Raw genomic sequence first — 51,853 nt, 5'->3', positions numbered from 1 at the left:
CGCAAGGACGCGGCCCTGGAGGGGTGGGTGCGCCGGATGGGCCGCCTGCCCACCGAGAAGGAGCGCGACCGCTGGGAACGGGAGTGGGAGCGCGGCGCGGAGCGGGAGCGCCAGCGGTGGGAGAAGCAGTGGGAGCGCGAGTCGAAGGACGCCCTGCGCCGCGCGGAGCGGCAGTCCAAGCGAGACGCGTACATCTCCCAGCAGCAGGCGCACCGGGACGCGAAGCGCGCGGAGAAGGCAGCGCGGGAGGAGGCCTCGCGCAACCCGCTGGTGGGCGTGGGGCAGCTCATTGTCGCGCTGGCGTGCGTGGTCACGGTGGTGCGGCTGCCGCACCAGTACTGGTGGCTCGTGTTCGTGGCGCTCGGGTTCTTCAAGGGCGCGGCGAAGCACCTGCGCCCGGCCAACAACCCGCTGCTGACGCGCGTGGAGGAGCCGTCCGCGCCGGTGCTGCCCCAGGCGAAGGTGCCGGAGGCGCCGGTGGATCCGCGCCTGACGCGCGTGGATGCCGTCTGCGAGAAGCTGCTGGCGGAGCTGCGCGCGGGGAAGGGCGTGTTGCAGGAGATGGTGCGCTCGCCGGAGCGCACCGTGCAGGACCTGCGCAAGAGCTGCCACGAGCTCGTCCGCCGGGAGCGCGAGCTGCGCACGGTGGCGCCGCCGGAGGACGTGCAGCGGCTGGCGGACGAGCGCAAGAAGCTGGAGACGCGCTGGGCCGCGGAAGAGGACGTGGTGGTGCGCGACCGGCTGCGCGCGGCGTTGCAGGTGCTGGATGAGCAGGTGCGCCAGCGCGCGGAGCTGACCAAGGCGGCGGACCGGCTGGAGGCCGAGTTCACGCGGCTGGCGTACACGCTGGAGAACCTCTACGCCCAGGTGCTGCGGGTGCGCTCGGCGGACGCCGCGGACGCGGACGTGGCCGGCGCGGGCCTGCGCCACAGCGTGGAGCAGCTGGGCGCGGAGGTGGACGCCGTGACGTCCGCGCTGGAAGAGGTGCACGGCGCGCCCATGGATGGCCGGGTGCGCACGCGCTGAAGGGCGGGGCTATTCGCCCGCGTGCTTCGACGGCGGCGGTGCGCCGGACGCGCCGGTGATGCGGACGGTCTTCGCGTTGACGAACTCGCGGATGCCCAGGTCGGCCAGCTCGCGGCCGTGACCGGAGTGCTTCACGCCGCCGAAGGGCAGGCGCGCGTCGGACGCGACGAGCGCGTTGACGAACACCATGCCGGCCTCGATGCCGTCGATGAGCCGGCGCTGCTCGTTCGCGTCCTGCGTCCACACGCTCGCGCCCAGGCCGAAGGGCGTCGCGTTGGCCAGCTCGATGGCGTGCTCCAGGTCACGGGCGCGCAGCAGCGTGGCCACGGGGCCGAAGAGCTCGTCATGGAAGGCGGGGGCCTTTGGCGGCGGATCCGCCAGGACGGTGGGCGGGTAGAAGTTGCCGGGGCCGCCCTGGGGCTTGCCGCCCAGGAGGAGCCGGGTGCCGGCCTTCACGCTCTCCTGCACCTGGGCGTGCAGACCTTCGAGGATGCCCGGCGTGGCGAGCGGTCCCACGTCCGTCTTGGGGTCCATGGGGTCGCCGACCACCATGGTCTTCATGCGCTCCACGAAGCGGCGTTCGAACTCCTGGGCAATGGGTTCGGCGACGATGAAGCGCTTGGCGGCGATGCAGGACTGGCCGTTGTTGATGAGGCGCGCGGACACGGCGGTGTGCACGGCCTTGTCCAGGTCCGCGCTGGGCATGACGATGAACGGGTCGCTGCCGCCCAGCTCCAGGACGACCTTCTTGATGGCCCGGCCCGCGGCGGCGCCGACAGCGCGGCCGGCGCCCTCGCTGCCGGTGAGGGTGACGGCCTTCACGCGCGGATCCTCGATGACGCGGTTCACCTCCGACGTTTCGATGAACAGGGATTGGAAGGCGCCTTCGGGGAAGCCGGCGGTGCGGAAGATCTCCTCCAGGGCGATGGCGCACTGAGGCACGTTGCTGGCGTGTTTGAGGAGGCCCACGTTGCCGGCCATGAGCGCGGGGGCGGCGAAGCGCACGACCTGCCAGAAGGGGAAGTTCCACGGCATGATGGCGAGGACAGGGCCCAGGGGCTGGTAGCGCACGAAGGCGGTGTCGCCATCCACGTCGATGGGCGAGTCGCGCAGGAGCTTCTCCGCGCGGGTGACGTAGTAGCGGCACGCGGTGGCGCTCTTGATGGACTCCGCCTTGGCGGCCTCCAGGGGTTTGCCCATCTCCTCCGTCATCATGCGGCCGAAGCGGCCGGCCTCGACCTCGAGGATCTCCGCGGCGCGGCGCATCCAGCGGGCGCGGTCGGCGAAGGATGTCTCGCGGTAGGAGCGGAACGTGTCCGCGGCCCGTTGCAGCTTGCGCTCCAGCTCTTCGGAGGAGAGCACCTCGAAGGTGCGCAGCGTCTTGCCCGTGGTGGGGCTGATGGTGGCGATGGCCATGTGCGGGTGCCTCCCGGGTGCGAACGTCCCCGGGTGATAACAGGCCACATCCCCCTGACAATGCCTCAAGGGTTGGAGCGTCCAGGGGCGTACGCCCGGCCTGCGTGACTGAACCATGACCGAACCACCGACTGCCCAAGGCCAACGCCTTCCCCGGCCCGTGGTCCCATGGTGTCCGACTCGCTGGGAGGCTGTGCATGGGAATGGCCGTGGGAGGCAGGGGCGGAGTGAAGGCGGACATCAACGTCACGCCGTTGGTCGACGTGGTGCTGGTGCTGCTGATCATCTTCATGGTCGTGACGCCGATGTCCCAACAGGGCAAGGACGTCACCCTGCCCACCGCCGCGCAGGGCGAACAGCGCGACAAGCCCGAACCGCTCGTCTTCTCCCTCACCGCCGACAAGGCGCTGTACGTCGGCAAGGACGCCTTCCCGGACGCCGCCCGCTTCCAGGCGCGCGTCCAGCAAGAGCTGCGTGACCAGCCCGAACGCAAGCTGCTCCTCAAGGCCGATGAGACGCTGACCTGTGGCGACGTGCTCGGCGTGCTGCAACAGTCGCGGGATGCCGGTGCGCTGAAGGTGTCCCTCGGTGTCTCCATGAAGAAGAACTGAGGAGGACCGCCATGCACCCAAGACGCCCCGTCGTGGTGAAGCCCCAGTCCGGTATTCAATCGGACATCAACGTCACGCCGCTCGTGGACGTGGTCCTCGTCCTGCTGATCATCTTCATGGTCGTGACCCCGCTCATGCGCGGCGAGTTCCAACTTCAGCTCCCCGCCGCCCAGGCCGCCCCGACCGAAGAGGCCCCAACGTCGAAAGAGCTGGCCCCAGGCCTCGTGCGCCTCACCGCGGACGGCGCGCTCCTCCTGGACGGCGAGCCCGTGAGCGAAGCGGACTACGTGCCGCGCCTGCGGGCCTTCCTCGAAGCCCGTCCCCCGGGACAGCGCGGTCTGTTCTTCCAGCCGGATGCCCGTGCCCCGTACACGCGGCTGGTCGCGGCCCTCGACGGAGCGAAGGCCGCCGGTGCCGAAGCGCTGGGCCTGTCCGTGGAACACCCCTGAGCACCTGGAGCCTGTCCGACACTCGCCGCGAATTGCCCGTGGCCAGCCCGCACCCGCTGACCTAAGTCACGGCCATGTTACGAGGGCTGCGGCGGTGGTTGTCGGGTTGGGACGTGATGGTGACGCGGCCCCTGGGGTTGCTGTTGCTCGTGGCCGCGTGCGTCCTGGGCTTCGTCTACCTGTCGGACGAGGTCCATGAAGGGGAAACGCAGGACATCGACGAGCGCATCGTCCGCTCCCTGCGCCGCCCGGAAGACCCCGCGCTCCCGCGAGGCCCCTGGTGGCTCGCGGAGACCGCTCGCGACGTGACGTCCCTGGGCGGCTTCCCCGTGCTGTCGTTCCTCACCGTGGCCGTGTGCGGCTTCCTGCTGGTGGCCCGCCGCTACCGCACCAGCCTCTTCGTCCTGTCCTCCATCGTCGGTGGGTGGATCCTCAACGCGTTGCTCAAGAACCTGTTCCACCGCCCGCGCCCCTCGGTGGTGCCCCACCTCACCGAGACCCTGTCCACCAGCTTCCCCAGCGGCCACGCCATGCTGTCCGCCATCACCTACCTCACGCTGGGCGCGCTCCTGGCCCAGTTCGCGGAACACCGCCGCGTGAAGGTCTATCTCCTCACCGTGGCGCTCATCCTCTCCGTCCTCGTGGGCTGCACCCGCGTGTACCTGGGCGTGCACTACCCGACGGACGTGCTCGGCGGTTGGGTGGCCGGGCTCGCGTGGGCCCTGTTCGTCACCGTCGCCGCGCGCTTCGTGCGCCGCCGCAGCCCCGCCCTCCGTGAGGAGGCCCAACGTCCCGTGGAATGAGCCTTGCGCCCACGGCCCCCTCGCAGGATGAAGGGGGCTCCACTCCTTCCTCCCCACCTCCCTTGCCCCTCACCTCCGTGAACGCCCGCCGTCCCCTGCCGCACGCGAGGCGCGGATGATCCAGGCGTGGCTGTGGAAGCTGGGGCTGGGACGCGGCCGGGTTCACGTCTTCTACGACGAGGCCTACCGCCTGCCCCTCTCCGGCATCGAGTCCTCCGTGGGCATCGAGCCGCGCGGCACCGACTTCACCACCTGGTACCTGCTGGAGTCCGGCGTGGTGCGCGCCGCGGACGTCCGCCACCCCGTGCCCGTGTCCTACGCCCAGCTCGCGCGCGTGCACGACGCCCGCTACCTGGAGTCCCTCTCCGACCCCGAGACCCTCGCGCGCATCTACGCCACCGACCCGTCCGAAGTCCCCGTGGACGCGCTCCTGGACAGCGTGCGGCTCGTGTGCGGAGGCACGCTCGGAGCGGCCCGGTTGGCGCTCGCGCGGCAGGGGCCCGTGGTCAACATGGCCGGCGGCTTCCACCACGCACGCCCGGACAAGGGTGGCGGCTTCTGCACCGTCAACGACATCGCCGTGGCCGTGGCGGACCTGCGCGCCTCCGGCTTCGACGGCTCCGTGGCCGTGCTGGACCTGGACGCGCACCCGCCAGACGGCACCGCCGCCTGCCTCGCCGGCCAGCCGAAGGTGTGGATCGGCTCCGTGTCCGGCAGCGACTGGGGCGTGCTGCCCCCCGGCGTGGATGAGACCCGCGTGCCCGACGGCTGCGACGACATCACCTACGTGCAGAAGGTGAAGGACCTGCTCGCGCGCATGCCCCATTCGGACATCACCTTCGTCATCGCTGGCGGGGACGTGCTGTCCGGGGATCGCTTCGGACGCGTGGGCATCACGCTCCAGGGCGCGCGCGCGCGCGACGTGGCCATCGCCGCCGCGCTGCGGGGCCAGGCCAGCGTGTGGCTGCCCGGCGGTGGCTACCACGCCGAATCCTGGAAGCTGTTCGCGGGCACCGTGCTGGGGCTCGCGGGGCTGGGCCACCAGCGCATCACCGCGCGCTATGATCCGTTGAGCGCGCGCTTCCAGCGCATCGCCCACATGTTGGATCCGGAGAAGTCGAACACCGCCGGGATGACGCCGGACTGGGAGCCCTTCTCGCTGGAGGACCTGGAGGGCCCGCTGCGGCTGGGGCCGGAGGTGCAGCCGCGCGTGCTGGGCCACTACACCGCGCAGGGCATCGAGTACGCCCTCTTCCGCTACGGCATGCTGTCGTACGTGGAGCGCCTGGGCTACAGCCGCCTGCGCGTGCAGGTGAACTCCACCGGCGGCACCGGCGACCGCATCATGGTGCTGGGCCACGCGGGCGGCCGCGAACACCTGCTGTCGGACTCCGTGCTGGAGAAGAAGGTCCTCCAGGGCGAGACCTTCCTCTTCGCCAACTGGCTGTCCCTGCGCCACCCCCGCGCGCGCTTCAGCGACAAGCGCCCGCAGCTGCCCGGCCAGCAGGTGCCCGGCCTGGGCCTTTCGCGCGAGACGACGGAGCTGCTGCTCACCATGGCCCAGCGCCTGGGGCTCGCGGGCGTGGCCTTCCGGCCCATGTGGTTCCACCTGGCCGTCGTCGCGCGCGGCCGCTTCCACTTCTCCACCCCGGAGCGCCAGGGCCGCTTCGAGGCGCTGATGCGCGACCTGTCCGCGCTGTCGCTCGTGGAGGCCACGCGCGCCGTGGCCGAAGGGCGCGTGCGCCTGGACGGCCAGCCGTACGCGTGGGAGCCGGACGACATGCTCTGCCGCCTGACGCCCGTGCCCCTGGACGCGGAGGCCGTGGCCCAGGAGCGCGAACGCTGCCGCTTCACCGTGGAGCCCGCCGAGGCGCCGTCCGTGAAGCCAGAGCCCCTGTGACCCGGAGTGCCGGAGCCCGGTGGACGCCGGGCCCGTGGTAGTCAGGACGCGTGGACCTGGAAGCGCAACGCCGTGAACAGCACAAGCTGCGGCTGTCGTGGATGCCGTGGCTCTACTTCAGCCTCAAGCCTCGCCACCGTGAGTGGGCGGAGGCCTGGCAGCGCGAGGTGCAGGACCGCCTGCGCGCGCTCGAAACCGTCGACATCGCGGAAGGATGTTTCATCGCTCCGGAGGCGCGCATCTTCGCCGAGCCCGGCCGCACCGTGCGCATCGGGCCGGGGTGCAGCATCGGCGCGGACGCCTTCGTGCACGGGCCGGTGGTGCTGGGGCCGCGCGTCAGCCTCAACGCGCGCGTCAGCCTGGACGGCGGCGCGAGCGGCATCCGCATCGGCGAGGGCAGCCGCATCGCCACCGGCGCCACGCTCTACGCCTTCGACCACGGCCTCGCGCCGGACCGCCCCGTGCGCGACCAGCCCGTCACGTCCAAGGGCATCGTGATCGGCCAGGATGTCTGGGTGAGCGCCAACGCGGGCATCACCGACGGTGTCACCGTGGGCGACCACGCGGTGATTGGAATGGGCGCGGTGGTCACCCGCGACGTGCCCCCGTGGGCCATTGTCGGAGGGGTGCCTGCCCGCCTGCTCGGAGACCGCCGTCAACGCCCACGTTCCGGAATCCCCGGGGGCTGGGAGCCTCCAGACTCCGAGGGAAACCCCTGAGTCCCGGGTGGGTCCATTGACTTTGAAACATTCGAGCGACTTATGCTTCAGGCCGCGGTGAGACGGAGAGAGGGCTCGGCCCCGGACGCACCGGGTGGGGGGTCCTCGCGTTCATGGCTCAGTCCGTTTCATTCGTGATGAAGGAGGCCGCGGTGTCGCAGGAGCAACGCGAGACGGGGAGCGCCGCTGCTTCAGGGCAGTCAGCCGTGGCGAGCGACCTCGTGGACACCCGTCGCTTCCAGCGGGCGGGCTCGCTCCTGCGCGAGGTGCTCTTCGAACTGGACGTCGCGGGCCGGCTCATCCTGGCGAGCCCCGCCTGGGAGCGCCTGGTCGGCGCGCCCGTGCACGCGTGGACGGGCCGGGCGTTGGTGGAGCTGTTCCACCCGGAGGACCGCGACCAGGCGCGCGCGCTCCTGCGCACGGCGCTCTCCCGCACGGACGTGCCCACGCGGCTGGAGCTGCGGCTGTCGGGTGGCACGCAGCCGCGCTGGGTGGAGCTGTCCGCGACGGGGGACCCGGAGCACCTGGGCGGCGTGCTGGGCACGCTGGTGGATGTCACCCCGCGCCGTCTGGCGGAGGAAGCCGCCGCCACGCGCGAGCGCTACCTGGGCGCGATGGTGGAGGTGCAGCGGCGGCTGCTCGCGCCAGAGACCTCCGGGGATTTGTACAACTCCATCCTGGAGCCGCTGGGCCGCGTCGCGGGCGCCAGCCGCGCCTACGTCTTCGAGTTCCACCGCGACGCCTCCGGACGGATGCTCCAGTCCCAGCGCGCGGAGTGGTGCGCGCCCGGTGTCTCGCGCGAATTGGACAACCCGGACACGCAGGCGTGGCCCGTGGATCAAGCCTTCGAACTGCACCAGCTGGAGCAGCTCCACCGGGGCGAGGCCGTGCAGGGCTCGCCGGAGGACTTTGGCTCGGACAACGCGCCGGTGCTGCTGGCGCAGGGCATCCGCTCGCTGCTGGTGCTGCCCCTGGTGGTGCACGGGGAGCCGTTCGGCTTCATCGGCTTCGACAACTGCGACGACGCGCGGCCCTGGTCGCACGTGGAGGTGAAGCTGCTCTCCGGCGCGGCCGGCGCGTTGTCACTGGCGCTGGAGCAGCACACCACGGACGCGCTGCGCGTGCGCACGGAGACGGCGCTGCGCCGCACGGAAGCGGGCTTCCACCTGCTCATCGAAGGCTTCCCGGACCCCGTGGTGGTGCACACGACGGACGGCATGCTCCTGTCGGTGAACCCGGCCATGGCCAACTACCTGGGCTATCAGGATCCGGCGGAGCTCTTGGGCCGGCACCTGCTGGGCCTGGTGCGCCGCGAGGACCAGGAGGTGGCGCGCCGCCACCTGGAGGAGGCGCAGGACGGGGCGCTGGCGGCCCGCTCGCATGAAGTGCCGCTGGTGCGCCGCGACGGGCAGGTGGTGAGCGCGGACCTGGTGACGCTGGGCGTGCTCTTCGACGGCGTGCCCGCGCGCGTGACGGTGGCGCGCGACTTCACCGAGCGCAAGCACATGCAGGCGCAGCTCATGTTGGGGGACCGGCTGGCCTCCATGGGCATGCTGGCCGCGGGCATCGCGCACGAACTGAACAACCCGCTGTCCTACGTGCTCTCCAACCTGGAGTTCCTGCACCGCGCGCTGGGCCCCATGCCCCGGCCCCTGGGCGCCGAGGAGCTGCTGGAGTACCAGCAGGTGCTGGACGACGCGCGCGAGGGTTCCGAGCGGATGCGGCAGATCGTCCGCCAGCTCAAGGTCTTCTCCCGCGTGGACGACGCGCACGAGGAGGCGGTGGACCTGCACCGCGTGCTGGACTCCGTCGCGCAGATGGCGGCGAGTGAGATCCGGCCGCGCGCCCGGCTGGTGAAGCAGTACGGCTCCGTGCCGACGGTGCGCGCCAACGAGGGCAAGTTGTTCCAGGTGTTCCTCAACCTGGTCATCAACGCCGCGCACGCGATTCCGGAAGGCTTCACGGACGAGCACGAGATCCGCCTCATCACCCGCGTGGACGACGACGGCCGCATCGTGGTGGACGTGCGCGACACGGGCCGGGGCATCGCGCCGGAGCTCCTGCGCCGCATCTTCGACCCCTTCTTCACCACCAAGGCGCCGGGCCAAGGCACCGGCCTGGGCCTGTCCATCTGCGACACCATCGTGCGCGCGCTGGGCGGCAGCATCGCGGCGGAGTCCACGCCCGGCCACGGCGCCACCTTCCGCGTCAGCCTGCACGCCGCCGTGCGGGCCGCACCCGTAGCCTGAGACACCCACATCCCGCGTCCGTGCGGGGGAGCGGGCCGCCCGTCCGCTGCCGCGAAATGGACTGAACCCGCCGCGCTCCCGTGTTCGAATGTGGAGCGCCGGACGGCCTGCCCTCGCGTGCGCTGCCTTCGCGGAAGCGATGGCGACACGATGGGGTTTCCGGCCGCCGGCCCTTCTGCTCCGGAGGACGTGGAGGACGCCATGCGCACGCTGACCGCTCGCCTTGCCCCGGTGCTCGGGCTGCTGTTGGGCAGCGTGCTGGCGCTGGGCCCGGGCGCCAGGTCCAGGCTGTCCACGGCGGACGCGGCGGAGGCTCCGGCCGAGGCTCTGGCAGGGGCTTCACCGCAGGCTCCGGCGAACGCGTGCGCGGGCTCCGCGAACTTCCTCATCGGCGCGGCGCGCTCGGACATCACCGGCCCCGCGGCGGAGGTGGGGATGATGGGCTACGGGCAGGTGGCGCAGAAGACGGAGGGCATCCACCTGCGGCTGTACTCGCGGGCGTTCGTCATCGCCTCGCCGTGCAACGGCCGCCGCGTGGCCTTCGTCAGCGCGGACCTGGGCATGGTGTTCCAGGCGGTGAAGCAGCAGGTGGTGGAGCGGCTGCGCACGAAGCTGGGCGACACGTTCTCCGACGACAACGTGCTGCTCAGCGCCACGCACACGCACTCCGGGCCGGGCGGCTTCAGCCACTACACGCTCTACAACCTGACCACCTTCGGCTTCGTGCCCCAGAACTTCGAGGCCATCGTCTCCGGCATCACGGACTCCATCGTGCGCGCCAACGCCCGCCTGGCCGAGGGCTCGCTGCGGCTGTCCTCGGGCGACCTGCATGGCGCCAGCGCCAACCGCTCGCCGGACGCCTACCTGCGCAACCCCGAGTCCGAGCGCGCCCGCTATCCCGACAACGTGGACACCCGCATGACGCTGCTGCGGATGACGGGAGCGGACGGGCGTGAGCTGGGGCTCGTCAACTGGTTCGCGGTGCACGCCACGTCCTTCGGCAACACCAACACGTACATCAGCGGGGACAACAAGGGGCTCGCATCGCACGCGTTCGAGACGAAGGAGGGCGGGCTGACGCCTGGAGGCCCGGACACCTTCGTCGCCGCGTTCGCGAACTCGAACGAGGGGGACGTCACGCCCAACATCCTGGGGGGCACGAACGGCGGCGGCGCGAACGACTTCGAGGACGCGGAGCTGGCCGCGAAGAAGCAGTACGACTTCGCCGCGCACCTGTGGGCCACCGCCGCCATGCCCGTGATGGGCGGCGTGGACTACCGGCACGCCTACGTGAAGATGGACGCGGTGGACGTCGCGCCCGCGTTCGCGGATGGCAGCGCGCACCGCACCTGCCCGGCGGCCATCGGCCTGTCGATGATCGCGGGCGCGGAGGACGGTCCCGGCTTCGGCGCGGAAGGCGCCACGTGCGAGTCCGTGCACGACGCGTGGAGCCAGTTCACCTGCGCCGCCGTCACCACGCCCTGCCAGGGAGAGAAGCCCATCGTCCTGGAGATGGGCTCCATGAAGCCCTACCCATGGTCCCCGGAGGTGCTGCCCCTGCAATTGGTGACGGTGGGGCCGCTGGCGCTGGTGGCGGTGCCCTTCGAGGTGACCACCATGGCGGGCCGGCGGCTGCGCGACACGGTGCGCGCGCAGCTCCAAGGCGCGGGCGTGACGGACGTGATCATCGCGGGGCCGGCCAATGACTACTCGGGCTACGTGGCCACGCGCGAGGAGTACGCGCGCCAGGACTATGAAGGCGCGTCCACGCACTTCGGCCCGTGGACGCTGGCGGCGCTGCAACAGTCCTTCGCGGGGCTCGCGAGCGCGCTGCGCGACGGGGCGTCCGTGCCGCCGGGGCCCACGCCGCGCGACCTGCGCAAGGCGGTGGTGGGGCTACAGCCCGGCGTGGTGTTCGACGACAAGCTGCTGTGGGTGGACTTCGGCGCCGTCGCGGAGGAGGCGAAGGCGTCGTACGCGCGGGGCGAAACGGCGAGCGTCACCTTCTGGGGCGGCCATCCGCGCAATGACCTGAAGCTGGGCGGCACCTACCTGCGGGTGCAGCGGCGGCAGTCGGACGGTGTGTGGCGGGACGTGCAGCACGACGGGGAGGGGGGCGCGCTGTACCACTGGCAGCGCGAGTACTGCGTGCCCACGCTCGCGTGCTCGCTGGTGAGAATCGACTGGCCCATCCCGCGCGACACGCCACCGGGCACCTACCGGCTGGTGCACGAAGGGAACTGGAAGTCCGGCTGGGACGGGCGCGTGCACCCGTACTCAGGGAACTCGCGCCCGTTCACCGTGCGGTAGGCGGCCGGTCACTTCGACGTGTCGACCACGTCCATCTGCATCGGGTTCATCCGGCCGCCGTGCACCGTGAGCTGGGAGAAGGCGGTCTCCAACTCGCGAAGCTCCGCGGGCGTCAGCTGGAGGTGGCGGGCCCCCAGGTTCTCCTCGAGGTGCACCGGGTTGCGCGTCCCCGGGATGGGAACGATCCACGGCTTCCGCGACAGCAGCCACGCGAGTGCGAGCTGCGCGGGCGTTGCGCCCTTCTTCGCGGCAACGCTCCGGAGCGCCTCGACGATGGGCGCGTTCGCGGCCAGGTTCTCGGGGGTGAAGCGCGTGAAGCCAGAGCGAAGGTCCGTCTTCGGGTCGAGCCTCGCGCTGGCGTCGAGCTTCCCGCTCAGGAACCCCATCCCCACCGGTCCCCACGGCACGAAGCCGATTCCCAGCGCTTCGCACACCGCGAGGACGCCGTTCTTCTCCGCGTCCCGCTCCATGAACGAGTACTCGGTCTGGACGGCCGTGACCGGTTGAACGGCATGCGCCCGGCGGATGGTCCGCGCACTCGCCTCGGAGAGGCCGAAGTGCAGGACCTTGCCCTGGGCGATCAGCTGCTTCACCGCGCCCGCCACGTCCTCGATGGGCACGTTGGGGTCGACGCGGTGCTGGTAGTAGAGGTCGATGCGGTCCGTCTTGAGGCGCTTCAGCGAACCCTCGACCACCTTCTGGATGTGCTCGGGCCGGCTGTTCAGGCCCGGAGGGCCCTCGAGGTTGAAGCCGAACTTGGTCGCGATGACGACCTGATCGCGGATGGGCGCGAGCGCTTCTCCGACGAGCTCCTCGTTCGTGTACGGACCGTAGACCTCGGCGGTGTCGAAGAACGTGACGCCCTGCTCATGGGCCGTCCGGATGACCTGGATGCCCTGGTTCCGGTCCGCGGGGGGACCGTAGTTGGCGCTGATGCTCATGCACCCGTGCCCCAGCTCCGAGACCACCAGGCTTCCCAGCTTCCGTGTCTTCATCATGCCGCTCCCTCCGCGGAGGTTCCTATGGGTGTCCCTGGGCTGCTCCGATGGCGTGGCGCACGCCCACGTTCCGGCCACCGCGCCTGCTCCGATGAGGGCCGTGCTGGCCAGGAGGTCGCGGCGGCTGAGACCCCGCCGGTCCTTCGTGCCCGCTTCGGGTGTCTGTTCGTTCTTCTTCATGAAGGGCTCCCGGCCGGGCCCTGGAAGTCGCCGTCCGTCGAAACCGACAGGTCCTTGTGCGCCCGCACCTCGGCGAGCCGCGCCTCGAGGTCGGCGGCGATGCCGCTGACCGCGTCGCTCCCCGCGAAGAACTGCTTCGGCGGCGTCTCCATCCCGGCCAGCCGCACGAGCGCCTTGCCGAGCTTCGCGGGGTCACCGGACTGGTTGTGGTGGTAGCCCTGCCACTGCGCCTTGACGGCCGCCGGCGCGTCATAGCCCTCGACAGCGAGGTCGCCGAACACGACGGACTGGGGGGCGAGCAGGTCGGTGCGGAAGAAGCCGGGCTCGACGACCGTCACCTTGATGCCGAAGCGCTCCACCTCCTGGGCGACCGACAGTGAGAGTCCCTCGACAGCGAACTTCGTCGCCGCATAGGCGCCCGCCGTCGCATAGCCGATGACGCCGGCCATCGAGGACACGTTGAAGATGCGCCCGGAGCGCTGCCGCCGCATGACGGGGAGCGCCGCGCGCAGCACGTACAGCACGCCGTAGAAGTTGGTCGCGAACTGCTGCTCGATCTGCGCCGAGGTCAGCGACTCGAGGTTGCCGATGAGGCTGTACCCGGCGTTGTTGACCAGCACGTCGATGCGCCCGAACTTCTCGACCGCGGCTGCGACGGCCTGCTGTGCCTGCTCTTCCTTCGTGACGTCCAGCGGCAGGAACGCGAGCCGGTCACCCGCCTGCTCGCCGATGGCGGACCGCAGCTTCTCCACGTTGCGCGCCGTGGCGACGACGCGCTCCCCTGCCTCCAGTGCGGCCCTGACGACTCCCGCCCCGATGCCACTGCTGGCGCCGGTGACAAACCAGACCTTGCTCATGAGGATCCTCCGGTGGCCCCGGGCGGCGAGCGGCCGCGCACGGGGCGAGTGCTTCAAGCTGATGGGAAAGAAGTACGCCCCGGCTCCGCTCCGGACTAGATGCCGGGAGGCCAATGGGCTCTTAACCATTGGTTAAGAACGCGTGGACACTCCCGCCTGACTTCGCAGAGGACTCGCGCCATGAAGACGGCCCTCCTTCCTCAGTTGCACGTGCTGCTCGCCGTGGCGCGCCTGCGCAGCTTCAGCGGGGCGGCGCGTGAGCTGGGGGTCTCCACGCCCGCCGTCAGCAAGGCGGTGCGGGTGCTCGAGGAGCAGCTCCGCGTGGTGCTGCTCAACCGGACGACGCGCAGCGTGGCGCTGACCGAAGCCGGCCGGCGTCTCGTGGAGGAGGCGGGCCCCGGACTCGGGCAGGCCATGGCGGCCCTCACCCACGTGGCCGCCCAGCCCGGCGAGGCGGTGGGCAGCCTGCGGCTGTCGGCGCCGCCCATGGCGGTGCCCTTCGTCGTGGGCCCGCTGCTGTCCACCTTCCGCGAGCGTCACCCGAGGGTGGAGGTGGAGATCGTCATCGAGCAGCGCTTCGTGGACATCGTGGCGGAGGGTTACGACGCGGGCGTGCGGCTGAGCGAGGCCATCGAGCGGGACATGGTGCAGGTGCGCCTCACCGACGCCTTCCGCTTCGTGGTGGTGGGCGCGCCCCGCTACCTCGAACGCCACGGGACGCCCAAGAAGCCCGAGGACCTCCTGCGCCACGAGTGCATCACCTTCCGCTCACACACGACCGGGGCGCTCTATGCCTGGGAGCTGGAGCGGGGCCGCAGGACCTGGCGCGTGCCGGTGCGCGGAGGCGTCGTCACCAACGACGGCGCGGTGATGAAGTACCTGGCCGAGTCAGGCGCCGGGCTCACGTACGCCTTCGAGCCGGAGGTGCAGGAACAGCTGCGCAGCGGGAGGCTCGTGCGGGTGCTGGAGGCCTACGCGCCCACCGTCCCCGGTTTCTTCCTCTACTACCCCAGCCGTGCGCGGCGCTCCGGGCCGCTGCGCCTCTTCGTCGAGACGGCCCGGGAGCTGGCCGCGAAGGCACGGTGAGCCGTCAGTCGCAGGTGCCGTCCGGGTTGCAGCGCTTCTCGCACTTCTTGCAGGACTCGCCGCCCTTGCCGCACTGGTTCTTGTTGGGTGCGGGGATGCAGCTGTTTCCTTCGCAGCAGCCGTTGCAGGTGGACGGGTCGCATTTGCAGGAGTTGTTGATGCACGCCAGGCCCGGGCCGCAGGCGTTGCCGAGGCCGCAGACGCACCTGCCCCCGGAGCAGAAGTTCGCGTTGAGGCCGCAGGAAGGGCCGGTGCCGCAGCCGCAGGTGCCCCGGTCGGTGCAGGTGTCGGCGCGGACCGTGTCGCAGATTTCGCACGTGTCGCCGCCCACGCCGCAGGTGCGGAAGGTGCGTGACGTGCACACGCCGTCACGGCAGCAGCCGTCCGGGCAGTCCACGCAGAAGGTGCCGGTGTTCGAGGCGGTCAGCCGCACGGTGACCTCCACCTCGTAGCCGTCGCGCACGCTGGCGGTGGCCTCGCCCGTGGCGACCACGGTGGTGTCGTCGCGCAGGCCGTCGACGCGGACGGTGGCCTGGGAGCCGTCGGTGGCGCCGTCCAGGAGGACGCGGAAGGTCTCGCCGCTCTGGAGCGCGCGGCTGGAGTCCTCCGGCAGCAACTTGGTGGGCACGGAGGTGCCGTCCGCCACGGTGGCGGAGACGCGCAGCCGGTTGAGGTTGAGCGAGGGCTCGAACTCGGTGGTGACGAAGAGCGCGGTGCCAGCCGCCGCGGCGGGGTCACGGCAGGCGGCGAGGGACAGCAGGGTCAACAGGCCACTGCACAGGAAGAGCCGGACGCGCGTCCGGCCGGGGGGTGCTCCCACGGAAGTCATGATGGCGCGGGAGGGTAGCGGTTCCCCGCCGCGACGTGGAAGGCACGGTGGGCTCGGGCGCGGGGGCGTTGGGCAGCGGACGCTCACCCGCCGGTATCCCGGGATGTCCGGTGCGTCACCGGCCGTGCTTCTCGCGTGGCGTCCGGGGCGGGAAGGCCGCAGCATGAGGGAGCAGGCGCGAGCGTGGGAGGCGGCAACGGCATGGTGGTCATCGTCATGGGCGTGTCAGGCACCGGGAAGTCCACGGTGGGCCGGACGCTCGCGGACCGGCTGGGGTGGACGTTCGTGGACGCGGACGACCTGCACTCGGTGGAGAACCGCCGGAAGATGGCCGCGGGCACGCCGCTGACGGACGTGGACCGCCAGCCCTGGCTGGAGCTGTTGCGCGCGCGGATGGAGAAGGCGCTGGAGGCGGACGAGGACCTGGTGCTGGCGTTCTCCGGCCTCAAGGAGTTCTACCGCGCGCGCCTCACCGTGGACGCCGAGCGCGAGCGCTGGGTGTACCTGCACGCGCCCGCGTCCGTCATCCGCGAGCGGCTCGAGAAGCGCCTGGGGCACTTCATGCCGGCGTCGCTGCTGGCCAGCCAGCTGGAGACGCTGGAGGTGCCCAGGGACGCGTTCACCGTGGACGTGACGCCGCCGCCGGACGTGGTGGTGAAGCGCATCCTGGACGGGCTTCAGCTGCGGCCCCGGTAGTGCCTTTCAGCGCACGGGCTCGACGGTGGCGCCCAGGCGCTCCAGCAGCTCGCGGTACCAGGTGAAGGCGCGCTCGGTGTGGCCCCTCAGCTCCTGGGTGCCCCACAGCAGCGTGAGGGTGCGGCGCGTGGTGCCGTCCGTCTTGGTGCGCTGGGCGTCCTTCACCGCGTTGGCGCACGGGCCCTGCGCGTCGAAGAGGCACAGCAGGCCCTCCAGGTCGATGGTCTGCCCGGAGGCGTTGAAGACGTAGCGGTCGCCCTGGATGGCGATGGAGACGCGGAACGGCGCCTGGGCGCGGTCCAGGTCCACGACGCTGATGGGCAGGCCGCTGTGCAGCGACACGGCATTGCACGCGTCCACCGCGGCGTTGATGGTGCCCAGGGTGCCGTCGCCGGAGGCGCGCACCAGGTACTCGGACGCGGGCTTGCCCCGGCCGGTGGGCTTGTAGCCGCCATGGCGGAGCAGGTCGCGCACGGCGCCCCGGACGGCGTCGTCGCTCTGCACGGGCGCGGTGGCGCCGGGCTTGAGCAGGGCCTGGAGCCAGCCGGGCGCGGGCAGGTCCCCCAGGGGAGCGGGGAAGGAGGAGGTGAAGGCGATGAGGTCGAGGAGGGGATGGTTGTCGACGGTCAGCACGGCGGCACTCTACGCCACGCGCTGGTAGGGTAGGGGCGGCTACTGCTTCCCCCGTGGTCCCTGCACCTGGAGCCTTCCGCATGCCCACGCTCATCCCGAAGCCCAACCGTGTGACAGCGGTGGGCAACAAGCCGAAGCTCATCGACGAGTACGTCGGCCGGGTGACCTCCAAGACGTCCAACATCAGCGTGGCGCACATGCGCAGCCCGGGCGGGTGGGAGGAGCCGGGCCAGACGCCCGAGTTCCGTGAAATCACCCTGGTGCTCGCGGGCACGCTCCGGGTGGAGCACAAGGGCGGGGTGATGGACGTGCACGCCGGCCAGACGGTGGTGTGCGAACCCGGCGAGTGGGTCCGCTACAGCACCCCCGAGGAGGAGGGCGCGGAGTACGTGGCCATCTGCACCCCGGCGTTCTCCCCGGGCACGGTGCACCGGGACGCCTGAGCCTCACGTTCCAGGTTCCAAGCCGGGCGGAATCCCGGGCGGGGGCCTGCCTGCCCGGCTGCGTGGATGGACCCGGGGCGGTTGGGGGTTCGGAACCATCCCTCCGGCGGGCGGCTCGTGGCATAAGGGCGCGCCGCCTGATTCCCCGGGCCTTTTCGGTACGCACATGATCCGTCTCGACAACATCGGCAAGCAACACGGTCAGCAGCTCCTCTTCGTGGAGGCGTCTGCTGCGCTCCACAAGGGCGAAAAGGTGGGCCTGGTGGGCCCGAACGGCGCGGGCAAGACGACGCTGTTCCGGATGATGACCGGCCAGGAGTATCCGGACGAAGGACAGGTCTCCATCGACCGCGGCGTCACCATTGGCTACTTCAGCCAGGACGTCGGTGAGATGAACGGCCGCAGCGCGGTGTCCGAGGTCATGGACGGCGCGGGCCCGGTGAGCACCGTCGCGGCGGAGATGAAGCAGCTGGAAGCCGACATGGGGGATCCGGACCAGGCGGACAACATGGAGAAGCTCGTCGAGCGCTACGGCATCGTCCAGGGCCGGTTCGAGGAGCTGGGCGGGTACGCGCTGGAGGGCCGCGCGCGGGAGATTCTCGCGGGCCTGGGCTTCAGCGAAGAGATGATGGACGGCGACGTGGGCAAGCTGTCGGGCGGCTGGAAGATGCGCGTGGCGCTCTCCCGCATCCTGCTGATGCGGCCGGACGCCATGTTCCTGGACGAGCCTTCCAACCACCTGGACCTGGAGTCGCTCATCTGGCTGGAGGGCTTCCTCAAGGGGTACGAGGGCGGCCTGCTGATGACGTCGCACGATCGCGAGTTCATGAACCGCATCGTGACGAAGGTGGTGGAGATCGACGGCGGTTCGCTGACGACGTACTCGGGCAACTACGACTTCTACGAGGGCCAGCGCGCGCAGAACGAAGCGCAGCAGCAGGCGCAGTACGAGCGTCAGCAGGCGATGCTCGCGAAGGAGATCAAGTTCATCGAGCGGTTCAAGGCCCGCGCGTCGCACGCGGCGCAGGTGCAGAGCCGGGTGAAGAAGCTGGAGAAGATCGAGAAGGTGGAGCCGCCGAAGCGCCGCTCCACGGTGCTCTTCGAGTTCCAGCCGCCGCCGCGTTCGGGTGACGACGTGGTGAACCTGAAGAACGTGAGCAAGGGCTACGGCAAGCGGACCATCTACGACGGCCTGGATTTCCTGGTGCGCCGCGCGGAGCGCTGGTGCGTGATGGGCGTGAACGGCGCGGGCAAGTCCACGTTGCTCAAGCTGGTGACGGGCACGACGCAGCCGGATGACGGCACGGTGGCGTTGGGCGGCAGCGTGAAGATGGGTTACTTCGCGCAGCACGCGATGGACCTGTTGGACGGGGAGAAGACGGTCTTCGAGCAGCTGTCGGACGCGTTCCCCCGGGCGGGGCAGGGCTCGTTGAGGGCGCTGGCGGGCTGCTTCGGGTTCAGCGGCGACGAGGTGGAGAAGAAGTGCCGGGTGTTGTCGGGTGGAGAGAAGGCGCGTCTGGTGATGGCGCAGATGCTCTACGACCCGCCGAACTTCCTGGTGCTGGACGAGCCCACGAACCACCTGGACATGGGCACGAAGGAGATGCTGATCACGGCGCTGTCGCGCTACGAGGGCACGATGTTGTTCGTGTCCCACGACCGGCACTTCCTGGGCGCGCTGTCGAACCGCGTGCTGGAGCTGACGCCGGACGGCATCCACAAGTACGGAGGCGGCTACACGGAGTACGTCGCGCGCACGGGCCAGGAAGCCCCGGGCCTGCGCAGCTGACGTGGATGGATGCCCAGGGCGTGGGAGCGCTCTGGGCTACAACGCCGTCGGGCTCAATCTTCGACTTTCGCCCAGGCGTCAGGGCCTACTGAAAACTCAAACTTCGCCTGACGCATGGCCTCCTCAAGGCTTGGGTGCCATGTGTCGCCGAGGGGTTCCCCGTTGGCGCCCATGCGGAATAGGTAGAGGGTGCCTTCTTCGGTTGCGATTTCAATCGAAGCGACTGGCTTGCCCATTGATATTGCCGTTTTTGATTTGATGATTGATCTGAGTCTCATGGCGCCAGTCATCAGAAGGCAGCGCGTTCTCTGGGTTGGCATTGAAAACCTCATCCAGGAAGGCTGTCTTCATGGCCTGTGGTTTTTGTTCGGGCTACTTCAGGACGTCGCGCTGGATCCTGTCCACAATGGAGAGGTGCTCCTTCTCCGGGTACTCGATTCCCGCACGCTCGAACTTGGGACGAGCAAGTCGAACGGCCTCGCGTATTGCATCGAGTAACCAACGAACATCAGGTGATTGGACTTGTTCATCCGGAACGGCGATCTGAAGCATGAGCTTCTGCTCTTTGCGTGAGAACTTCGCCGTGCGGACTCCTGTGAATTCAGGCTTGAGAAGAGAGCCTGGGACATGGAAGACAATGTCCAGTGAGCCGGAGACTCCCATTTCAGTCGGGCCTCGTGCCTTGCCGAACATGCGGATGGCCTTGTCAATGGGAGTGCCGGCAAGCTCAGGGCCACCATAGACGGCGCTGAGACCCATCATGGTATTCCCTTTCCTGCCCACGGCTCATGCTTCGGTCTCATGGCCCGCTCGTCTCGGCTGCGTGCGGGCCGCTGGGCCAGCGCGGGGCGGAGGGTGAGTCCCGCCCCGAGGCTGTGGAAATGGGCTACGATCCGCATGGGTTCACCGAAGTTCGTCTCGCTTATAAGCCAGCCTCGAACTGCCAGAGCGCCTCAAGTTCTGCCTCCTTGGCCGCAAGAAGGGCGTCGAAGTCGTTCGGCTTCGGCAGGTTCCTCTGTAGCAACTCCACGAACGCCTTCGCTCGCCAGTCCTCGAGCCCCGCGATCACCGCCGCGAAGCTGACGGCAAACCGCCGGTAGAATGTCTGGTCACGCACGGCTTCGATCAGATACGCGAAGTCCTCCGCTGCGACCAGGTACTCGGCGGAGGCAAGAGCCGCCTTCAAGCGGACTCGGCGCACACCGAATCGCTGCGTGGGACTCAGGGATGCGTCCTCGAGCAGCTCGTCACAGAATCCCAGTGCTCGACGAGCCCCACGTGCCTTCACGAGGGCGTGGGCGAGATTGAGCTTGCCGGAGTAGGAGCCGGGATACAGCTGGCCCAGCTCATGCCGGAACTGGAGGGCCTCGCACTCCTCCGCGATACCCAGGTTCGCAAGCGCCGCGCCAGACGGCTCCTGCTGCCGCATGGCCGCGCGGTAGTCCTCCCGAACTCCCGCGTACTCGTTGTCGGTCAGCTTTCGATCTGCCTCGTCTAGGACGCTCATGGTTGAGTGGTCTGGGCGCGCGCTCCATCATGGACCTCAATGGAACCCGTTTCGGATGTCGAACTTCTCATGAGGAGAGAAGGACTTGATCGCCATCAGGAGCATCCAGCCGGTTCCTCCATCCACCGGGCTGGCTTGTCTGCAGCAGATGCGAATCGCTGAGTCACTGAGGGTCCAGTCTTCGCACTGCTTTCCTTCCACCACGCTGCTGGTGGAAGTGGGAGAGCCCAAAACGGCAACGGCCTCATCGTGGAGGGCCTTGAATGCCGTTGCGCAGCGCGCTTCTCGGCGAAAGACCGAGATCCCGATGTTCTCAAGCTGTTCGTTGGAGGAAAACCCGTAAGTTACCTTCCCTGGGTATCCGCCCAGTGTGACGCCTTGTCCGAGCGCTGCTGCTTCGGCTCGTGTCATGCCACGGCGGAGTTGAGTCAACAGGGCCATGGACTGCATGGGCTGCGCTTGAGGGGGAGCGCTGAGCGACGCATCGGGTAACGATGCTTCTGGGGCGACTGGACTCGTCGAGTTCATCCAATGCACGGTCAAAAAACCTCCTGTGGCTCCAGCCAGGAGAAGCCAGGACGTCCTATGGGTTGGCATTGAAAACCTCGTCCAGGAAGGCAGTTGTCATGGTCTGGGCCTCCAGTTCAAGTTCATAGAAGCCAAGCCCTGTGATGGATGTCCTGTATGGGTCTTGGGAGAACTGGGTGCTGTGCCACATCTCATGGAACAGGACCTCCTCGGTTGAATGTCCTGACCGGGTGGCGAAGTGGGTATCGATGGTGCTCACGAAGGCTTGATGGCCGAGATAGCGCTGGATTCCGCCTGGCTGCGTGGAGCATACGTTTCCCATCGGGCGTGATTGTCCCGGTGTGCGCTTCCCCTGACGATCACGCATCTGACTCCCTTGATGGAAGTTGAACTCGTGAGGGCTGTTCTCCAGCGTGTCGATGGCGAACCTGCCCAGTTCCGTGGCCTTGATGTTGTTGAACGCGGGCTGTAGCGCAGGGGCGATGGAGACAATGCGTCGTCCGTCGGGATCCATGAACTGGTGGGGCTGGTTCGCGGCGTAGGCATAGAGGTTGGAATCTCCGCCCGCGAATCGGATGGGGTCCTTGGCCGTCCAGCGCCCCGTTTCGGCGTCGTAGTCCCGCGCCCCGAAGCGGGTCAGCTTCGTGTCCCGGTCATAGAGGCCACCCGCGAAGCCAAAGGGCTGGAAGCCGGGATTCGAATCCGCGACAACGTTGCCCCAGGCGTCGTACTCCATGCGCTGCGCGACCGTCCCGTTCCGGGTGTCGACGACGAGCCGCGGGCTCCCCAGCGGATCCGTGAGGATGCGGTAGGCGATGCCTCCCTTGACCATGAAGTCGGGGGAATGACCCCGCGTGGCATGGATGAAGCGGCTGACGACGTTCCCCGCGCCATCGAGCTCCGCGATGACCCTCCGTCCCTCGTAGAGGAAGCCCTGAACGAGCGAGCCATCCACTCGCTTGCCGACACGCCTCGACGCTGCGTCGAGCACGTACTCAAGCTGCGCACCGTCTGGAAGCGCGACGTGCACCAGGGCGCCAAGCGCGTCATATGCGTACTGGGTGGTGTGCGTTCCCTCCGTGCGCGTCTGGAGATCCCCACCGGGACCGTAGCCGTAGGTCCTATTCCCGAAGGAGATGAGCCGGTCCTGTGCATCATGGGTGGCCGTTCGCAGCTCGCCATGGAGGACGGAGGTGCGGTTGCCATTGGCGTCGTAGGTGTTCTCCTCCAGCAGGACTCCGTCGCGGACAACGGACGCCAGTCGCCCGGCCCCGTCATGGGTGAAGACGTCCGTGTGAACGGTGGTCCCCTCTGATTCGGTTCGCCGGACGATGCGGCCCAGTTCGTCTCGCACCAGTTTGTAGGACAGCAGCGAGACGTCGCCGGAAGCGGCGGACCAGGACTCCAGCTCTCCGTATCCGTTGGACGTTTCGACGGTGGAGACCGAGCCGAGGCGTGTTCCCTCAATCAGGCCGTTGTCCCCGCGCCGTGACAGCGTCAGCGCTCCCGCCGAGACGAGCAATCCATCCAGGTCATAGGCATACGTCACGGGCGGCTCACCATTGACGGCGGACGTCGCGACCCGGAAGTCCGCGTCATGGCTGTATTGGATCGAACCCCGTACGGCCCCCGTCCAGGAGACGCCGGTCACCAACGGACCGTCGTGGCTGAACTCGAGCCCCACCCCGGAGGTGCTCGCGAGCGAGTCGAGACGTCCTGATCCGTCGTAGCCAGCCGTCACCTGGGCGCCAGGGATGTCCAGTGTGGCGAGCCTCCCCGCGGCGTCGTAGGCGAATGACACGCTGCTGCCCGGCTGTCGGAACTCGGTGAGTGCGTCGTCCAGGTCGTAGGCGTAGCGCGATGCGAAGGCGCTGCCTCCTGGAGGCGCATAGGACGCCAGTGCCTTCGTGGGCGTGTACTGGAATTGGTGTGAGGGACGTCCTGGCGGCGTCAGCGAAGATGGCAGCCCCCCTGCCTCGTAGGTGAACCCCGTGACGCGGTTGTCCGGGAGCAGGGTGGAGGTGACGAGGCCTGCTTCATCCCGCGTGAGGACGGTGGTGCGGTCCAACCCGTCCGTCACCGTGCGCAAGGCGCCGTCCGCTCCATACGCAAAGGTCCTTCGCCGGCTCCCCTGGATGACCGAACCGGGGCGGCCTTCCGCGTCATAGGTGAGTTCCACCGGAAGCAGGCCCGGCGCCTCGGCCTTGCGGATGCGTCCCTGCCCGTCCAGCGTGAGGACGGACACCTTGCCCATGGGGCTGGTGGAGAGGAGCCTTCGGCCGAAGGCTTCATAGCGGAGGGTGGTGGTCCGGCCATTCACTGTCACCGTGTCCGTCTGTGCGCCCACGTCGAGCAGCGTGCCCTGGGGCAGGAGGGTCACCTCCCGCTGGTGCGTGGACGTGGAGGTCAACCCACCCGGCAACTTCACGGTGCGCGACGCCACGAGCGGCGACTGCATGCCCAGGCGAGGCTCCGGCACCTCCACCACCGTGGTCACCGTGCCATCCGGTGCGGTGTAGACCGTGGTGCCGTTTGGCGAACGCAAGGTTGTCCATGCCGTCCCATCCGTCGCGGTGGTGACGCGCCGCTGGACGCCTGACTCCAGGTCTTCCACCTGGTATTTCCGGGTGCGCCCCAGCGCGGTGGTGAGCACCACGGAGTAGCCCTTCTCCACCTGAGTCCGATCGAGCGCCTTGAATCCTCCCGCAGGATTGGAGTCCTTCGTCAGCCAGCCCTCCGGGCTGTATTCGAACAGGTGCATCCCGTTGCGCTCGTCACGCAGGGATGAGAGCAGTCCGCCCTCCAGATAGGTGAAGGCGAGGCTCTCCCCTCCGGGCCGGATGAAAGAGGCGAGCCATCCGTCTGACCCTGCCCTCAACACGGTGCGCTGGCCGTGGGGCGCGAGGATGGCGGTGGGTGCTCCTGCCGCGTCCCGTTCAATCCGAGTGATGAGGCCGGCCCCGTCCGTGACGGACATCAGCCGTGCGTTCTCGTCGTAGGAGAAGCGATGGCGGACCGCGAGCGTCCAGGCCTCCAGGGTGCAGAGGTGACGCCCCTGCCAGCCAAAGCCATACAGCTCGCCGCCGTCGGGCGAGGGGATGAGGTCATCGACCCGGCCACACGGAGTCTCCAGGGTGCCAGCCGGGTACTGAGGAGGCGCGGGGGCGGTGACAGCCGGTGCTTTCGGTCCCCCTCCGGCGAAGACAAGGAGACCTCCGTCCAGCGCGACCCTGCGGACGGCGAGCTGGGACGCGTCCGCCACGAGGAGGCTGCCATTGGAGGCCACAGCGAGTCCCCTGGGCGCGGTGAGACTCGCGAAGGCACCTTCTTCCGAAGGATCTCCTCCGCACCCGCCACTGTTGATGGCCCATGCGCTTCCATCCGGGAAGATGCGGTGCAAGAGGCATCGGTGAGAGGACGACGTATAGAGGCTGCCGTCAGAGCCGAGTGCAAGACCCCAGAGCGAGCCTCGCGGAGACTCCTCGTGCACCTTCTGCCCGTGAGCCCCGCCGCTGGGGCGCAGTTCCTCCTCGTCCCGTGAGTAGAGCAGCGTGAAGAGTCTGCCTTCCGTGTCCACCCGACGCAGACGGCGGTTGCCTGAGTCCACGAACGAGAGGAAGCCTTCGGAGCCCACGACCAGGGCACGAGGCGTGTCCAGGCTCGCCGCGACCGCGAGCCCGCCCTCTCCCGCGTTGCCACGAACCCCCGTGCCCGCCACCGTGGAGATGACTCCGCCCGGCGTGACACGGCGGATGCGGTGGTTGTCCGTATCCGCCAGGTAGATGCTGCCGTCCGGCCCCACCGCGACGCCCGCGGGAGCGTTCAGGTTCGCGAGTATCGCGGGACCGCCGTCTCCGCCATCCGCCGCGAGCCCCGTGCCCGCGACCGTGGAGATGATCCCGTCCGGTGTGACCCTGCGGATGCGATGGTTGCCCGTGTCGGCGATGTAAAGCATCCCCTCCGGACCCACGGCCACCGCCTTGGGAGAGTCCAGGCTGGCGAGGAGTGCCCTGCCGCCATCTCCCGCTGAGCCCTTCACCCCGTTGCCCGCCACCGTGGAGATGACCCCGTTGGGCTTCACCTGACGGATGCGGTGGTTGTCCGTGTCCGCGATGTAGACCGTCCCGTCCGCCGCGACGGCAACGCCTTGGGGCGAGGCGAGACGCGCCTGCTTCGCCGGGCCATGGTCTCCGCTGAAGGTCAGCGTCGCGGTGGTCAGCACCCGGGGCGTCTTGCCCAGGGATTCCCTCCCGGGAAGGGTTCCTCCCGGGCCCGGGTAGAGGGTGCCCCGCCACGGGTCGTAGGAATGATGAGCATCCAGGCTCCAGCCTCCCAGTTGGCTGAAGTCCGGAAGGGACACCACCGTGGCGGTGTGGAACTGCCACAGCGTCATGTCCCGGCCGTCAGGGCCCTCGAACCGGGTGCTTCGATCTCCGTACCGGGCCCAGGCCTGGGATTGATCATCCGGGCTCGCGTAGTAGCTCAGGCCGTAGACGTAACCGATCCGGATGCGAGCGGTCTGTTCCCCCCACACCTCTCGGCCAAAGACATCCCTGCCATCCCACACGAAGCGGTGGCTCTGATTCGGACTCGCGGGGAAGGTCCGCGCGAAGGACTGTCCCGCGACATTCACGATGAGGACGATGTGTTTCAAGCTCGCGGGGACGTGGTCTCCGCTCAGGGGAATCCGGAGGGCCCGGTTGGCGGTGCGAGCGGCGGCCCGATCGCTGCGGTAGTGGAGCTGGAAGGGCGTCCCTACGATGGACAGGAGCTCTCCCAGCGTCTGGTTCTGGCATTCGATGATGCTGCCGCTCTCACACTCGGGATGTGCTTCGGGTGTTTCAGCCCGTGGCTCGGGCTGCTGGGGCTCTTGCGCATCGGGCGGGGGACCAAAGGGCCAGTTGTAGTCATACGGCGTGAAGTGCGTGACGGGCACCCGCCACAGGCTCTTGCCCACGGCATACAAGGTGGAAAGGCGAGCACGCTCCGCGTCGGTGAAGCCCAGCGCAGCCAGTTGCGTGCTGTCGTCAGGCGCTCCATCACCGTCTGCATCCACCAGCGCGAGCCCCTCGTGTTCGCCAACGAGCGCGATGACCCGCCCGTTGTCCGAGGCACGCCAGAGGCCCTGTTGCCGGTCGTAGTAGCCAGACGGCACGACGAGACCCGCTGGAAGGGCCAGGAAGTTGTCCACATAGCCATGGACTGGCGGGCTGAAGCGCACCTCGGTGGCGCCTGCTTGCAGGGCCTCATCCACGCTCAGCTCCACTGCGTAGGTGTAGCCGCTGGTGGCTGGCAGCGTGCCCGGCATCGCCGTGGGACCCTCGGGCCCCACGGTGTATTCGGTCGCGCGCACATGAAGCGGACCGTTCAGGGGAACATGGGTCCCGTCGCGCAGGAGCATCTCCGCCTGTGTCCCCGGCGCGAACAACAGGGTGGCCTGGCGGCGGCCGGCGCTGTCCTCCACCACGCTCCCACGCGCGACCTGGATGTCCGCTGCTCCAGGCGTGATGGCCGTGACGTTGGAATCCAAGGCGGTCAAAACCACCTCCGGGAGTGGAACGAATTCCCGCCAGGGAACATCCACCCGGCGCTGGAGGGGCAGGAAGCCTGGCTTCTCCACTTCGAGCGTGAGTGCCCCGCCCCCATTCACAGCAAGCGAGTACTCACCATGGGCATTCGTGAGCGTGTGGCCCTGCTCGGAGCGGGCGAGAACGCCAATGCGAGCACCTGGGATGGGCTGTCCATTCCTTCCCAGCACCTTCCCGAGAACGACTGCAACCCGGCGTGGCTCCAGTGCGCCAGCCACCACGCCCGGCTGCACCGGGTTCGGGCCCTCGTAGAGAAACCCGATGGAGGCCCCGAAATCCGTCGGGACGGTGGGGTCAATGGCCGACGGGGCCTGCACTCCGCCCCCATCCATTCCGGCATCCACTGGCTGTCCGGCATCTGCGTCGCCACAAGGGGATGGGACGCAGACTTCGTCGGGGCGAGAAGGCTTGTCCTGGCCGGTGCAACCCAACAGCAAGCCCACCCATGGCAGAATGAAGCAAGCCCCCACCCGTAGGGCTTGTCCCGCTGGAGTTCGCTCCTTCATGGGTCCCCCGGGAGGCAAGCGTTGGCCCAACGCCGTCGGTTGTCAGGCTGACGAGTCAACGAAGAGGGGTGGATGTTGTTTGTTTGTATGGAATTGTTCGGGCGGCCTGCCCGCCAGTCTTGATGGCCCACCCGTGAGTCGTGCCATTTGCCGCGGAGTGATCAGAAGCCGAGGGCGACACTTTCAAGTCGCCGATGAGGCGGCGAAGTTCAGGGGACATGACGTTCGTCCTCTTCGCTCGACGCCCCGGTGGTCTTCCGTTGGCTCCTTCCGCTGGCTATTAGCAGAGCCAGGGAGTCCTTCGGCCCATGGCCTGGTCGGAAGATGGGAGGCCGCAGTATCTCATTTCAGCGAATGCGCTCGTGCATCGTGGAGCATTGGAGCGCGTTGGCGGATTTCGAGAGTCATTTCCGCTCGCTGTTGGAGAGGACGTCGACCTGGGAATGCGCCTGTCCAGAACGGGCATGCTCGGGTGGTGCGCGCAAGCTGCCGTGGCTCATGACTTCGAACCCTCGCTGCTCGCTTTCGTTCGGCGCTTTCTTCGCTACGGCCAAGGAAATCGAATGCTTGCGACCGCGCAGTCAGAAGCCACCAGGGACTTCTTCAGACCCAGACCGTTCATGCCGCTCTCTTACAAGCCTGGGAACTTTCTTCTGGCAGGGCTCGCCTTCGTGGCGCTCAGTGCAGGTTGGATTCTTGAGAGCCGTCGCTCTCTCTGAAGTCTCCGCGATGCATCCGCGCTCTTCCTACTCGAACAACTTGCCCGCGAGCCGTGCCAGGCGCTGGGACTTGCCCCGGTACGGCGGGAAGAACAGGTTCGTGAAGGCCGTGCGGCCCTGCCGCACCACCGCTCGCTCGTGGCTGAAGGCCTTGAAGCCCGCCTCGCCGTGATACGCGCCCAGGCCGCTCTGCCCGATGCCACCAAAGGGCAGGTGCGGGTTCACGTTGTGCAACACCACGTTGTTCACCACCGTGCCGCCCGCGCTCGTCTCCTTCAGCAGGCGCTCCACCGTGGCCTCTTCGTGGCTGAAGACATACATGGCCAGCGGCTTGCCGCCCGCGCGCACCTGCATCACCACTTCATCCAGTGACTCGAAGCGCAGCACCGGCAACAGCGGTCCAAAAATCTCTTCGTCCATCACCGCCGACTCCGGCGTCACGTCCGCCAGAACCGTGGGCGCGATGTAGCGCGTCTCCGCGTGCACGCCGCCTCCCGCCACCACCCGCGCCCCCTGCGTCACGGACTTGTCCAGCAGGCCGCACACGCGCTTGAACGCGCTGTCATCCACCATCCGGCAGAAGTCCGGCGTCGCCCGCCGCGCCTCCTCCGTCTTTCCGTAGAAGCGCTCCAGCGCCGCCTTCATCCCCGTCAGCAGCGCCTCCTCCTTCGACGCGTGCACCCAGACGTGGTCCGGCGCGATGCAGGTCTGCCCCGCGTTGAGGAACTTCCCCCACACAATCCGCTCCGCCGCCGCGTCCACGTCCGCCGACGCATCCACGATGACCGGCGACTTCCCACCCAGCTCCAGCGTCACGCCCGCCAGGTGCCGAGCCGCCGCCTCCATCACCCGCCGGCCCACGCGCGGCCCGCCCGTGAAGAAGAAGTGGTCGAACGGCAGCCGCAGCAGCGCCTCGCCCACCTCCGGCCCGCCCTCCACCAGCGCCACCTCGTCCTGCGGAAAGACGTCCCGCAGCAGCTGCGCCAGGAAGCGCGCCGTGCCCGGCGTCTTCTCACTCGGCTTGCACAACACCGCGTTGCCCGCCGCCACCGCCGCCACCAGCGGCGACACCAGCAGGTGGAACGGGTAGTTCCACGGCGCCAGGATGAGCACCACGCCCCGGGGCTCCGGATGCACTTCGCTCTTCGTGCCCGCGAGCAGCAGCGGCGCCCCCACCTTGCGCGGCTTCATCCACGCCTTCAGGTGCTTCTGCACGTGCGCCAGCTCCAGCAGCACGGGGAGGATCTCCGTCGCCTCCACCTCCGCCGCGGGCTTGTGGAAGTCCTCGTGCAGCGCGTCCGCCAGCTCCTCACGCCGCTCCAGCAGCAGCGCCTTGAGCTTCTCCAGCCGCGCGAGGCGCTCCTTCGGCCCCGTCTTCGCCAGCTCCCAGCGGCGCGCCTGGAGGCGGTCGAACACCGCCTGCAGGTCTCCGGGGACCAGGGCCTCCTCCACTGACACCACGCGCATGCCGGCTCCTCTTTCCCTCGCCCGTGCCTACTCCAGCATCCGGGTCGCGCGGGAGGCCCATTCCTGGGCCTTTCCCCGGTACGGCGGGAAGAACACGGCAGCCAGCGACTTCATCCACTGGACCATCACCGCCCGCTCGTGGCTGAACGTCTTGAAGCCGTAGTGCCCGTGGTAGTTCCCCAACCCGCTCATCCCCACCCCGCCAAACGGCAGGTTCGGGTTCGCCACGTGGATGAGCACGTTGTTCACCACCACCCCGCCCGACGTCGTGTGCTGGAGCACCTCCTCCACCATCTTCGAGTCCTGGGAGAACACGTACAGCGCCAGCGGCTTCCCGCCTTCGTTGATGTGCGCGTAGACCTCCTCGCGCCGCTCGTACGTCAGCACCGGCAACACCGGCCCGAAGATTTCGCCCTCCATGATGGGCATCCGCGTCGTCACTCCGGACAACACCGTGGGCGACACGTATCGCGACGGCCCATCCGCCGTACCGCCCGCCTCCACCTTCGCCCCCGCGGCGACCGTGCGGTCGAGCACCTCCTTGAGCCGCCGCCACGCCGCCGGATCCACCACGCGCGCGAAGTCCGGGCTGGCCTGACGCTCCGCTTCCGTCTCGCCGTAGAAGCGCGTCAGCACCGCCTTGAACGCCTCCAGGAACGCCTGCTGCTTCGACGCCGGCACGTAGATGTAGTCTGGCGCCACGCACGTCTGGCCCGCGTTGACGAACTTGCCCCACGCCAGCGCCTCCGCCGCCGCCTTCAGGTTCGCCGACTCGTCGATGATGACCGGCGACTTGCCGCCCAGCTCCAACGTCACGCTGGAGAGGAACTTCGTCGCCGCCATCATCACCTTGCGGCCGATGTTCGGGTTGCCCGTGAAGAAGAAGTGGTCGAACGGGTGCTGGAGCAGCGCCTCCGCCACCTCCGCGCCGCCTTCGAACACCGCCACCTCGTTCTCCGGGTACACGTCCCGCACCAGCTTCGCCAGGAAGCGCGACGTGTGCGGCGTCTTCTCACTGGGCTTGAGCATCACCGCGTTGCCCGCGGCGATGGCCGCGATGAGCGGCGCCGCCAGCAGCTGGAACGGGTAGTTCCACGGCGACAGGATGACCACCACGCCCTTCGCCTCGAAGCGCACGTGGCTGGACGCGCCCTTGAGCGTCAGCGGCGTCGCCACGCGCTTGGGCTTCATCCACGACTTCAGGTGCTTCACCGTGTGGTTCAGCTCCTCCAGCGTCGGGTGGATCTCCGTCAGCTCCACCTCCATCGCCGGCTTGCGGAAGTCCTGGTGGATGGCCTCCGCCAGCTGCTCGCGCCGCGCGATGATGGCCTCGCGCAGCTTGCGCAGCCTCGCGATGCGCTCCGCTGGAGTGCTGCGCGACAGGTTCCAGCGGTTGGCGCGCTGCGACTCGAACACCGCGCGGATGCGGTCCACTTCAACCGTGGCCTGGGGAAGGAGGGACGCGACGGCTTCAAGCATGACGGGCTCCGTTTCTTCAAGAACGCGTGAGGGGTGGGTCAACGGGCCTCTAGCCCGTGAAGAAGGGTGGTGATGGCCGCCGTCAGCTCGGCGGTGAAGTCCACGCGCAGGGGCGCCATGTGCGGCAGCGTCAGCACCTCGCGCGCCACGGGCGCGATGTCCGCCATCTGCCGCAGGCCCGTCATCAGCGCGTGCACGTGGCGGATGAGCTGGACCGCCGTCTGGGGCGTGAGGAAGGGCAGCCGCTGCTGGAGCAGCGCCGCCGTCGTCCCCATGGACACGAGCACGCGCTCCTTGAACGCCCGCGCCTGCTCCACGGTCACGTTCTGCTCCAGCACCGTCTGCGCCAGCGCCAGCAGCCGCGTGAACGTCTCCTCGCCCACCAGCGACAGGGCCACCGTGCGCGCCAGCTGGTGGCCCGTCCACACGCCGCCTTCGGACAGCTGGCCGTTCAGCTTCGCGAACCACGCGGTGAGCAGGTCGTCCAGGAGCGCCAGGAACAGCGCCTCCTTCGTCGGGAAGTAGAGGAACACCGTCCCCTTCGCCAGGCCCGTGCGCGCCGCGACGTCCGCCATCTTCACCTGGGCGAACGACGTGGCCTCGAACAGCGCGCGCGCCGCGTCCAGCAGCTCCCGCCGCCGCGCTTCCTTGTCCTCGTCCCGCCGTGCCCGCAGGGGAATGACCCGCTTCGCGGCCAGTGCTCCCGCCATGACCCGGAGTTAAATGACCCCGGGTCACCGGTCAAGCCGCTGGCCCGTCCTCCTTCCACCGGCCAACGGAAGCGCGGGGTGGGGGATGGTGCGGTGTAATCCCATGTGCGACGCTGGGTGACATGATGAGACCCATCGACGCGGAGCTGCTGTCGGGGCGCGCGCTGTACCAGGAGGTGGTGCTGCGCAAGCTGGCCCACGCGCGCGAGTCGGTGTGGATGGCCACCGCCAACGTGAAGGCCATGTACGTGGAGCGGGCGAAGGGCGCGTTCGTGCCGCTGCTGGAGGTGCTGGATGGGCTGGCCGCCCGGGGCGTGGCGCTGCGGCTGTTGCATGCGGAGCTGCCCAGCCGGCCCTTCCGGGCGGCGTTCGACGCGCGCTCGCGGCTGGTGAAGGGGGGGCTGGAACTGAAGGTGTGCCCGCGCGTGCACTTCAAGGCGGTGGTGGTGGATGGCGCCTGGGTCTACCTGGGAAGCGCCAACCTCACCGGCGCGGGACTGGGCGCCAAGGGCAATGACGTCCGCAACTTCGAGATGGGCTTCGTGACGGAGGACTTCGACACCATCGACCGGACCACCGCCCTCTTCGAGGCGGTGTGGAGCGGCGCCGAGTGCCGCGGGTGCCGGCTCCGCGCGGTGTGTCCTGACCCCATCTTGCCCTCCGGCGGCGGACAGGCGAAGAAACGGGGGCGGGACGCGGTGCGTTTGGGGAAGTCCCGCAGATTGAGCCGTCCACGGGAGGACACGACATGAAGCTGTACTTCGCGCCCCGCACGCGTTCGACGCGTCCGCGCTGGCTGCTGGAGGAGCTGGGGGTGCCGTACGAGCTGGTCCGCGTGGACCTGGCGAGTGGCGCGCACAAGCACCCGGACTACGTCCAGCACGTCCACCCTCTGGGCGTCGTGCCCGCGCTGGAGGACGGCGGACAGCCCGTCATGGAGTCCACCGCGCACCTGCTCCATCTGGCGGACCGCTTCCCGGAGAAGGGGCTGGCCCCGGCGCCCGGCACGCCCGAGCGCGCCGAGTACTACCAGTGGATCTCCTTCGCGGTGACCACACTGGAGCCGCAGCTGGAGGACTTCCTCGAACACACCCAGTCCCTGCCGGAAGCCCACCGCGTCCCCGCGCTGGCGGACCGCGCGGTGCAGCGCTTCCACGACGCCGCGCGCGTGTTGGACGCGCGGCTGGCGGGGCGCGAGTTCCTGGTGGGCTCGCGCTTCAGCGCCGCGGACGTGCTCATGGCGTCGCTGCTCGCGTGGGCCGGTGCGCTGGGCCGCACGAAGGACTTCCCGGGGCTGCAGGCGTACGCGAAGCGCCACCTGGCCCGTCCCGCCGCGCAGCGCGCTCGGGCGGACTAGCCCGGGGTGACGCCTCCAGCCGCCAGAGCGTGGGACGACGCGGACGGAGATGTCCGGGCCCGTCGGCGGGTCCGGCGGCGGACGTATTGGTGGTGCTCGCTGCTCATCGCGCTGGGCGCATTGGCGCACCCGCTGGTGCTGGGCGGCTTCCGCGCGGACTTCCTCGCGGTGTATTGGTTCTGGGCCGGAGCGTTCCTCGTGCTGGGGGCGGTGGTGGGCGCGGGGTGGCTGCGCCCTCCGTTCAGCGGCATCGCGGCGGGCACCATCAGCCTGACGGCGCTCGCCGTGTGCATCCACCTCACCGGAGGCCTGGCGAGCCCGCTGTTCCCCTCCTTCTACACGGTGCCCCTCTTCGTCACCGTCTTCGTCCCGGGCCAGCGGCTGCCGGTGTGGTCCGCCATGGGAGGCACGCTCCTGGCGGTGGTGTTGATGATGTGGCTGGCGGCCGTGCCCTGGACGGCGTTCGTCAGCCAGTGCATCAGCCTCCTCTTCGTGTTCGCGGTGTCCGCGCACGGCGCGGAGGCCTTCCGGAAGCTGCGCGCGGCCGAACGCACCGCGCACCTGGAGCGCGTGGAGGCCCTGCGCCAATTGGCGGAGAGCGAGTCGCGCCGCGCGCGCGTGGAGCGCCAGCGCGCGGAGGTGGAGCGGCTGGTGGTGGTGGGGCAGCTGGCCGCGGGCGTGGCCCATGAAGTGAACAACCCGCTCGCGTACGTGAAGTCGAACCTCCACTACCTCCAGGAGGAATGGGCCCACGGCTCCCCGGATGACCTGGAGGACGTGCTGCGCGTGCTGGATGAAACGCAGCAGGGCGTGATGCGCATCCAGCAGATCGTCACCGACCTGCGCCTGTTCGCCCGCGAGGCCCCCGACGGCGCGGAGTCCTGCGACGTGGCGGAGACGCTGGCCGAGGCGCAGCGGCTGGCGTCGGTGCGCTTGCGGAGCCTGGGCGTGGTGGAGCACGACGTCGCGCCGGGGCTGGCCCCCGCGCGCGTCACGGCCCGTCACCTGGTGCAGGTGCTGGTGAACCTGCTGCTCAACGCCGCGGACGCGCTGGAGTCCATGCGCCCCAGCCGGCACGCGCACGTGATGCTGCGCGCGCGCATGGAGGACGGCCGCGTGCGGGTGGAGGTGGAGGACAACGGGCCGGGCATCCCCGAGGCCGCGCTGCCGCGCCTCTTCGAGCCCTTCTTCACCACGAAGCCGCCCGGCAAGGGCACCGGCCTGGGCCTGGCGCTCTGCCGCGACTACGTGGCGCGCGCGGGCGGAACGCTGGAGGCGGAGAACCGCTCGGAAGGCGGTGCGCGCTTCATCCTCCGGCTGCCCGTCGCCGGGACTTCATCCCCCCCTGTCCACCGCGAAGCGCCGGCGTCCGAGGACGCGAACGCGGAGCCCGCGGCCGAGTAGCGCTTCAGCGGTTCATCGCTCCAGCGCGTGCGCCACCTGCCCCAGCAGGCGCAGGCGCGGGGAGTCCAGCTTGCGCACGGTGCGCAAGAGGCGCCGCACTTCCGGACGCTCGCGGTACTCCGGCGGATCCTCCGCCACCTGCGGCGCGCCGTCCTCCGTCACCGCCGCCGTCGCGCTCAACCCGAGCAGCACGTCCGATGAGCAGCTGAGCACCAGGCACAGCTTCCGCAACGTCCGCACGCTGGGCAGCATGTGCCCGCGCTCCAGCCGCCCGTACACCTCGGTGGCGATGCCAACGCGCTCGGCGACATCGGCCTGCGTCAGCTCCAGCCGCTGCCGGGCCACTCGCACCGCGTTTCCAATGAGGGTTGCCAGTCGTTGTTCCATGGCGTGGAAAACCTGTCGAAAGAGGAGCTTCTCCCCCCGCTTTTCAGACGGAGAGGTACCGGGGAGAAGTCGCTGCCTTGCGTGACCTCGTGAGACACAGATTAAGAGTGGGGTCTGACATCTCCGGGCGTTCGGACAGGGCCCGCAAACCCGCGACAATCCGCCGTTTCCGCCGTTCCCACGCGCGCGTTTCGCAAGGCTTCCCGGGTGATTTTTCTTGCGCGTCGCGCGCGCCGAACCGGGGTGGTAGGCGGATGCGCCTCCGCCCCTCCCATGACGTCACGGGAAGGCCGTGAGAGGTCGCCCGACGTGCCAGGTTGCTTCGTGCGATTCGCGACGGCTTCAAGGGTCCGGGGAGACCGCGCGCTTCCGGCGGGACGTGGCCGGAAGCGGGGCGCTCAAACCCGGGCTGCTTCAGTGCTGCTTCAGGATTCGGACGGCAGCGCGGCGCGCGCTTCGGAGTACTCGCGCACCATGCGTTCGACGACGGTGGCGGCGGGCAGCACGTCCTTCACGAAGGCCACGCCCTGGCCCGCGCTCCAGGTGTCCTTCCACGCCTTGCCCTGGCCCGCGCGGAAGCGCTCCAGCGCGCTCTTGATGAAGTTGCCGTGCACGCCCGTCACCTCCTTCGTGTACTCGAGGTCCTCCGGGTTGGAGTCCACCAGCGCCTGCTTGTAGTCGGGCGCGGCGCCCGCCTCTTCCGTGGCCAGGAAGCGCGTGCCCACGTACGCGCCATCCAGGCCCAGCGCGAGCGTCGCGGCCAGGTGGCGTCCCGTGGAGAGCGCGCCCGCGAGCACCACCGGCACGCCCAGCTCCGCCTTGAGCCACGGCCCCAGCACCAGGGGGCTGAGGTTGCCCGCGTGGCCACCCGCGCCGCTGCCCACCGCGACGAGCGCGTCCACGCCGGCCTTCACGGCCTTCTCCGCATGGCGCAGCGAAATCACGTCGCTCCACACCTTGCCGCCGTACGCGTGCACGCGCTCCACGATGGGCGTGGGGTCACCCAGGCTGGTGATGACCAGCGGCACCTTGCGCTCCACCGTCGCGGCCACGTCCTCCTCCAGGCGCTCGGCCCACTTGAGGATGAGGTTCACGCCGAAGGGCACGTCCTTCGGGAACGTGGCGAGGAAGTCCCGGTACGCCTGCGCGGTGCGGTAGTTGAGCGACGGCACCGCGCCGATGGCGCCCGCGCGTCCGGCGGCCTCCAGCAGCGCGGCGTTGGACACCAGGAACATGGGGGCGGCGATGATGGGATAGCGGATGCCCAACATCCGGGTCACGGCGGTGTCGATGCGCGAAGGGGCCATGACGCGCATTGGACCATGCGTGCACGCGGGCGCGAGGCCGAAAAATCGGCCTGGGCGGCGTTGTCAATCACAGCGTGTCCCGGCGGGGGAAAACCCCTGGTGTTTCCGTGGTTTACGTAGCACGTAGGGCTGACATAAGGTGCCCCCCCCGACGACGAGTCGGGAAGCCGGGGAGTCCCTTCGGTGTCGCGAACCGGGGAGCGCCGCCGAGCGCCTTCGCGGGGAGGCCAGAGCCAGTCGTGAGTGACGAGCGTCCGGACGCGCTGCTCAAGAGCGCACTCGAAAAGATCGTCTACTTCGAGGCCCGTGCGCAGCAGTTGCATGGCGAGCTGGCGTCCGCGCGCGACGAGCTTTCGCACCTCAAGGAAGACCTGTCGGAGGCGCACCAGCGCGAGCTGGACCTGCGCCGCGAGCTGGCCGAGCTGGAGGTGAAGAGCGGCCGTGCGCAGGCCGAGCGCGAGGAGCTGACGCGGCTCAACCACGCGCTGCGGCTGGAGCGCAACCAGCTGATGGAGAAGCTGCTGGACGCGAGCCGGATCCATTCCTCCGGGCAGACGCGCGCGGTGACGGACGACGATGACGACGAGCTGGGGTTCGACCTGGCGTCGTTCATCTCGCAGCTGCGCAGCGAGGTGATCCTCCGTGGGGACGTGCCCGCGGTGCGCGCGCCGTACAGCGGTCCCGCGGTGCCGCTGAAGTCCTCGGAGCCGATCGTGCCGTGGATGGAGCGTCCCGCGCCGCCCATTCCGAACCGGTCGCACGCGAGCTCCTCGGGCGCGGCGGATTCTTCGGGGCTGTCGCCGGTGGCGCGCGAGGCGCAGCGGCTGCAGAGCGAGGGCCGCCTGCGGGTGAGCCCGGAGCAGATGGCGGAGCTGTCCGGGCATACGGGCAGCACCACGGACGAGACGCTGTTCGGGTTCTCCGTGCGGGAGCTGTCGGCGGCGGACGCGGCGGCGCGGGTGCGGGCCGCGGAGCGGCTGAAGGCGCTGGCGCATCCGGCGGCGGCGCCCGCGTTGGCGGCGGCGCTGCACGCGGAGACGGACGCGACGGCGCAGGTGGCGCTGGTGCAGGCGTTCGCGGGGCTGTGCCGGGAAGAGGGCGCGTCGGTGGTGTCGCCGCTCCTGTCGTCTCCGGTGCCGGAGGTGCGCATCGCGGCGTTGAAGGCGCTGCTGGTGCTGGCGCCGAAGGACGCGGCGCCGCATCTGGCGCAGGCGATGAAGGATTCGGACCGGTCCGTGCGCCGTCGTGCGTCGCTGCTGGCCCTGGGGTTGGAAGGGGAGACGGCGCGGCGGCTGGGCGAGGACGCGATCCACGACACGGATCCGGAGGTCCGCGCGCTGGCGGCGCTGGCGCTGGGCGCGGGCCGGGGTGAGAACGCGCGGACGCTGCTCTTGAGCGCGCTGGATGACGGCGAGGCGCGCGTGCGCAAGGCGGCGGCGCAGAGCCTGTCGCGCATCCTGGGTCACGACGTGTCCGCGGTGGTCGCACTGGATGATGCGCACCGGCGCCGGGAGATCCGCCGGCTGGCGACGCTGCCCGTGAAGCCCGTGCGCGCGACGCTGGAAGTGAAGCCCGTGGAGCCCGTGCGCGCGGCTCCCGTGGTCGCGGAGGCTCAGCCCGTGGCGGTGAACGCCGCGCAGCCCGTGGCGGTGAATGCCGCGCAGCCGATGGTGAATGCCACGCAGCCGATGGTGAATGCCGCGCAGCCTGTGGCGGTGCAGGGCTCGCAGCCGATGGCCAGCGTGCAACACGCGGCGATGGCGCAAGTGCAGCCGGTGGCCGTCGGTGCCGTGCCGCAACAGGCAGGTGCCCCGGTCGCGACGCAGCAGCCCATCCCCTTGATTCCCGCGCACTCCACTGTGCCGATGTCGCTCTCGGACGTCGCCGCGAACACCTCCCAGTGGACCGCCGCCCCCGCGCTCGCGGTCGCCACCGTGGGCGTGGCCCGCTCCGCACCGGCCGTGATGCAGGGCGCGGCTCCCGCTCCCGCCCGGGTCGCGAATGGCGGGCCCGTGTCCTTCGCTTCGGGCCCTTCCGCGCCGCCGTCGCGTCCGGTGGCCGCCGTTCCTCCCGCCGCGCCCGTGCCGCCCGCCACGCGGCGGACGCCCGTGCAGGCCGCGCTGGTCGCCATGGGCGCGCCGCCTCCCGCCCGCGCGCCCGCGCCTTCCACCCCGCCGCCGGTTCCCCCCAAGCGCGGTCCGTCTCCCGTGGAAGCGCTGTGTGGGGCGATGTTGCAGGAGGTGCGGGTCGCCGTCCGGGGACGCTCGCTCGCCGAGCTGACGTCCGGGCTGTCCGCTCCGGCGGAGCTGGCCCAGGAGGCTGTTGCCCTGCTGGTGGCCCGGGGGGCCATCGTGCGAAGGGGGCACAAATACTTCGCCGCTTGAGGCAAGGTGCAGCGAGCCCAAGCCTCACACGTCATCCGAAGGGTCGTTCATGGAAGCGCCGACGTACAGCTCGAAGCAGGTAGCCGAGATGCTCGGCGTGACTCCGAAGTCCATCCCCTCGGAGCTGCGCAAGGACGCCTACGGCCCGGAAGACGTGTGGGAGCTGCGCACGACGCTCAACAAGTTCCCGCCCACCGCGGGCCTCCGCCGCCAGCTCTTCCTCAACTTCAAGGGCGGCACCGGCAAGACGTCCCTGTCCACGTCCTACGCGTGGCGCCTGGCGGAGCTGGGCTACGCGGTGCTGCTCATCGACCTGGACAGCCAGGGCCACGCCACCAAGTGCCTGGGCTACGAGGGCGAGGACTTCGAGAAGACGCTGCTGGACGTGCTGGTGCGCAAGACGCCGCTCGCGCAGGTGGTGCAGAAGTCCACCCTGCCCAACCTGGACTTCATCCCGTCCAACCTGAGCATGTCCACGGTGGACCTGGCGCTGATGCCCATGGCCGGCCGTGAGTTCAAGCTGCGCAACGCGCTCAAGGACGTGGAGTCGCAGTACGACTTCATCGTCTTCGACGCGCCCCCGTCCTTCGGCCTGCTCAACCTCAACGCGCTGATGGCCGCGAACGACCTGTTCGTGCCGGTGCTCGCGGACTTCCTGTCCTTCCACGGCCTCAAGCTGCTGTTCGAAACGGTGCAGAGCCTGGAGGAGGACCTGAACCACGTGCTGGACCACGTGTTCATCGTGGTGAACTCCTTCAACGCCACCTTCAAGCTGGCGAAGGAGGCGCTGGAGGCGCTCCAGACGCACTACCCCGAGTACCTGCTGCCCACCATCATCCGGCAGTGCACCAAGTTCGCGCAGGCCTCCAGCGAGGGCCGCCCGGTGTTCGTGGCGGACCCCACGTCCAAGGGCGCTAGCGACATCCAGGCGATGCTGGACAACGTGCTGCCGCGCCTGGTGGCCGCGCACGCCGCGGCGGTGAAGGCCGGCACCGCGACGAAAGCCGGCTGAGATTTCCCCATGAAGAAAGCCTTCGAACAGAACGTGTCCCGCGCGAAGCCGCGCCTCCGCCTGGGGGCGCTGACGGGTGCCCTCGACCCGGCCGACCCCACGGGGACCGCCGCCAGCCAGGAGCCCGCCGCGCCGGAAGCGACTGCGCCCGTCGCGGAATCTCCGGACCTGTCCTCCGAGGTGCGCTCGCGCATCGATCGCCGCGCCGGCCCGCGTCCCACCGCCGCCGAGGCGCTGGAGGCCGCGCTGAACGCACCGTCCGCCCGCACCGCCGCGCCGCCCCCGGCCGCGCAGGCCCTGCCCGCGGTGACGGCGCCGACGTTCTCGCCGGTGTCCCACGCGCTGTCCGCGCTGGTGTCCCCGGAGGCCCGGCACGAAGAGGAAGCCGCGCCGCCCGCGCCGTGGCTGGAGCCGGACTCGCAGGAGTCCGCGCCCGGCTGGAACGTGGCGCAGGAGACCGTGCCCGAGGAGTCCGTCTGGGACGCGGACGCCGTGTCGCCGGTGTCGCATCGCGAAGTGGCGGAGGCGGTCGCCGCGTCCGCGTGGAGCCTGTCCGCCGCGCACGTCGCGCAGCAGCGGGAGGCCGCGGTCGAGGCCTTCGTGCAGGAGCCCCTGGGCGCCGAGCCGACGCCCACGCACGTGGAGACGTCCGCGCCGGCCGCCGCGCGCTGGGATGCGCTGACGGCGCGTCCGGAAGCCGCCACGCATGTGGATCCGACGCGCGTGGCGCCGCTGGCCCACTCGGTGACGCACACGGAAGCGCTGCGCGCCGAGGTCGCCCGCGTGGAGCGTCCGGCCCCGGCCGCGCCGCATGCGGAAGCCTCCGCTCCGGTGCTTCCCCAGGCTGAAGCTCCGCGTGCGACGTTCGCGAGCCCGACGGCGCATGCCGAAGCGCCTCGCGCCACCTTCGCGAATCCGCCGGCGCCCGTGGAAGCTCCGCGCGCCGACACGCGGGGCGCGCCGGTCACGTTCGCCTCGCCGCCTCCGGCGATGGCCCAGGCGGAAGCGCCCCGGGCGGCTCCGGCCACCTTCGCGGGCCCGCCGCCCGGAGTACAGTTCGATGGACGGATGGGCGTTCAGGCCCTCCGCATGCCTTCCGAGGCCGAGCCCATGACGACGTACGCTGCCGTCCAGGCCTCCACCGTCACCACCACCGAGACGGTGGTGGCCCGGCAGGAAGCCGCGCCCGCCCCCGTCGAGGTGCAGACGCCCGCGCCTCCGCGCGAGGAGCTGGACTCCGAATCCCGCCGCGAGCGCCTCAAGGCCCGCCTCAAGGCCGTGCGCGAGAACCCGCGCCCGGAGCCGCTGCCCGCCACCGTCGCGGAAGCCGGCCAGCGCGCCGTGGAGCGCATCACCCACCTCCAGGCGGAGCTCACCAAGGTCAAGGCGCTCAACCTCACGCTCACCCAGGACCTCGAAGTGGCCCGCCGCCAGGCGGAGAAGGCCACCGAGGAGGCCCGGCTGCGCATGGACGAGGCCCGCCGCCTGTCCGCGGAGATGGAGGGCCGCGTGAAGCTGCTCGCCGACCTGGAGCGCGAACTGGCCGCCCTGGAAGGCGAGCGCGACGAAGCGCTCCTGTCCCTCCAGGAATCCCGCCAGGCCCTCCAGGCCGCCGCGAAGGAGCACGACGCGCTGGAGCAGGTCGTCACGCGCGGCAAGCTGGCCCTGGCCGACAGCCTCGCGGAAGAGGAGCGCCTCGCCGTGGAGCTGGAAGGCGCCAAGGACGAGTCCTCCTCCCTGCGCCGCGCCGTGGAGACGCTCCAGGGTGAACGCGACGTGCTGGCCCAGCAGGTCGCGTCCCTCACCGCCGAGCGCGCCGAGCTGCTGGAGGCGCGCAAGGCCCTGGAGTCCGTGCACCGCGCCCTCAGCCAGGCCACGGTGCGCTGAAGCCGCGGCCTACTTCGCGTCCTTCGCCACGCCCGTGGACTTCTTCACGGGCCCCACGACGGCGAAGGCCGCGGGCAGGGCAGGGCGCTGGAGCGACGCCACGTCCACCCGCGCGAGCGGATCCGTCTCCTTCTGCCGTGCCTTGAGCAGGTCCGCGATCTGCTCCTGGCGGTCCTCCTTGCTGGGGTGGTTCGCCCAGAGCCCGCCGCCCCCCGTCGTCTTCCCGAGCAACAGCGAGTACTCCCCCGGGTCGTAGCCCGCGGACAGCAGCAGCTCCACCGCGAGCGCGTCCGCCGCCAGCTCCTCGTCCTTGCGGTTGCCCTTGCCGAAGGCGTCCACGGTCCCTTCGACCATCTTCCCCATCAGCTCCGTGTCCGCGTCCAGGTCCAGGCGGCCATCCAACCGGCTGGCGCCCACCACCTTCGAGGCGACCGTCGACACCACGGCGCCCGTCACCGCGGCGCCCTTGCACGTGCTCACCTTCACGGAGACGTACTGGTGCAGCGCGTGCTTGAGCACGACGTGGGCAATCTCGTGCGCCAGCACGCCCGCGAGCTGCGCCTCGTTGTCCACACCCTGGAGCAGCCGGCGCGTGACGAACACGTAGCCGGCGGGCGCGGACAGGGCGTTGAAGCGCTCCGTGTCCTTGAGCACGCCGAACGTCCAGGCCAGCTCCGGCCGGGGGGACTGCATCGCCAGGTTGCGGCCCACCGTGTTGACGTAGGTGTTCAGCTTCTCCTCCGCCGCGCCGGACAGCATCAGCCCGCCGCTCTGCTGTGCCCAGTGGATGGCCAGCGCGCTGCCCAGCGCGTACTCCTCCTGGATGGCCGGCTCCACCTTCAGCTTGTCGCAGGACTGCACCTTCTCCGACGCGACCACGACCCGGTTCACGTCATCGCCCAGGTTCGCCTTCTTCAGCCCCTGCGTCAGCTGGGCACACGACGTCAGGCCCAGGCCCGCCGCCACCAGCAATCCCATGCGCGAGCGCATCACTTGCTCACCTTCTTCGCCTGGGCACCCAGCTTCGTGTTGGGCGCCACCACGGGGAACAGCCCGGCCTGCTTCACGTGCGCGTCGATCTCCACGGGCGTGACCCGCTTCGCCAGGGCCTCCAGCGTCTTGATTTGAGACACCGCGTTCGAGTAGCCGCCGCCCTTCGCGTTGCCGTACTTCTCCGCGCCCGGGCTCAGCGCCTTCACCGCCGCGCCGCTGGACACGAAGGCCGCAGGGTCGATGGTGCGCGTCTTGCCGTCCTTGGCCACCAGCTCCATGTCGGGCGGCTTCGTGGACAGGTTCGTCTGGAACACGTAGCCGGGCTTGCCGCCGGGTTCGGTCACCTGGTGCCACTGCGCGTTCTTCGGATCCGCGCCCTTCCACGTCACCTGCTGCCCGGGCTGGAGCACCGCCACCACGTCCGCGGTGGGCGCCGCGCTCTTGAGCACGCGTGTGTTGCGCGCCTTCACGTAGAGCTTCTCATCCTTCTTCACCGCCCACGCCGCCGTCACCGGCACGCCCAGCGCCAGCATCAGGATGCCCCAGGTCCATTGTCTCATCGTCGTGCTCCCCACCCTGATACGCCGTCACTTCTCCAGATTCGCGACGCCATCGAATTTCGCCGGTGGCGACTCCAGATATTCGCGGCAGCGCTCCAACAGCTTCCCCGTGGGCCCGTCCTCCGGCGACCGGGCGGCCTCCGCCTCCAGCACCGCCGCGGCCTCCGCGAAGCGCGCCTCGCGGTACAGCCCCAGGGCCTCGTGGTAGCGCGCCACCGTGTGCCGCGTGGAGGCGTCCAGCTGGCCCTTGAGCGCGAGCAGCTCGTACACCGTGACGGCCTCCGTCTTGCCCGCCACCCGCACCCGGTCCAGCTCGCGCACCTCGATGTGCTCGCGCGCCAGCTCATACGTGCGCGGGCCAATCATGATGACCGACCCGTAGGCCTTGTTCGCGCCCTCCAGGCGCGCGGCCAGGTTCATGCCGTCGCCAATGGCCGTGTAGCTGAAGAGCTGGTCACTGCCGAAGTTGCCCACGAAGTTCACCGCGCTGTTCACGCCGATGCGCGTGTACACGTCCGGGAACCCCTGGCGCCGGAAGTCCACGCGCAGCACCTCCACCGCCGCCTTCGCCGCGAGCGCCCCCCGGCACGCGCGCACGGCGTGGTCCTCCTGGGCCATGGGCGCGCCGAAGAGGCACACCACCGCGTCGCCAATGTACTTGTCCAGGCACCCGCCCTCGCGCAGCAGCGCCCCGCTCACCGTCGTGAGGTACGTGTTGAGGATGCGCACCAGCTGGCGCGGGTCTTCCTTGAAGCGCTCGCTGAAGGTGGAGAAGCCGCGGATGTCGCTGAAGAACGCGGTGATCTCCTTGTTCTCCCCATCCAGGCGCGGCAGCTGACGCGAGCGGATCATCTGCTCCACCCGCTTCGGCTCCATGAAGCGATTGAACGCCTGCCGGATGAACTGCGTCTCGCGGTTGGCCACCAGGTGGTTGAACGCCAGCGCGGCCACGCTGGCGCCCACGCCCGCCAGCGCCGGCATCGCCATGAGCACGTGCGTGTGTGACGTCTTGAGGAGCACGCCCGTGAGCACGAACAGCCCCAGGATGAGCACCGGCGGCCAGGCCACCTCCAGCGGCGTCCAGCGCGCCGTCATCAGCAGCACCGCGGACACCAGCGCCACGAAGAACGTCAGGCCCAGGTCCACGCCCGCGGGCGCGCGGGTGATGAACGTGCCCGACAGCAGCGTGTCCACCACCGTGGCCTGCTTCACCAGCCCGGGCTGCGTGGAGGAGAAGGGCGTGGCCTTGATGTCGTTGAGGCCCACCGATGTGCCGCCGATGATGACCACCTTCCCCTGGAACAGGGCTGCGTCCAGGTCCACGGACTTGCCCTGGCTGCGGCGGATCCAGTCGTTCAGCACGGCGAAGAGGGTCACCTGTGGGAAGCGCGTGTCCAGCGGGCCTCCGTAATCCAGCGCGGCGCCGCCGTCGTCGTCCACGTGCCACGTGTGCTCGCCCAGGTGGAGCGTGCGGCCGGAGAGCGTGACCTCCTTCGCGCCCAGCAGGTCCGCCATCATGCGCACCGGCAGCGTCACGTAGGTGTTGATGCCGTCCGTGTACGCGAACTTCGTGCGCCGCATGGAGCCGTCCCCGTCCGCCTCCGTGTCCACGAGCCCGAACCCGCTCATCGCCCCAATCAGCGCGGGCGTCGGGGGCACCGGGTAGCGGGGATCCCGTGACGTGCCCTGGAGGCTGGGCAGCGCCTCCCCATCCGTCCGGCTCACGGGGAAGGCGAGCGCGCGCGCCCGGGCTTCTGGCGTCAGCACGGGGGGGGCTGGGGCGGGAGCGTCCTCGAACTCCTCCGGGAAGGTGTCTCCCGGAGGCTCGGGGTGAGGCGCGGCCTCGGGAGTGCTCAATGGCACGGGGGCCTGGAAGTCCGCGCGGACCAGGGGCTTCGCGGAGCCGCTGCTCGCCATGCCCACGTAGAAGGGGAGGCCCGTCTCCCGCAGCGCCTGCGCGAAGCCCAGGTCGGCGGACTTGTCGGACGACTGCTCGTCCATCACCGCGTCGAACAGCACGGCCCTCGCGCCCGCGGCCTTCAGCTCCTGCGCGATGCGCGCCCACAGCGTGCGTGTGTACGGCCAGTTGCCGAAGTTGATCTGGAGCTGCGTGTCCTGGCTGATGGCATCGATGGTGCTCTGGTCGATGGCCACCACGACCACCTGCCCGGACGCCGCCCGGCCGCCGGTGAACTCCACCAGGGCCTTGTCGTAGGCGAGGTGCTCCGTGTCCTTGAGGAGGTGGGCCCGGTCGCAAGCCCACGCGATGAGCGTCGCCACCAACGCGATCCCCAACATCGGGAGCCCGTGATGGCGCCAGCGCTCCTGGATGGTCTTCCACGTCCCACTCGCCACGGCCCCTCCCCGCGAGGTCGGTGACGGCACGCTACTCCGCGATGTGGCCCGCCAGCACGCACGCACGCTCACGAAATGGGACCTGCATCCAGGAGGACCCGGAGAGTCCCGCGAAGCAGGAGTTCCGGCGCGCGCAGCATGGCAGCCCGGATGATGCACGGGCCATCAGGAACCCGGCCGGCCAGGCAAGCGTGCGTGGCCGGCCGTTGCCCCAGGACACAGCTTGTGGCTTCGCACACGGCTTCTTCATGTCCGGGAGGAACAGCATGCAGCTCAGCGAGCTCGGAGGCTCCGAGGGCCTGGAACACAACCCCACGCTCAACCGTGAATCGATGGTGGCGCTGGGCGCCTTCGGTGCGCTCACCGCGGGCGCGGTCTTCCTGAACTCGCGCAGCACCCGCGAGGCCGTCCAACAGGGCTGGTACAAGCGCTTGAAGAAGCCGTCGTTCCAGCCGCCCCGGCAGGCCTTCGCGCCGGTGTGGACGGCGCTCTACGGGCTCATCGCTGTCTCCGGCTGGCGCATCTGGGGCTCACCGGCGGGCGCGCAGCGTTCGCGCGCGCTGTGCCTGTGGTTCGTTCAATTGGGACTCAACGCCGCGTGGTCCCACCTGTTCTTCCGCAAGCGCCAGCTGAAGGCCGCGGCGGTGGAGAACTGGGTCTTGCTGGGCAGCATCGCGGCGTACACCGCCGCCGCCAGCCGCGTGGACCGCAAGTCGCCGTGGCTGATGGCGCCGTACCTGGGCTGGGTGTCCTTCGCCAACGTGCTGTCGACCGATATCGCCCGGCTCAATCCCTGACGCCGGGCGCCTGCTCCTCGCGCGTCAGTGGCGCATGCGCGAGGGGGGCACCGCGGTGTTGAAGGACAGCACGGCCGCGAAGTAGCGCGCCTGGTTCTCCGAGGTGCAGCGCACCTCCTGGATGCGCCCACCGACCTTCACCCGGACAAGCCAACCCTCGTTGTCGCGGCTGACAGGGGACTCGCTCTTCATCGTCATGTTTTCCATGGGTGTCTCACCCTCCCGTGCACACACCTGGAGCAGGGGGCGTGCCAGGGCTGGAAACCGTGGGATTCCAGCCCTTTGGATGAGGCATCCGTCGGGGGCGGAGAGGCAGGGCTGAAGTTCTTTCAGCGGGAATGGGGCCGGCGCTTCAGTGAAGGTGCCGATCAGGCCAGGCGAGCGGGAGGGCAGGCCGCGCGGCGGAGAGTGTCGGCAGCGCGACGTAGAAGGTGGACCCCCGGCCCGCCTCGCTCTCCACCCAGATGCGGCCGCCATGGCGCTCCACGATGTCGCGGCTGATGTAGAGGCCCAGGCCCAGTCCTCCGTAGGAACGGGTGGAGGCATTGCGCGCGCGGAAGTAGCGGTCGAAGAGCTGCTGCTGCTGGTCCTCCGGGATGCCGATGCCCGGGTCCGTCACGGACAGCACCGCGACGTCGTCGCTCAGCGACAGCCGCACGCGGATGTTGCCGCCGTCCGGGCTGTACTTGAGCGCGTTCTCCAGCAGGTTGGAGATGACCTGCTCCAGCCGGTACGTGTCGCCGTGGACGGAGATGGGCTCCCGGGGGCGTTCGAAGTCGAAGGTGTGATTGCCCTTCTGGCCTTCCATGCCGGCGAGCGTCTGCTCCACCAGCAGGTCGAAGCGGGTGGATTCCGGGTGCAGGGCCAGGCGGCCGGCTTCGATGCGGGATGCGTCCAGCAGGTCGTTGATGAGGCCGGTGAGGCGCGTGAGCTGGTGGCGCGCGTGGCGCAGCACGCTGGGGTCCAGGTTCTCGCCGCGCTCCAGGCGGCGCTCCAGCGTGGCCAGACGCAGGCTCAAAGGAGTGAGCGGCGTCTTCAATTCGTGGCTCGCGATGGAGAGGAAGTCATCGCGCACGCGGATGGCCTCCTGGGCCTCGCGGTACAGGTGCGCGCGCTCTTCTTCGGCGAGCTTGCGCTCGGTGATGTCCTCCACGAGGACGCCCACGCCCAGGATGCGGCCGTCGGGCGTGCGCACCGGATAGAAGCTGCCCGCGAAGTAGCGGCGGGGGCCAGGGGCGCCCAGGTCCTCGTCGGAGGTGGACTCCTGGTTGACCAGGGGCTCGCCGGTGCGCAGCACGTGCCGGGGTCCCTGCTCCGCGATGGCGCCCGGCTCCCCGAGCAACTCCGGCAGCGTGCGTCCCAGGTGCGCCTCCGCCGGCAGGCCGTTGATGCGCGCGAGCGTTTCGTTGACGCGCACGTAGCGCAGGTTCGTGTCCAGGAAGCCGATGCCCACCGGTGCGCCGCGGAAGAGCAGGTCCATCTGGGCCAGGTTCTCCTCGCGCTCGGCCTCCACGCGGCGGCGGTCGGTGATGTCCTCCACGATGCCGACGCCGCCCTCCACGCTGCCGTCCTCGGAATAGCAGGGGGCGAAGCGGATGCGCACGGGCGTCACCTTGCCGGTGGTGAGGGCGTGGTAGTCGCCTTCGTAATCGCAGCTGTGGCCATTCAGTGCCTCGCGCACGCAGGCAATGATGTTCTCGTCGCTCAGCGTGAAGAGCTGCAGGCCCACCAGGTTGCGCTTCGACGTGCCGATGAGGCTTGAGAAGCGCTCGTTGCACGCGGTGATGATGGGTGCGCGGTCGAAGTGGAAGATACCCAGGGGGGCGTTCTCCACCAGCAGCCGGTAGAGCCGGTCCACCGTCTCCTCGTGGTTCGCGCCCGCGCCGGGGCCGCCAGGGACGTGCTCCACCGGCTCCTCCAGGGAGTCGATGACCTCATGCAGCCGGCGCATCATGAGGACGATGCGCTCATGTCCTTGCGTGCCGGTGGCGCCCACGGTCAGCTCCACCTGCAGCTCCACGCCGTCGCGCCGCCGGGCGAAGATGCGCGTGGGCCGCCCGCCGAGCTTCTTCCGGCGCGACAGCAGGTAGCGCGGCAGGCTGAGGCCATGGAAGCGGTGCAGGCGGGACGGGAAGAGGTCGGTGACGGGCCTGCCCAGGAGCTGCTCGCGGTCCCAGCCCAGCAGCCGCTCTGTCGCCGCGTTGACGTGGAGGATGCGCTCATCGGGACCGCACGCGATGAATGGGTCCACCGCTGCGTCCAAGATGGCTTCCAGCTCCCGTGCGGCTCCTCCGGCCATGCCTCGCTCCTGGTGGGGACCGGCCCGCGTTCCCGCGTGAGCTGGCCCAGCCGGGACATGGGGGCTCCCCGGCGTTGACGGGCGCGCGTCTTGGCGCCCGTGCGCGTTCCCTTTGACTACAGGTACACACTGCGAGCACGAACGGCGCGGTGAAACCGGAAATCCAGACGCTGTCAGCACCCCTGGAGGACGAGCGGGCGGGCGGGTACAGGAGGGGCATGCGAGAACCCCGAACCGCGGCCGTACTGCTCGCCGTATCGCTGCTGGGAATGGCCTGTGCGAGCGCCCGGAGCACGGCTCCGGAGGTACCGAGCCCGCTCGTCTACAAGAGCGAGGCGGTGGGAGCTCCGCAGCCCGAGGCGCTGCTCGTGGCCCTGCACTTCTCCGGCTCCTCGCCCGCGTTCTGGGACGAGCACGTCCAGTCGCTGGGCATCCCCGTGCGCACGCTGCTGCCCCAGGGGCCCAGGCCCCGCCGCGACGGCTTCACCTGGTTCCAGGCGGACCACGAGGCGAAGACAGGGGAGGGGAAGACGGAGGACGTGGAGCGGATGGCCACACGGATCGCGGAGCTGATCCGCGAGGTCCGGGCGGCGCATCCGGAGATTCGCCGCGTCGTGGTGACGGGGTTCTCCTACGGCGGCGACCTGGCCTGGATGCTGGCCCTCCGGCACCCGGAGCTGGTGGATGCGGCGGTGCCCATGGGGACGCGGCTGTTGGGAGACCCGGCGCGGGAGCTGCCCGCGTCGCTCCGGGTGCGGGTGCTCCAGGGAGAGCAGGACGCCATCATCCCCGTGCAGCGCACGCGCGAGCGGGTCGCGGAGCTGAAGGGCCGGGGCGTCCCCATCGACGTTCGGACCTTCCCGGACCTGGGCCACGACGTGTCGCCCGCGTTGCTCGAGGACTGGCGCGCGTTCGTGCGCCAGTCGCTGCAAGGGCCTGTCGACTGAGCCCCGTGCGACGGTCCTGCTCCACCGCGCCGAGGGCTTCGTGGCCTGGATGCGCGGATCAGCGCTTGCGCTTGGCAGGAGGCGTGCGGCCTCGCTTCGCCGCGGGCTTGCGCGAGGGCTTCCGCGCGGTGGGGGCGGGCTGCGCATTCAGCGTGAGGGTCTCCAGCTTCTCGCGCAGGGTGCGCGTCTCCTGCTTGAGCGCGTCCAACTCTTCGCGCAGGGACGCGACCTCGCGGGCCTGGGGTGCGCCTTCGCGCAGGGCTCGCACGGCCTCGCGGGCATAGCGGCGCGTTCGCGGGTCGCTGAAGGTCGTGCCCTCCAGCGCGGGCAGCAGGCGCCGGTCGCCCAGCGTGGAGGCCGCGTCGCACACCGCCAGTTGCACGCGGAACTGCGGGTCGCGCAGCAGCTGCGCGAACAGGTCCACCGCCTCGCGCTTGCGGTTCGCCACCTCCGCCAGCTTCGCCACGGCGCTCACGGCCGCGCGGCGCAGGAACCCGGGCTGGCCATACGCCGTGCGCGCCACGGCCACCGGGAACGCGGCCGCGTCCTGCGTCTCCGCGAGCCCGTCCATCGCGCCCGCGCCGATGACGTCCTGGAACGACGGCCGCGCGGCGGCGGCCTCCAGCAGGGGCAGTGCATCCGGAGCGCGCACGCGGCCCAGTCCCCGCGCGGCCTCCGCCTCCACGAAGTAGCTGGCGTCTCCCGCTTCCAGCAGCGCGCGCAGCCGTCCGGCCACCTCGCCATCGTGGCGGAACTCGCCCAGCGCGGCGGCGACGGCGCGGCGCACGCGCGGGTGCTCGGTGGTGACCGCGTCCAGCAGCAGCGCGCGGGCCTCCGGCGTGCGGATGCGGCCCAGCGCCTTCGCGCTCGCGGCGCGGGTGGCCCAGAACAGGCCCGGGTCCTTCAGCGCGCGGCCCAGCGATTCCACCGACCGCAGTCCCCCGTCCTTCCCCAGCGCGTGCGCGGCCTCCGTGCGCGCGCGGGCCTCCGGAGCGTGGGCCAGCTCCTCGCGCCACAGCCCCACGGCCTTGTCCACGTCCAGCGTGCCCAGCACGTCGCGGCGCGGATCCACGCGCACCTGCGAGGGTGCGGCGGGGCAGGGCAGGTGGAAGCGGTGCTCCGCGTCCGTGAGGTCCAACCGGTGGCGCGTGTCCTCGCCATTCACCGTGACGGCCACCTCCAGCGGGAGCCGGAAGACGGGCGTGCCCGAGTCCGTGCGCTGCGTCTGGCGCACGGTGATGCGCAGGCGCGCGTCGTCGGCCTCGTAGCGGACCTCCACCTTCAGCTCCGGGTGGCCGGGGGAGAAGACGTACTGGTCGAAGACGGGGTCCAGGTTGTGGCCGGTGGCCTCCTCGAAGGCGCGCGCCAGGTCCACCGTCTCCACGACGCCGTGGCGGTGGGACGCGACGTAGCGGCGCAGGGCGCGCACGAAGAGGTCATCCCCCACGCGGCGGCGCAGCTCGTGGAGCACCAGCCCGCCCTTCTCGTAGAGGTGGCGGTCGAACAGGTCCATGGGGGCCTGGAACTTCCGGGCGACGATGGGGCGCGCGTAGCGCTCGCGCGTCTCGGACAGGTACGCCTCCAGGTCGAGCGCCCGGTGGTGGTCGGCCTCGTCCTGGTTGTCCCCGCGCTCCTTCCAGAGCACCTCGAAGTAGGTGGCGAAGCCTTCGTTGAGCCAGCCGTGGGGCCAGTCGCGGCAGGTGAGCAGGTCGCCGAACCACTGGTGCGCCAGTTCGTGGGAGATGAGCGGTTCGGCGGTGTAGTCCAGGTGCGCCCGCGCATCGTGCAGCACCGTGTCCACCAGCGTGGTGGCGGTGGTGTGCTCCATGCCGCCCAGGATGAACTCCGTGACGAAGACCTGCGCGTAGCCGCTCCACGGGAAGGGTTCACCGGTGAGGGACTCGTACGCGGCGATCATCTTCGGCGTGCGCGCCACGCACCGGAGCGCGTCCTCGCGGCGGCCCTTGGGGAACAGGTAGCGCAGCGGCGTGGTGCCGGCGGTGTCGGTGGCCTCGTCGAATTCGCCCACCACCAGCGTGACCAGGTAGGGCGCGTGCGGCTGCGCCATGCGGTGGTGCTGGGTGCGGCGCTCGCCTGTCGTGACGTCGCTGACGAGCACGCCGTTGGACAGCGACGTCATGTTCGCCGGGAAGGTGGCGATGACCTCCGACGTGGCCTTCTGCGCGGGCGTGTCCAGGCAGGGGAACCAGCAGCGCGCGTCGATGTCCTGGCCCTGCGTCCATGCCTGGAGCGGACGGTCGGGATAGCCCGCGTCGGGGCCCCAGAAGTAGAGGCCGCGGCGGGGACGGGCGCGGTAGGTGAGCGCGATGTCGCACGCCTGTCCCGCGTCCAGCGCGCGAGGCAGCTCCACGCGCACGTGGGCGCCGGAGTTGGAGAAGGGGACGGAGCGGCCGTCGACGCGCGCGTCGGTGACGTCCAGGTCCACGGCGTCGAAGGTGACGGTGGACACGGTGCGGACGGCGGACACGCGGGTGGTGCAGGTGCCGGCCAGGGCGCGCTGGGGGAAGTCCAGGTCCAGCTCGATGCGCACGTGCTCGGCGCGCACGGGGCGGGGCGCGGCGTAGTGCTCGGTGGCGCCGGGGAGGCTGAACGGATGCGGGTCGGAGGACCCGGCGGCGGCGGCGGGGGCGTGGCGGTGGCAGCAG

42 protein-coding genes and 1 pseudogene are annotated in these 51,853 nt (G+C 70.0%); 21 read left to right on the top strand and 22 right to left on the bottom strand.

All coding sequences use genetic code 11. The annotated features are described in order from the left end of the window. Positions 1–1,026, top strand: a 1,026-nt coding sequence (locus D7X32_RS16995) for a hypothetical protein (RefSeq protein ID WP_120603594.1), incomplete at its 5' end; no start/stop codon positions are given. A gap of 9 nt (positions 1,027–1,035) precedes the next feature. On the opposite strand, the gene D7X32_RS16990 is transcribed toward D7X32_RS16995, so the two are convergent. Continuing rightward, positions 1,036–2,442 carry an NAD-dependent succinate-semialdehyde dehydrogenase gene (locus D7X32_RS16990; protein ID WP_120603593.1) on the bottom strand — a complete coding sequence of 469 codons (1,407 nt, stop codon included), beginning with the start codon at positions 2,440–2,442 and terminating at the stop codon, positions 1,036–1,038. 197 nt (positions 2,443–2,639) lie between these two features. Between D7X32_RS16990 and D7X32_RS16985 the strand changes: the two genes are divergently transcribed. The 7 genes from D7X32_RS16985 (at position 2,640) to D7X32_RS16955 (ending at position 11,483) form a co-directional block, all read left to right on the top strand. Continuing rightward, the gene (locus D7X32_RS16985) at positions 2,640–3,053 is read left to right on the top strand and encodes an ExbD/TolR family protein (protein ID WP_120603592.1); all 414 of its coding nucleotides are present in this window, start codon (positions 2,640–2,642) and stop codon (positions 3,051–3,053) included. Positions 3,054–3,064: 11 nt separating this feature from the next. Next, complete coding sequence (locus D7X32_RS16980; protein WP_120603591.1) at positions 3,065–3,502, top strand: ExbD/TolR family protein; 438 nt, start codon at positions 3,065–3,067, stop codon at positions 3,500–3,502. Positions 3,503–3,576: 74 nt separating this feature from the next. Then, positions 3,577–4,305 (top strand): phosphatase PAP2 family protein, encoded by a 729-nt coding sequence (locus tag D7X32_RS16975; protein WP_120603590.1) that lies wholly within the window; start codon positions 3,577–3,579, stop codon positions 4,303–4,305. A 115-nt stretch (positions 4,306–4,420) separates the two neighbouring features. Then, on the top strand, positions 4,421–6,205 hold the full coding sequence (locus D7X32_RS16970) for a histone deacetylase family protein (protein WP_120603589.1): 1,785 nt from the start codon (positions 4,421–4,423) through the stop codon (positions 6,203–6,205). Between the two features lie 50 nt (positions 6,206–6,255). Further along, positions 6,256–6,924: an acyltransferase gene (locus D7X32_RS16965; protein WP_120603588.1), complete on the top strand. Its 669-nt coding sequence runs from the start codon at positions 6,256–6,258 to the stop codon at positions 6,922–6,924. A 113-nt stretch (positions 6,925–7,037) separates the two neighbouring features. Further along, positions 7,038–9,173: an ATP-binding protein gene (locus tag D7X32_RS16960; protein WP_244239048.1), complete on the top strand. Its 2,136-nt coding sequence runs from the start codon at positions 7,038–7,040 to the stop codon at positions 9,171–9,173. Positions 9,174–9,374: 201 nt separating this feature from the next. Beyond that, on the top strand, positions 9,375–11,483 hold the full coding sequence (locus D7X32_RS16955) for a neutral/alkaline ceramidase (protein ID WP_120603599.1): 2,109 nt from the start codon (positions 9,375–9,377) through the stop codon (positions 11,481–11,483). An 8-nt stretch (positions 11,484–11,491) separates the two neighbouring features. Here the strand turns inward: D7X32_RS16955 and D7X32_RS16950 are convergent, their stop codons facing one another. After that, entirely contained in the window at positions 11,492–12,478 is a 987-nt protein-coding gene (locus tag D7X32_RS16950) for an aldo/keto reductase (protein WP_120603598.1), read from the bottom strand. A gap of 179 nt (positions 12,479–12,657) precedes the next feature. Continuing rightward, a complete protein-coding gene (locus D7X32_RS16945) occupies positions 12,658–13,518 on the bottom strand; it encodes an SDR family NAD(P)-dependent oxidoreductase (protein WP_120603587.1) in 861 nt (286 codons plus the stop codon). Positions 13,519–13,698: 180 nt separating this feature from the next. Here D7X32_RS16945 and D7X32_RS16940 point away from each other — a divergent pair, with 180 nt between their 5' ends. After that, a complete protein-coding gene (locus tag D7X32_RS16940; RefSeq protein WP_120603586.1) occupies positions 13,699–14,604 on the top strand; it encodes a LysR family transcriptional regulator in 906 nt (301 codons plus the stop codon). Positions 14,605–14,608: 4 nt separating this feature from the next. Here D7X32_RS16940 and D7X32_RS16935 read toward each other — a convergent pair whose 3' ends face one another. After that, a complete protein-coding gene (locus D7X32_RS16935; RefSeq protein WP_147450179.1) occupies positions 14,609–15,370 on the bottom strand; it encodes a hypothetical protein in 762 nt (253 codons plus the stop codon). A gap of 264 nt (positions 15,371–15,634) precedes the next feature. Between D7X32_RS16935 and D7X32_RS16930 the strand changes: the two genes are divergently transcribed. Further along, complete coding sequence (locus D7X32_RS16930) at positions 15,635–16,129, top strand: gluconokinase (RefSeq protein ID WP_120603597.1); 495 nt, start codon at positions 15,635–15,637, stop codon at positions 16,127–16,129. A gap of 6 nt (positions 16,130–16,135) precedes the next feature. On the opposite strand, the gene D7X32_RS16925 is transcribed toward D7X32_RS16930, so the two are convergent. Then, positions 16,136–16,762 carry a phenylalanine--tRNA ligase beta subunit-related protein gene (locus tag D7X32_RS16925; protein WP_120603584.1) on the bottom strand — a complete coding sequence of 209 codons (627 nt, stop codon included), beginning with the start codon at positions 16,760–16,762 and terminating at the stop codon, positions 16,136–16,138. Positions 16,763–16,842: 80 nt separating this feature from the next. Between D7X32_RS16925 and D7X32_RS16920 the strand changes: the two genes are divergently transcribed. Both D7X32_RS16920 and D7X32_RS16915 read left to right on the top strand, forming a co-directional pair. Then, positions 16,843–17,205 (top strand): cupin domain-containing protein, encoded by a 363-nt coding sequence (locus D7X32_RS16920; RefSeq protein ID WP_120523820.1) that lies wholly within the window; start codon positions 16,843–16,845, stop codon positions 17,203–17,205. A 166-nt stretch (positions 17,206–17,371) separates the two neighbouring features. After that, positions 17,372–18,994, top strand: coding sequence for an ABC-F family ATP-binding cassette domain-containing protein (locus D7X32_RS16915; RefSeq protein WP_120603583.1), 1,623 nt, complete (start codon positions 17,372–17,374; stop codon positions 18,992–18,994). Positions 18,995–19,204: 210 nt separating this feature from the next. Here D7X32_RS16915 and D7X32_RS45470 read toward each other — a convergent pair whose 3' ends face one another. From D7X32_RS45470 to D7X32_RS47845, 6 genes and pseudogenes are all read right to left on the bottom strand, one after another. After that, positions 19,205–19,345, bottom strand: a complete 141-nt coding sequence (locus D7X32_RS45470; RefSeq protein WP_158625703.1) for a hypothetical protein — start codon at positions 19,343–19,345, stop codon at positions 19,205–19,207. 21 nt (positions 19,346–19,366) lie between these two features. Next, positions 19,367–19,756, bottom strand: a complete 390-nt coding sequence (locus tag D7X32_RS45005) for a hypothetical protein (protein ID WP_147450178.1) — start codon at positions 19,754–19,756, stop codon at positions 19,367–19,369. Positions 19,757–19,916: 160 nt separating this feature from the next. Beyond that, on the bottom strand, positions 19,917–20,501 hold the full coding sequence (locus D7X32_RS16905) for a hypothetical protein (protein WP_120603581.1): 585 nt from the start codon (positions 20,499–20,501) through the stop codon (positions 19,917–19,919). Between the two features lie 36 nt (positions 20,502–20,537). Then, positions 20,538–20,951, bottom strand: coding sequence for a hypothetical protein (locus D7X32_RS45000; RefSeq protein WP_147450177.1), 414 nt, complete (start codon positions 20,949–20,951; stop codon positions 20,538–20,540). Positions 20,952–21,084: 133 nt separating this feature from the next. Then, positions 21,085–26,559 carry an NHL domain-containing protein gene (locus D7X32_RS16900; RefSeq protein WP_244239047.1) on the bottom strand — a complete coding sequence of 1,825 codons (5,475 nt, stop codon included), beginning with the start codon at positions 26,557–26,559 and terminating at the stop codon, positions 21,085–21,087. An 18-nt stretch (positions 26,560–26,577) separates the two neighbouring features. Continuing rightward, positions 26,578–26,949 (bottom strand): annotated as a pseudogene (locus D7X32_RS47845) (carboxypeptidase-like regulatory domain-containing protein); the annotation flags it as partial. Positions 26,950–27,431: 482 nt separating this feature from the next. Here D7X32_RS47845 and D7X32_RS16895 point away from each other — a divergent pair. After that, positions 27,432–27,842 carry a glycosyltransferase family 2 protein gene (locus D7X32_RS16895; protein ID WP_120603579.1) on the top strand — a complete coding sequence of 137 codons (411 nt, stop codon included), beginning with the start codon at positions 27,432–27,434 and terminating at the stop codon, positions 27,840–27,842. A gap of 27 nt (positions 27,843–27,869) precedes the next feature. Here D7X32_RS16895 and D7X32_RS16890 read toward each other — a convergent pair whose 3' ends face one another. Genes D7X32_RS16890 through D7X32_RS16880 form a run of 3 tightly spaced genes read right to left on the bottom strand, consistent with a single transcriptional unit; the run spans position 27,870 to position 31,498 of the window. Beyond that, on the bottom strand, positions 27,870–29,309 hold the full coding sequence (locus tag D7X32_RS16890) for an aldehyde dehydrogenase family protein (protein ID WP_120603578.1): 1,440 nt from the start codon (positions 29,307–29,309) through the stop codon (positions 27,870–27,872). Positions 29,310–29,336: 27 nt separating this feature from the next. Further along, positions 29,337–30,830, bottom strand: a complete 1,494-nt coding sequence (locus D7X32_RS16885) for an aldehyde dehydrogenase family protein (RefSeq protein WP_279635587.1) — start codon at positions 30,828–30,830, stop codon at positions 29,337–29,339. Beyond that, positions 30,827–31,498: a TetR/AcrR family transcriptional regulator gene (locus D7X32_RS16880; RefSeq protein ID WP_120603576.1), complete on the bottom strand. Its 672-nt coding sequence runs from the start codon at positions 31,496–31,498 to the stop codon at positions 30,827–30,829. The genes D7X32_RS16885 and D7X32_RS16880 overlap by 4 nt, the downstream gene beginning before the upstream one ends. A gap of 125 nt (positions 31,499–31,623) precedes the next feature. On the opposite strand from D7X32_RS16880, the gene D7X32_RS16875 reads away from it, so the two are divergent. From D7X32_RS16875 to D7X32_RS16865, 3 genes are read left to right on the top strand one after another with little or no spacing between them, the layout of a single operon-like run. Continuing rightward, a complete protein-coding gene (locus D7X32_RS16875) occupies positions 31,624–32,250 on the top strand; it encodes a phospholipase D-like domain-containing protein (RefSeq protein ID WP_120603596.1) in 627 nt (208 codons plus the stop codon). Beyond that, positions 32,247–32,855, top strand: coding sequence for a glutathione S-transferase family protein (locus tag D7X32_RS16870; protein WP_120603575.1), 609 nt, complete (start codon positions 32,247–32,249; stop codon positions 32,853–32,855). The genes D7X32_RS16875 and D7X32_RS16870 overlap by 4 nt, the downstream gene beginning before the upstream one ends. Positions 32,856–32,861: 6 nt before the next feature. Further along, positions 32,862–34,259 (top strand): sensor histidine kinase, encoded by a 1,398-nt coding sequence (locus D7X32_RS16865; RefSeq protein ID WP_120603574.1) that lies wholly within the window; start codon positions 32,862–32,864, stop codon positions 34,257–34,259. 12 nt (positions 34,260–34,271) lie between these two features. Here the strand turns inward: D7X32_RS16865 and D7X32_RS16860 are convergent, their stop codons facing one another. Both D7X32_RS16860 and D7X32_RS16855 read right to left on the bottom strand, forming a co-directional pair. Next, positions 34,272–34,646, bottom strand: a complete 375-nt coding sequence (locus D7X32_RS16860) for a helix-turn-helix transcriptional regulator (protein ID WP_120574700.1) — start codon at positions 34,644–34,646, stop codon at positions 34,272–34,274. Positions 34,647–35,071: 425 nt separating this feature from the next. Beyond that, positions 35,072–35,953: an NAD(P)H-dependent flavin oxidoreductase gene (locus D7X32_RS16855; protein WP_244239046.1), complete on the bottom strand. Its 882-nt coding sequence runs from the start codon at positions 35,951–35,953 to the stop codon at positions 35,072–35,074. Positions 35,954–36,192: 239 nt separating this feature from the next. On the opposite strand from D7X32_RS16855, the gene D7X32_RS16850 reads away from it, so the two are divergent. From D7X32_RS16850 to D7X32_RS46755, 3 genes are read left to right on the top strand one after another with little or no spacing between them, the layout of a single operon-like run. Continuing rightward, positions 36,193–38,337 carry a HEAT repeat domain-containing protein gene (locus D7X32_RS16850; RefSeq protein ID WP_120603572.1) on the top strand — a complete coding sequence of 715 codons (2,145 nt, stop codon included), beginning with the start codon at positions 36,193–36,195 and terminating at the stop codon, positions 38,335–38,337. 49 nt (positions 38,338–38,386) lie between these two features. Further along, positions 38,387–39,349 (top strand): ParA family protein, encoded by a 963-nt coding sequence (locus D7X32_RS16845; RefSeq protein ID WP_120603571.1) that lies wholly within the window; start codon positions 38,387–38,389, stop codon positions 39,347–39,349. A gap of 9 nt (positions 39,350–39,358) precedes the next feature. Then, entirely contained in the window at positions 39,359–41,236 is a 1,878-nt protein-coding gene (locus D7X32_RS46755; protein WP_244239045.1) for a hypothetical protein, read from the top strand. 9 nt (positions 41,237–41,245) lie between these two features. Here D7X32_RS46755 and D7X32_RS16835 read toward each other — a convergent pair whose 3' ends face one another. The 3 genes from D7X32_RS16835 to D7X32_RS16825 are packed head-to-tail and all read right to left on the bottom strand — an operon-like array spanning position 41,246 to position 45,144. After that, positions 41,246–42,226, bottom strand: a complete 981-nt coding sequence (locus D7X32_RS16835) for a M48 family metallopeptidase (RefSeq protein ID WP_244239044.1) — start codon at positions 42,224–42,226, stop codon at positions 41,246–41,248. Further along, positions 42,226–42,789, bottom strand: coding sequence for an SH3 domain-containing protein (locus D7X32_RS16830; protein ID WP_120603570.1), 564 nt, complete (start codon positions 42,787–42,789; stop codon positions 42,226–42,228). Before D7X32_RS16830 ends, D7X32_RS16835 begins: the two co-directional genes overlap by 1 nt. A 27-nt stretch (positions 42,790–42,816) precedes the next feature. Continuing rightward, on the bottom strand, positions 42,817–45,144 hold the full coding sequence (locus D7X32_RS16825) for a CHASE2 domain-containing protein (protein ID WP_120603569.1): 2,328 nt from the start codon (positions 45,142–45,144) through the stop codon (positions 42,817–42,819). Between the two features lie 266 nt (positions 45,145–45,410). Here D7X32_RS16825 and D7X32_RS16820 point away from each other — a divergent pair, with 266 nt between their 5' ends. Continuing rightward, a complete protein-coding gene (locus D7X32_RS16820; protein ID WP_120603568.1) occupies positions 45,411–45,941 on the top strand; it encodes a TspO/MBR family protein in 531 nt (176 codons plus the stop codon). A 24-nt stretch (positions 45,942–45,965) separates the two neighbouring features. On the opposite strand, the gene D7X32_RS16815 is transcribed toward D7X32_RS16820, so the two are convergent. Together D7X32_RS16815 and D7X32_RS16810 are read right to left on the bottom strand one after the other, a co-directional pair. After that, positions 45,966–46,148 (bottom strand): hypothetical protein, encoded by a 183-nt coding sequence (locus tag D7X32_RS16815; RefSeq protein ID WP_120603567.1) that lies wholly within the window; start codon positions 46,146–46,148, stop codon positions 45,966–45,968. Positions 46,149–46,293: 145 nt separating this feature from the next. Then, entirely contained in the window at positions 46,294–48,240 is a 1,947-nt protein-coding gene (locus tag D7X32_RS16810; protein ID WP_120603566.1) for a PAS domain-containing sensor histidine kinase, read from the bottom strand. A 218-nt stretch (positions 48,241–48,458) separates the two neighbouring features. On the opposite strand from D7X32_RS16810, the gene D7X32_RS16805 reads away from it, so the two are divergent. After that, positions 48,459–49,187: an alpha/beta hydrolase gene (locus D7X32_RS16805; protein ID WP_120603565.1), complete on the top strand. Its 729-nt coding sequence runs from the start codon at positions 48,459–48,461 to the stop codon at positions 49,185–49,187. Positions 49,188–49,245: 58 nt separating this feature from the next. Here D7X32_RS16805 and D7X32_RS16800 read toward each other — a convergent pair. Continuing rightward, positions 49,246–51,853, bottom strand: a 2,608-nt coding sequence (locus D7X32_RS16800; protein ID WP_120603564.1) for a M1 family aminopeptidase, incomplete at its 5' end; no start/stop codon positions are given.

This window comes from Corallococcus carmarthensis (genome assembly GCF_003611695.1).
Lineage (GTDB): Bacteria > Myxococcota > Myxococcia > Myxococcales > Myxococcaceae > Corallococcus > Corallococcus carmarthensis.
The sequence above is the reverse complement of the archived record's forward strand: the minus strand, read 5'-3'. Positions and strand labels throughout refer to the sequence as shown.

Coding starts and splice junctions, on each gene's coding strand:
- D7X32_RS16990 (WP_120603593.1), bottom strand. CDS start 2,442: ATGGCCATCGCCACCATCAGCCCCACCACGGGCAAGACGCTGCGCACC.
- D7X32_RS16985 (WP_120603592.1), top strand. CDS start 2,640: ATGGGAATGGCCGTGGGAGGCAGGGGCGGAGTGAAGGCGGACATCAAC.
- D7X32_RS16980 (WP_120603591.1), top strand. CDS start 3,065: ATGCACCCAAGACGCCCCGTCGTGGTGAAGCCCCAGTCCGGTATTCAA.
- D7X32_RS16975 (WP_120603590.1), top strand. CDS start 3,577: ATGTTACGAGGGCTGCGGCGGTGGTTGTCGGGTTGGGACGTGATGGTG.
- D7X32_RS16970 (WP_120603589.1), top strand. CDS start 4,421: ATGATCCAGGCGTGGCTGTGGAAGCTGGGGCTGGGACGCGGCCGGGTT.
- D7X32_RS16960 (WP_244239048.1), top strand. CDS start 7,038: ATGGCTCAGTCCGTTTCATTCGTGATGAAGGAGGCCGCGGTGTCGCAG.
- D7X32_RS16955 (WP_120603599.1), top strand. CDS start 9,375: ATGCGCACGCTGACCGCTCGCCTTGCCCCGGTGCTCGGGCTGCTGTTG.
- D7X32_RS16950 (WP_120603598.1), bottom strand. CDS start 12,478: ATGAAGACACGGAAGCTGGGAAGCCTGGTGGTCTCGGAGCTGGGGCAC.
- D7X32_RS16945 (WP_120603587.1), bottom strand. CDS start 13,518: ATGAGCAAGGTCTGGTTTGTCACCGGCGCCAGCAGTGGCATCGGGGCG.
- D7X32_RS16940 (WP_120603586.1), top strand. CDS start 13,699: ATGAAGACGGCCCTCCTTCCTCAGTTGCACGTGCTGCTCGCCGTGGCG.
- D7X32_RS16930 (WP_120603597.1), top strand. CDS start 15,635: ATGGTGGTCATCGTCATGGGCGTGTCAGGCACCGGGAAGTCCACGGTG.
- D7X32_RS16920 (WP_120523820.1), top strand. CDS start 16,843: ATGCCCACGCTCATCCCGAAGCCCAACCGTGTGACAGCGGTGGGCAAC.
- D7X32_RS16915 (WP_120603583.1), top strand. CDS start 17,372: ATGATCCGTCTCGACAACATCGGCAAGCAACACGGTCAGCAGCTCCTC.
- D7X32_RS45470 (WP_158625703.1), bottom strand. CDS start 19,345: ATGAAGACAGCCTTCCTGGATGAGGTTTTCAATGCCAACCCAGAGAAC.
- D7X32_RS45005 (WP_147450178.1), bottom strand. CDS start 19,756: ATGATGGGTCTCAGCGCCGTCTATGGTGGCCCTGAGCTTGCCGGCACT.
- D7X32_RS16905 (WP_120603581.1), bottom strand. CDS start 20,501: ATGAGCGTCCTAGACGAGGCAGATCGAAAGCTGACCGACAACGAGTAC.
- D7X32_RS45000 (WP_147450177.1), bottom strand. CDS start 20,951: ATGCAGTCCATGGCCCTGTTGACTCAACTCCGCCGTGGCATGACACGA.
- D7X32_RS16895 (WP_120603579.1), top strand. CDS start 27,432: ATGGCCTGGTCGGAAGATGGGAGGCCGCAGTATCTCATTTCAGCGAAT.
- D7X32_RS16890 (WP_120603578.1), bottom strand. CDS start 29,309: ATGCGCGTGGTGTCAGTGGAGGAGGCCCTGGTCCCCGGAGACCTGCAG.
- D7X32_RS16880 (WP_120603576.1), bottom strand. CDS start 31,498: ATGGCGGGAGCACTGGCCGCGAAGCGGGTCATTCCCCTGCGGGCACGG.
- D7X32_RS16875 (WP_120603596.1), top strand. CDS start 31,624: ATGAGACCCATCGACGCGGAGCTGCTGTCGGGGCGCGCGCTGTACCAG.
- D7X32_RS16870 (WP_120603575.1), top strand. CDS start 32,247: ATGAAGCTGTACTTCGCGCCCCGCACGCGTTCGACGCGTCCGCGCTGG.
- D7X32_RS16860 (WP_120574700.1), bottom strand. CDS start 34,646: ATGGAACAACGACTGGCAACCCTCATTGGAAACGCGGTGCGAGTGGCC.
- D7X32_RS16855 (WP_244239046.1), bottom strand. CDS start 35,953: ATGGCCCCTTCGCGCATCGACACCGCCGTGACCCGGATGTTGGGCATC.
- D7X32_RS16845 (WP_120603571.1), top strand. CDS start 38,387: ATGGAAGCGCCGACGTACAGCTCGAAGCAGGTAGCCGAGATGCTCGGC.
- D7X32_RS46755 (WP_244239045.1), top strand. CDS start 39,359: ATGAAGAAAGCCTTCGAACAGAACGTGTCCCGCGCGAAGCCGCGCCTC.
- D7X32_RS16835 (WP_244239044.1), bottom strand. CDS start 42,226: ATGCGCTCGCGCATGGGATTGCTGGTGGCGGCGGGCCTGGGCCTGACG.
- D7X32_RS16830 (WP_120603570.1), bottom strand. CDS start 42,789: ATGAGACAATGGACCTGGGGCATCCTGATGCTGGCGCTGGGCGTGCCG.
- D7X32_RS16820 (WP_120603568.1), top strand. CDS start 45,411: ATGCAGCTCAGCGAGCTCGGAGGCTCCGAGGGCCTGGAACACAACCCC.
- D7X32_RS16815 (WP_120603567.1), bottom strand. CDS start 46,148: ATGGAAAACATGACGATGAAGAGCGAGTCCCCTGTCAGCCGCGACAAC.
- D7X32_RS16810 (WP_120603566.1), bottom strand. CDS start 48,240: ATGGCCGGAGGAGCCGCACGGGAGCTGGAAGCCATCTTGGACGCAGCG.
- D7X32_RS16805 (WP_120603565.1), top strand. CDS start 48,459: ATGCGAGAACCCCGAACCGCGGCCGTACTGCTCGCCGTATCGCTGCTG.